This window comes from Loktanella sp. S4079, assembly GCF_000967725.1.
In the GTDB taxonomy this organism is placed as follows: Bacteria; Pseudomonadota; Alphaproteobacteria; order Rhodobacterales; family Rhodobacteraceae; genus Yoonia.
Genome location: NZ_JXYE01000003.1, coordinates 400872 through 457951, shown reverse-complemented (window position 1 = coordinate 457951; position 57080 = coordinate 400872). Strand labels below are relative to the sequence as shown.

Below are 57080 nucleotides of genomic sequence, written 5' to 3'. Positions count from 1 at the left end.
TTCCATCTTGGTTTTGATGGCTGCGGTTTGCTGTTTGGTGATGGTTAGCAGGGGGCTTTCGTTGGCCTCATTGTTCCAAATGGATTTATAGGCAGCACCCGATTTGAATGGCCGTATGCTGAGGATAATGCCCTGAAGGATGGGCTGCCATTTCCACGATGGATAATCGACCACACGTTTGTCAGATAGAAATTCGCTCAGATATCGACGCATCGGCCAGTAATCGGTGGAATCTGGTGTGCCGAGGTTCGTAAGTAAGATACCGACTTTTGCGGGTTTGATCTTGGGGTGATCAGACGGAGCGTGTGCGGGGCAGGTTGCTGGCTGCGATTTATCAGACATGAGCGTGGCCTCTTGGAACGGAAACTTGGGTCGGAGTTACTTGGATTACGTCCAAGGTCAATCTTTGGATTGATCAACGGGCGTTTCTGTCGCGCCTAACGCATCGGCAAGCCGGGTAATCGCGCTACCCGGACGCAGGGGCTGTTGCTGACCTTCGCCCGGAGACCACCCAGTAAGCGTGATCAATTCGAATGTTGCATCAACGCGTTTATCCGCATTCGAGAAATTCTCGGCGTAGACACATGCGGCTTCGGTTAACACATTGCGCTGGGTAAAATGCTTTGGTCGCGCAGCGAGCGCATTTGCTTCGCCCATCTTACGCAGGTCATGCATCAGGTGGAATGCGTTGGCATAGCTGGCCGTCAACGGCGTGGAATCCGCAACCGGCAGAGCAAACCCCGCCCGTTGGAGCAGCGCGCCCAAATCACGGATTTCACCCATCGGAGCAATCCGCGGCGATAGCCCGCCCGCGACGACCGCTTCGGCCTCGGCAAGCGCCGCACGTAGTTCATGTAGCGTCTGACCACCCAAAAACCCGCACAACATGAGCCCATCTGAACGCAGCGCGCGCCGACATTGCACCAACTGTCCGACGGGATCATTGGCCCAATGCAAAGCCATCACATGCAACACGAGATCATGGGCCTCGGGTTCCAATGCAATGGTCTCTTCGTCGGAGACAACGGTCGCATCGGCAAAGCGCTCGGACCAAAAATCAGGAAATCCAGTCACGATCGCGATCGACGTAAAGGTTCTGTTAACCTCGCTCAGCTTTTCTTGCAGTTCATCGGCAAGCGCTTCGTGCAAGAATAGCGCGTCACGCTCTGCGCGGGCGCGGTTACGCAAAAGGGCGGTACGGTCGACAAGTTCGGGCATATTTTCCATGCCCCCCAGATAGGGCGCAAACATGCGAATGCAAAGCGTGATCCGTGCAATCTACCCTGCGCAATGTGTTTCATGTGGGGTCCAGACGGAGTCTGACTTTGGACTTTGCGGAACATGTTGGCGCGAAACGCAATTCATTGGCGGATTGATCTGCGATAAATGCGGTGCGCCTCTGCCAGGGGAAGATAACGGTGAATTGGTACATTGCGATGAATGCATGACCATCGCACGTCCGTGGGATCATGGGCGCGCTGGGCTTATTTATACAGGGATCGGTCGCAAGCTTGTTCTGGGGCTTAAGCATGGTGATCGCACCGATTTGGCGCGGCCAGCCGCGCTCTGGCTTGCGCGGATCGCGCGTCCATTGGTGAATGAACGAACAGTGCTTGTTCCTGTACCGCTTCATTGGACGCGGCGTGTACGCCGCCGGTACAATCAGGCTGCATTGATCACACATGCCTTGGGTCGTGAAATTGGTGCCACCGTTTGCGCAGATGCATTGATCCGAACAAAGAAAACAAAACCGCTCGAAGGGCACAGCCGCGAACAACGTTTTGCAGCGCTGGCGGATGCCATTGCGCCAAACCCAAAACGCCAACAATACATTGTGGATCGCCCGGTCTTATTGATTGACGATGTGATGACGTCGGGGGCAACCCTCGCGGCGAGCACAGAGGCGTTGATCAGTGGCGGAGCCACGAATGTTTCGATCCTTACTCTGGCACGTGTGGTGAAAGACGCTTAGATGCAGGGAAACGGATCTAAGGATGTCATCATGAAAACTGTGGAAATTTACACCAAATCGACCTGTGGTTTTTGCCACATGGCAAAACGTCTCTTGACCGCCAAGGGTGTCAGCTTTGCAGAGGTCGATATTTTGGATCATCCGGAAAAACGGCCTGAAATGATCCAGCGCGCAGGCGGTCGGACGACCGTGCCACAGATTTTTATTGAAGGAAATCATATAGGTGGCTGCGATGATCTAATGGGACTTGATCGAACAGGTAAGTTGGATGCTATGCTGGCCGTATGAAGGCCGCACTTTTACAGCTCAACGTCAGCGATTCTCCGGAAGCGAACCTGCCCGGAACGGTTGATTTAGTCGCACGCGCCGCATCTTTGGGCGCGGGCTTTATTTTGACGCCCGAAGTGACCAACTGCGTTTCGCAAAGTCGCGCACACCAGCAAGAGGTTCTTCAGCACGAAGAAGACGACATCACCCTCGCGGGGTTGTGCGCCGCCGCCAAGGACAATGGTGTGTGGCTTTCAATTGGTTCGTTGGCCGTCAAAACCGATGATCCTGACGGCCGGTTTGCGAACCGGTCGTTTTTGATTAACCCGTCTGGTGAAATTGTCGCGCGCTATGACAAGATCCATATGTTTGACGTCGCGGTTTCCGAGACTGAGACATACAATGAATCTGCGGGCTATCGGCCCGGATCGCGGGCCGTTGTTGCCGAAACGCCGTTTGGCAAAGTTGGACTGACAGTGTGTTTTGATGTGCGTTTCCCGTATCTTTACAGGGCTTTGGCGCAAGGTGGCGCTGATATCATCTTGGTGCCATCTGCATTTTCGCCTGTAACGGGTGCGGTTCACTGGGAATCGCTGCTGCGCGCACGTGCAATTGAGACGGGGTCTTTCATTCTTGCGGCTGCGCAAACGGGTGAACACGCCTCATCCACGGGCAAACCACGCCGAACTTATGGTCATTCGCTTGCAATTTCGCCTTGGGGCGAGGTGTTGGCGGATTCTGGCTCGGCGCCGGGCATCGCGATGGTTGATATTGACCTCGCAGAAGTGGCAGAAAGCCGGAAACGTATTGCGGCACTTACACAGGACCGCGCTTTCGAAGGCCCTTAATGTCCGAAACTACAAACGATCTTGCCGTTTCACTCTTTAGTGAGATTCTCGTTGTCGACCAGTTGGCAAGGGCAAGCGTTGCACGTGTTCTGCCAAAGGGTATGGAGTTGTCGCATTTTTCGGTTTTGAACCAATTGGGACACGGCGGGTTAGAGCGAACGCCTGCGCAATTGGCCAAGACATTTCATCTGACTCGTGGCGCGATGACAAACACGATCAACAAACTAGAGCGTGCCGGGTGGGTGCATATTCGCCCGGATTGGGATGATGCGCGTCGCAAACTGGTATCCATCAGCCCAGCCGGACAGGCGGCGCGCGACGCGGCCCTTGCAGCCATTGCCCCCGTGATCGCCGAAGTCGTGGCCGAGGTGGGTGCGGAAAAGGTACGTATCGCCCTGCCGGTCTTGCGTGAATTGCGGCTCAAGCTGAGCGCGCTGGAGTAACCCTAGCTGACGGGTTTTGTTGCTGATGTGACGTAGTTTACCGATAGATCACGGTCAGAAATTGACCAAGTAAACCTCGCAAAGTTGAACACAAAACCCTTGCGATCCACAGGGGTCATGCCCGCATTTGCGATCAGAGCGAATAATTCGTCAGGTGTAATGAACTTGGCCCATTCATGCGTACCTTTTGGCAGCCACCGCATGACCCATTCTGCCCCTACAATCGCCATCGCAAAGGATTTTGGGTTCCGGTTGATGGTTGAACAAATATGAATCCCGCCGGGTTTTAGAAGTTGTTGGCATGCCGTCAGATATCCCAAGGGATCTGCCACATGTTCGACCACCTCCATGTTGAGAACCGCATCGAATTGTTCTCCGTCTGCGGCAAGCGCCTCAGCGGTGATGTGGCGATAGTCAATCTCTAGCCCGGATTGTTTGGCGTGCACTTGTGCGACTGGAATGTTTTTTTCGGCAGCATCGGCCCCAACCACCGTCGCCCCAAGCCGTGCCATCGGTTCACACAAAAGCCCGCCGCCGCATCCAATATCGAGAATGCGTAATCCCTCGAATGGTTTTGCATCTGATAGGTCACGACCAAATTCAGCAGCGATCTGTTGCGTGATGTAATCCAATCGCACAGGATTCATCATATGAAGTGGCTTGAATTTTCCGTTCAGGTCCCACCATTCTGCTGCCATGGCCTCGAATTTGGCAATTTCGGATGGGTCGACAGTATTGGTAGCGGACATGCGCTTGCTCCGGATGGTCAGTGCTTACTGAACGCGATATAGGATGATTATGGACAAAGTCGTAGGACAAAAGAGCGCATACGCATATCTTTACCCCGCAATTGACCCATTTGACCGGCGGATGCTTGATGTTGGTGATGGGCATCAAGTCTATTTTGAACAATGCGGCAACCCGGATGGAATCCCTGTTGTGGTGTTGCATGGCGGTCCCGGCGGCGGATGCAGCCCCGCGATGCGTCGTTATTTTGACCCCACAGTGTATCGGATCATTTTGTTTGACCAGCGCGGCTGTGGACGTTCGCGACCCCACGCGAGCGTGGTTGCCAACACGACGTGGCATTTGGTGGCGGATATTGAACTGATCCGTAACACGCTTGGTATTGAAAAATGGGCTGTGTTTGGTGGTAGCTGGGGGGCGACGCTTTCGTTGATTTACGCCCAAGCGCATCCTGAGCGCGTCTTGGGGTTGGCATTGCGCGGTGTGTTCCTGATGACGCAAGCAGAGCTCGACTGGTTTTATGGTGGTGGCGCAGGCAAATTCTGGCCTGATCTTTGGGATCGGTTTACCGCGATCATTCCACCAGAAGAACGCGACGATTTGATTGCGGCCTACAATCGGCGACTGTTCAGTTCTGACCGATCCGAAGAGGTCAAATATGCGCGCGCTTGGGCGTCTTGGGAAAACGCACTGGCGGCGATTGATAGCGACGGTGCCACCGGAGAAGCACCGGCCGAATATGCCCGCGCTTTTGCCAGATTGGAAAACCACTACTTTGTAAACGCGGGTTTCCTGGCCCCGCATCAACAAATTTTACACCCCGATCAGATGGCGAAAATTGCGCATATTCCCGGGGTCATTGTGCAGGGACGATACGACATGATCTGTCCGCCAACGTCTGCGTATAACCTGTCGAAATCGTGGGATAATTCCCGACTGACGATGGTCGGTCGCGCTGGGCATGCTTTGTCCGAACCGGGCATCAGTGCTGCATTGGTCCACAGCATGGATCTGTTCGGAGAGCAGGGGCACTTCTTCGGGGTTTAGGGTTTACAGCTTGATTATAGGCGTTACTGTTACGCCTAACTAACTGGGAACACGTAGTTTTGGACAATGTCCTAAAGATCATCATGCAGCGCCTTGCGCTGGGCCTACTTACTTTGCTTGTCGTATCAGTGGTGATCTTTGTTGCCGTCAATATGCTACCGGGCGATTTTGCGCAGGCAATATTGGGGCAGGGTGCCACCGCAGAATCCGTCGCTGCCATTCGTCGTGATTTAGGTTTGGATCAATCGCTATTCACCAGATATTTTGATTGGCTTGGCGGTGTGGTTCAGGGAGATTTCGGGACCAGTTTTGCCAGCGCTAATGCGGCGAATTTTAGTGGTACGAATTCTGGTGTGACCACAGTTGCCCAGCAGATTGCACCGCGTTTTGCGAATACAATGTTTTTAGCGGCAGTGACCGCTGTCATTGCTGTGCCAGTTTCGATTACCTTGGGCATTCTTGCCGCGCTTTACCGCAACTCGCTGTTTGATCGCGCGACAAACATTTTTACCTTGTCGTCGATCTCCAGCCCCGAGTTCTTTTTGGCTTATGTGCTGATCTTGTTCCTTGCGGTGGTGAATCCGATCTTTCCGTCTTTGTCGAATATCTATGAAGGCATGGCATTCAGCGAACGACTGAACAAATCAATGCTGCCTGCGCTGGTTCTGACATTGGTTGTCACGGCGCATATGATGCGGATGACACGGGCGGCGATTATCAATCTGCTGGCCAGCCCCTATATTGAGATGGCGCGCCTCAAGGGGATTTCGCCAATGCGTGTCATCGTAAAGCACGCGCTGCCCAATGCGCTTGCACCGATTATCAATGTGGTTGCGCTGAACCTTGCCTATCTGATCACAGGTGTCGTCGTCGTCGAGGTAGTTTTTGTCTATCCCGGCATCGGTCAGCTTTTCGTGGATAGCGTTAAATTGCGGGACATCCCTGTTGTGCAGGCCTGCTGCCTGATTTTTGCGGCGGCATATATTCTGCTGAACCTGACGGCTGATATTATGTCCATCCTGTCCAATCCGCGCCTGAGGCACCCGAAATGATGATTTGGATTTTAGCAGCGCTGGTTGGTATGGGCGCTTTGGCGTGGGGATTTCGATTTGCGGGGCAGCAAGTCACCGGGCAAAAGCCTGTCTTTCGTGACATGCCATTTGGGGTGGCCTATGGGTATGTCTTGGCCGGCTTTGCGGCGTGCTGCTTGGTTTGGGCCTACTATCAGGGACACAGTAGCGATCCATTGGTCGCGAATAAGTTCTTTTTTCTGCGTATCGGCATCGAAGGTTTCATCATTTTCGCGATAGCGGCGTGGCTGTTCCGCCTTGCTGGTCGTAATGTTGGTACAGCTTGGACCAAGAAACTATTTCGTGCCATGCCGCTGACTGCGGCATTTGGCATCCTCATTATCCTGATTTATGCCGTTCTGGCGATCTTTGCGGGCGCTCTTGCTCCTTATGGGCAAGAGCAGATTATCCCCGGCGTTGCGGCGAATATTACACCCGGTGGTGATCCTGCTTTGGGTGGGAACCCAGATTTCCCGCTTGGGACAGATCAAATCGGGCGCGATATCCTAAGCCGCTTGATCTATGGCGCGCAGAACACCGTTGGGATCGCTTTTGCGACAACGCTTTTGGCGTTTTTCCTCGGCGGGGCATTCGGGTTCTTGGCGGCGACCTTTGGCGGCTGGCTGGATCAAATCCTGTCGCGTATGGTCGATGTTTTGATGGCTATTCCATCGCTTATCTTTGCGCTGCTGTTGATGACAATCGCAAGCGTATGGGCACCGCGTTTGGGCGTGCCTCTGACTGTGTTCATGGTTGTGATCATTGCGGTGATCGATAGTACACGGGTGTTTCGCCTATCGCGAGCGGTCGGGCAGAACATTGTGGTCATGGACTATATTGAGGCTGCCAAACTCCGCGGCGAGGGTTTGGGCTATCTCATCTTTCGTGAAATTCTGCCCAATGCGACCGCACCGTTGCTGGCGGAATTTGGACTGCGGTTCTGTTTTGTCTTTTTGACAATTGCTGCGCTGTCGTTCCTTGGTGTGGGAATCCAGCCACCGCTGGCCGATTGGGGCACTATGGTGCGTGATCTGAGCAGTTTTGTGAACTACGCGCAATTTGCGCCAATGGCAGCGACAGCGCCATTGCTGGCGGCGGGTGCAATTGCCTTGCTGACGGTAGCGGTGAACTTTGTCGTTGATTGGATGCTACACAAATCATCGGGGCTAAAAGAATGACCGAAACGCTGTTGAAAATGCGCGGCGTTCAAATCGAAGGCCGCAGCGATGAAACATGGAACCCGATTATCAACGGCGTTGATCTGACGCTTGCGCGTGGCGAGGTGCTTGGGCTGATTGGTGAATCCGGCGCGGGCAAATCCACGCTGGGTTTGGCAGCGATGGGGTATACTCGTGACGGCGTGCGCGTCAGTGGCGGCTCGGTCGAATTTGATGGGATTGATCTGCTCGCGGCCTCTGCTGCGGTAAAACGTGATTTGTTGGGCAAACGGATCGCCTATGTGGCGCAATCTGCGGCGGCCAGCTTTAACCCTGCGCATCGGTTGATTGATCAACATGTCGAAGGGCCAACCCAGCACAACGTCATGAGCCGCGCCGAGAGCGAGGCAGACGGGATCGAGCTGTACCGCAAATTGCGGTTGCCAAATCCAGATGAGATTGGTTTCCGCTATCCGCATCAGGTTTCTGGTGGCCAATTGCAGCGCGCGATGACTGCGATGGCGATGTCGTGTCGGCCAGATTTGATCGTTTTTGATGAACCGACCACCGCGTTGGATGTGACGACCCAGATCGAAGTCCTATCCGCGATCCGTGATATTGTGGAACAATTCGGAACGGCAGCGATTTATATTACGCATGATCTGGCTGTTGTGGCGCAGATGGCGGATCGGATTAAGGTATTGTTGCGCGGTGACGAGGTCGAAACCGCCGATACGCGTACCATGCTAAATGCACCGCAGAAAGAATACACCAAGTCGTTGTGGGCAGTGCGGAGTTTTGAACGTCCGGCCAAGCCAGCCATCGCGACTGGCGCGGTGCCAGCGATCAGTATCCAGAATGTCGACGCCGCCTATGGTACGACACCCGTTTTGCATGACGTGAGCTTTGACATGCATGCAGGGCGCACCGTTGCAGTTGTGGGTGAATCCGGTTCCGGCAAATCGACAACAGCACGCTGCATTACGGGGCTGTTGCCGCCAAAGTCTGGGCAAATCTTGCTCGACGGAGAGCCGCTGCCTCTGAATTACAAGAAACGCAGCAAAGATCAGCTGCGTCAGGTGCAGATGATCTATCAGATGGCGGATACCGCGCTCAATCCGCGGATGTCCATTGGCAAGATTATCGGTCGCCCCGTGCAATTCTATCTGGGTCTGACAGGGGCAGAGAAACGCAAGCGCGTCGATCAACTGCTCGAACAGATCGAATTGGACCCGGCAGAGTATTACAACCGATTGCCGTCAGAGCTCTCTGGTGGACAAAAGCAGCGTGTCGGGATCGCGCGTGCGCTTGCTGCGGAACCGAAATTCATTATCTGCGATGAGGTCACCTCGGCACTGGATCAATTGGTTGCCGAAGGGATTTTGCGTCTGCTCGCAAAGCTTCAAGATGAACTGTCGTTGTCTTATATGTTTATCACCCATGATCTTGCGACAGTGCGGGCGATCGCGGACGAGGTTGTGGTGATGAAGGATGGGCGCGTCGTCGAACAAGGTGCGAAGCACGATATGTTTAAACCGCCACACCACCCTTACACGGATTTGCTGCTAAGCTCGGTGCCTGAGATGGACCCTGACTGGCTGAGCAATCTGCTCGAGCAACGCGGAGTTGATAACATCGGCGATGCAGCCGTTGATAAGATGTAACACGAATCGACCAAGAAATTTAGAACTGAACGGGCATGTCATGCTCGCCAAAGATAACTGGGAGAACGATCAATGAATGGAATTAGTAGACGTGGTCTATTGAAAACAGGTGCCGCCGCTGGTGTGCTTGGGCTGACGGGTATGCCGCTGCGCGCGCAAACACGTGGCGGAAAGCTGACCGTTGGTTTGAACGGTGCAAACACCTCTGACAACTGGGATGGTCGGACACACGCTGACATGTTCATGATCGGTGCTGCCATGGGTGCCGTATTTGACTGTTTGACAGAAAACGGTGCTGACGGATCTCTCAAGGGAGAGCTGGCCGAAAGCTGGGAAGCGTCCCCCGATGCCAAGGTTTGGACATTTAACCTGCGCCAAGGCGTGACATTCCATAACGGCAAATCCTTTGGCGCTGACGACGTGATTGAATCGCTTCAACTGCACGTGGCTGAGGGTTCGAAATCTGGCGCGCAGCCAATCGTATCTGCCATCACTGAGATGAAGAAAATCACAGAACATCAGGTGCAGTTCACACTGGCGTCTGGGAATGCTGATTTCCCATATTTGATGTCTGATTATCACCTACTGATCTATCCTGCTGGCCAGATTGACGAAGCAATCGCAAACGGCATCGGTACGGGCCTTTACGCGGTTGCAGCGTTTGATCCGGGTGTGCGTTTCGTTGGTAAGCGCGTCGAAAACCACTACAAGGGCGACAGCGCAGGTTTCTTTGATGAAATCGAATACATCGCGATCAACGACAACACGGCACGGATGAATGCGCTGCTGACAGGTCAAGTGGATGCGATTAACCGGATCGACTTTAAGTCCGAGGCTCTGCTGAAAGCCAACCCAGCGGTCCGCATTCAAGAAGTTACCGGCAACCAGCACTACACCTTCCCGATGCATACGGACACTGCGCCGTTCAACGATGTAAACGTCCGTCAGGCGCTGAAATATGGTCTGAACCGTCAGGAAATGGTTGATAAGATCCTGTTGGGCCATGGTCAGGTCGGTAACGACAGCCCAATTGGTCCAGCAAACCAATACTACAACGCAGATATGGAACAGCTTGCCTATGATCCAGACAAGGCCAAGTTCCACCTGCAGCAAGCAGGTCTGGATAGCCTGACCGTTGATTTGTCGGCATCTAATGCAGCATTTGAAGGTGCAGTTGACGCCGCGCAATTGTTCCAAGCATCGGCTGCCGCGTCAGGGATCAACATCAATGTCGTGCAGGAACCTGCAGACGGATATTGGTCAAACGTTTGGCTGAAGAAGCCATTCTGTGCTTGCTATTGGTCTGGCCGTGCGACCGAAGATTGGATGTTCTCATCCGCTTATGAAGCGGGCGTGCCATGGAACGACACCAAATGGGACAACGCGCGCTTCCAAGAGCTGCTGCTAACAGCACGCGCGGAATTGGATAGCGACAAGCGCCGCGAACAGTATGGCGAAATGCAGCAAATCCTTAGCACCGAAGGTGGGGCGCTGGTCCCAATGTTCGCGAACTACGTCCAAGCTGTGAACAACCGCATCGCGTCGCCAGATACCATCGGTAACCTGTGGCAGATGGACAACTGCCGCATGGCCGAACGCTGGTCAGTCGCATAAACCCCAACTAAAAGATATATAAACACCCCGCCAATTGGTGGGGTGTTTTGCGTTTTTGACTTAGCATGCACCTCACATGAGCATGTTTTTAAGTGCTCGATCAAAGTCGGCTTGCAGACTCAGCTTTATCGGCGTATATGATCCGCAATAGCGGCGCCTTGGCTTCCAACCCCAACGGCTCCACCGGGAAATACCAACGGGCCGCGCGCCCGTTTTTTTGTGCTTGAGAGAGATATGAACGACCTGATCGCTAAAGCGGCCATCGACCGCCGTATCGCAGAAATTGTCATCCCTGTCGTCGAAGACATGGGGTTCGAAGTTGTGCGCGTGCGATTGATGTCAGGTAAGGAAACTATTCTTCAGATTATGGTGCAAAAACCTGATGGCACCATGGAAGTAGACGATTGCGGTGAAGTGTCCACAGCGCTAAGCGCGGTGCTGGACGTCGAAGATCCGATTGTCGATATCTATAATCTAGAAGTTTCCAGCCCTGGAATTGATCGCCCACTGACCCGTCTCAAAGATTTCGATCTATGGGAAGGATTTGAAGCCAAAATTGAGACCGAAGAGCTGATCGACGGCCGCCGCCGCTTTAAGGGGGTTTTGGCTGGGACCGAAGGCGACGAAATCCTGATCACAATCGCCGAAGGCACGATTGGATTGAAATTCGAATGGCTGTCAGATGCCAAGCTGGTTTTGACAGATGAACTGATCCGCGACGTTTTGCGCGGGCGCAAGGATGCGGGTCAGATTGACGAGGCCCAATTTGATGAAATTGAAACTATAATCGACGGTGAGGAGAACACCTGATGGCATATACTTCCGCGAACCAGCTGGAACTGTTGCAAACGGCTGAAGCTGTCGCACGCGAGAAAAATATTGAACCCGGCTTGGTTGTCGAAGCGATGGAAGAGTCGCTCGCTCGGGCGGCAAAATCGCGTTATGGCGCCGAAATGGACATTCGTGTTTCCATCGACCGCAAGACTGGCAAGGCAACATTTACGCGCGTTCGGACTGTCGTCGAAGATGAAGAGCTGGAAAACTACCAAGCTGAGTTCACTGTTGAACAAGCAAAGCAGTACATGGACAACCCTGAAGTGGGCCAACAGTTCATAGAAGAAGTTCCGCCTGTAGAACTCGGCCGTATCGCTGCGCAATCTGCCAAGCAGGTTATTTTGCAAAAAGTCCGCGAAGCAGAGCGTGACAAGCAGTACGAAGAATTCAAAGACAAGGCCGGTACAATCATCAACGCGCTGGTGAAGCGCGAAGAATACGGCAATGTCATCGTTGACGTAGGTGCCGGTGAGGCCGTTCTGCGCCGCAATGAAAAAATCGGCCGCGAGGCATACCGCCCGAACGATCGTATTCGTTGCTACATCAAAGAAGTCCGCCGCGAACAGCGTGGTCCGCAGATCTTCCTTTCGCGTACAGCGCCAGAATTCATGGCTGAACTGTTCAAGATGGAAGTTCCTGAAATCTATGAAGGCGTGATTGAAATCAAAGCAGTGGCCCGTGATCCCGGTTCACGTGCAAAGATTGCTGTGATCTCTTATGACGGTTCCATTGATCCAGTGGGTGCCTGTGTTGGTATGCGCGGTAGCCGTGTTCAGGCTGTTGTGAACGAATTGCAGGGCGAAAAGATCGACATCATTCCTTGGAATGAAGATATGCCGACTTTCCTTGTGAACGCGCTTCAACCTGCTGAAGTGTCCAAAGTTGTTCTGGACGAAGAAGCTGGCAAAATCGAAGTTGTCGTTCCTGATGAGCAATTGTCGCTGGCCATCGGTCGCCGTGGTCAGAACGTGCGCCTTGCTTCGCAACTGACTGGTCTGGATATCGACATCCTAACCGAAGAAGAAGAATCCAAGCGTCGTCAGGCAGAATTCGAACTGCGCACGAAATTGTTCATGGATACCCTTGATCTGGACGAGTTCTTTGCCCAACTACTAGTTTCTGAAGGGTTCACGAACCTCGAAGAAGTTGCATACGTTGAAGTTGACGAACTGCTGGTCATCGAAGGTGTCGATGAAGATACCGCAAGCGAACTGCAAGCACGTGCGCGCGATTACCTAGAAGCCAAAGCCAAAGAGGCGATGGATGCGGCCGTTGCGCTGGGCGTCGAAGACAGCCTTGTTAACTTTGAAGGTCTGACACCACAGATGCTGGAAGCACTTGGTAAAGACGGCGTTAAGACGCTCGAAGACTTTGCGACATGCGCCGATTGGGAGCTTGCAGGTGGTTGGACCATCGTCAACGGCGAGCGGACCAAAGACGAAGGCGTACTTGAGCCATTCGATGTGTCTTTGGAAGAAGCGCAAAACATGGTCATGACCGCACGTGTGATGTTGGGCTGGGTTGATCCGGCTGAACTCGAAGCGGACACAGACGATGAAGAAGAGCTGACAGAGGAAGAAGAGGCCTAAGTTTAGGCCTTTTGAGGGGATTACCTATGGCGCGTGGTGGCCACAACAAAGTAAGAGACGACGAAGCATCTCGAAAATGCATCGTCACAGGAGAGGCTCAGCCGAAATCTGGGTTGATCCGCTTTGTTGTGGGGCCCGATAATCAGGTTTTCCCTGACGTTCTGGGCAAATTGCCGGGCCGTGGCATGTATGTCTCAGCGACCCGCAAGGCCTTGGATGCGGCGACCAAGGGGCAGTTTTCGCGCTCTGCAAAGCAGGCGGTGAAGGTGCCCGAGGGGCTTGTCGAAGAGGTCGAGCGTCAGCTTGCGCGTCATGCGCTGGATTTGATCGCAATGGCACGCAAAGCGGGTCGTGCGGTCTGTGGATTTGAAAAGGTAAAGGGTTGGCTTGCCGGTGGTGAGCAGGTCCGTGTCTTGGTTCAGGCCTCTGATGGGTCCGAACGCGGCAAGACGAAATTATGGACGCCCGAAGGTGCCCGCTATTTCGGTTGTTTTACAGCCGAAGAATTGGGTTTGGCTTTTGGGCGGCAAAGTGTGATACATGGCGCGCTTGCGACTGGCGGACTCAGCAATCGTGTTGTAGACGAAGCCACAAAGTTACGTGGATTGCGCGAAGTGGACGGTGGCGATGCGGCCTCCGGGAAGGATATAGAAGCTAAATGAGCGATAACGACGGTAAAAAAACACTCGGTCTCGGTGGTTCGCGTCCAAGCAACGTGAAGCAAAGTTTTAGCCATGGGCGGACCAAGAACGTTGTGGTGGAAACCAAACGTAAACGCGTTATGGTTCCAAAGCCGGGCGCGGCAAAGCCAACTGGCGGTTCCGGCCCAATTGGTGGTGACCCTTCAAAGCGTCCTGCTGGCATCTCGGATGTTGAACTCGAACGCCGGATGAAGGCGTTGGCGCTGGCGAAAGCACGCGAAGCCGAAGAGCAAGCGAAGCGCGAAGCCGAGGAAAAGGCACGCGCCGCCGAGCGTGAAGCACGCCGCGCAGAGATTGAAGCAAAAGAAGCCGAAGATCGCGCCCGCGAAGAGCGCGCGAAAGCGAAAGCCGAAGAAGAAGAGCGTAAACGCGCAGAAGCTGCCAAGGCAAAACAAAAAGCCGCCGCTGCGGCAGCCGCAGCACCAGCAGCGGCAGAAGAACCGCGCGCAGCAGCGACAGCTGCGCGTCCATCTTCTGCGTCGCGCAAGGCAGAGCGTGAACCACGTGAAAAGGCCAATAAATCCAAGCCGGGCCGTGGTGATGACGGTCGTCGTTCCGGTAAACTGACGCTGAACGACGCGATGGCAGGCCGTGAAGGTGGCCGTCAGCGTTCAATGGCTGCGATGAAACGCAAGCAGGACCGTGCCCGTGCCAAGGCAATGGGTGGTTCGGTTGAGCGTGAGAAGGTCTTCCGCGAAGTTGCTTTGCCAGAAGCGATCACCGTTTCTGAGCTTGCAAACCGGATGACAGAGCGTGTCGCAGATGTGGTCAAAGCCCTGATGACAAACGGCATCATGGCGACGCAAAACCAAACAATCGACGCTGATACTGCGGAACTGATCATCGAAGAATTCGGTCACACTGTTGTCCGCGTTTCTGACGCTGACGTTGAAGATGTGATTACAAAGGTCGAAGATGATCCAAAAGATCTGAAATCACGTCCGCCGATCATCACGATCATGGGCCACGTTGACCATGGTAAGACTTCTTTGCTGGATGCGATCCGCAACGCCAAAGTTGTTGCTGGCGAAGCAGGCGGGATCACGCAGCACATCGGTGCCTATCAGGTGAAAACCGATAGCGGATCTGTGCTGTCCTTCTTGGATACACCTGGCCACGCGGCGTTCACGTCGATGCGTTCACGCGGTGCGCAAGTTACTGATATTGTTGTGCTTGTGGTTGCTGCGGATGACGCGGTGATGCCACAAACCGTTGAGGCGATTAACCACGCCAAAGCGGCAAAGGTACCGATGATTGTTGCGATCAACAAGATCGACAAACCAGAAGCCAACGCTGACAAAGTGCGCACTGATCTTTTGCAGCACGAAGTGATCGTTGAAAAGCTGTCCGGTGACGTTCAAGACGTCGAAGTTTCTGCGACAACAGGCCAGGGTCTGGATGATTTGCTCGAGGCGATTGCGCTGCAAGCTGAGATTCTAGAACTGAAAGCGAACCCTGATCGCGCTGCTGAAGGTGCGGTGATCGAGGCCCAGCTTGACGTTGGCCGTGGTCCAGTTGCAACCGTTCTGGTTCAACATGGTACGCTGCGTCAGGGTGATATCTTTGTTGTGGGTGAGCAGCACGGTAAGGTCCGCGCGCTGATCAACGACAAAGGCGAGCGCGTCAAAGAAGCTGGCCCATCCGTGCCGGTTGAGGTGCTTGGTCTGAACGGTACGCCAGAAGCAGGCGATGTGCTGAACGTTGTTGAAACAGACGCTCAGGCCCGTGAAATCGCGGAATACCGTGAAAAACTGGCCAAAGAGAAACGTGCCGCTGCCGGTGCTGCTACAACGCTTGAACAATTGATGGCGAATGCAAAAGCAGACGAAAACGTTAGCGAATTGCCAATTGTTGTTAAGGCTGACGTTCAAGGTTCTGCCGAGGCGATCGTCCAAGCGATGGAAAAAATCGGCAACGAAGAAGTCCGCGTTCGCGTGCTTCACTCTGGTGTTGGTGCGATCACAGAAACCGATATTGGTCTGGCTGAGGCGTCAGGCGCGCCGGTTCTTGGCTTTAACGTGCGTGCAAACGCCTCTGCCCGGAACACAGCGAACCAAAAAGGTATCGAAATTCGCTATTACTCGGTCATCTATGACTTGGTTGATGATGTTAAGAAGGCGGCGTCTGGCCTGCTCTCTGCTGAAATTCGCGAGAACTTCATCGGTTACGCATCGATCAAAGAGGTCTTTAAGGTCTCGAATGTTGGTAAGGTTGCCGGTTGTATCGTCACCGAAGGTGTTGCGCGTCGTTCCGCAGGTGTACGCCTGCTGCGTGACAACGTCGTGATCCACGAAGGTACGCTGAAAACGCTGAAACGTTTCAAAGACGAAGTTGCCGAAGTTCAGTCTGGTCAAGAATGCGGTATGGCGTTTGAGAACTACGACGATATTCGCCCAGATGACGTGATCGAGATTTTCGAACGCGAAGAAGTCGAACGCGAGCTATAAGAAAAAAGGGCGGTCCAATGGGCCCCAGCCCTTTGCAGTAAATGGTGCAGAAAATTCGGAAAAAACTATGGTTGGCCAGATTTTGGCCAACCTTTCCCTCGATAGCCACCACATGTGGTATTTTCCGAGGGAGGATTCGTGCTCGCACCCGCGATTATTTCTCCGCCAGCGTCCCAACGCAGGCTGCCGTTCCCGAAGCACGGGATCGACGTAAACTTCTGCCGGAATCCGCAACGCGATCTGTTCGCGGAACCTCCCGACCCCTTCAAGAGACAAGGCCGTCCGAAGGGAAATGTCAAACCGAACTTCCCGCGAGGAAAGGTCATCGGCTCTGGCGATGAAAAGACCTTCACCTGCGGCGCATGCGGACAGTCTTCCATCATCAAGAATAACAGCGTCGTTGTCGATGAGTATCGTCGGCTTCGCAGGCGGTTTCAGGAAGAGCGTCCGCGCGATTGCTGCCCTGGGAAAACCTGCGAGAACCGAGACAAACCCCTATCGCAGCATCCAGACCTATATCGAAAGTCTGGCCGCACGGCCAAGGGCGCGCAACGATGGAAATGCAAGGCCTGCCTGACATCCTTTTCGCTCGGATCTCGGATCAGGCGGCAGCATCGCAGCAATGCGAACCGGGACGTGCTCTGGATGATCATGAATGGGATGCCGATCTCGAAGATCAGTGACTTCACCGGTCTCTGCCCGCGCGACGTGTATCGCAAGATCGACTTCATCTATGATCGCGTCGTGGATCACACGGCGCGCCGCGAGGGGTCCTTCCAGAGTGTGAACTGGGAAAAGGTGGGGCGGCGCTTCGCGACGGACTCCCAGACGTTGCACCTCAACTGGCCGAACAAAAAGACCCGGGCCCAGATCGCCGTTCAGCATCTCTGCACGGCACACGCCAACACCGGATACATAATGGCAGCGCATCTCGGGCTCGATCCCGCTATCGACCTGCCGGATATCGAGGCTGCAATGACGGCCGCAGGCCACTTTGGGCTGCCACGAGCGTTCCGGAGACAGGCGCGGGTCTGGTCGGAAACCGAGTTCAAGACCTATCTCGACAAGATCACTCAAGGCGCCCAGATCCACCCGTCCGAGGCGCCTGACGTAGACGTGGATCTCCAACTCCCTCACCGCGGCTCGCTTCTGCGGCAAGACGTGATGCAGCTGGCTCACGCCTTCCTCCTCGGCCATTTCCTTGGCAAAGGCGATGAGCGGTTCGTCTTCGTCCTGGACGCCGACTCCGGGCTGGCACTGTCCTTTGTCGCCGCCTTTGCGAAGCGCATCAAGGAAGCTTCCGCGGATGTCATCGTCGTCCAGTTCGATAAACATCAGTCCAATGACCAGAGAAACATGCTCGTTGGCGACGGAAAGGCTTCCTTGGAACTTGCGAATGGAAACGCCCGATCGCAATGGCCCTCACTGAAGTTGCGCGACCAACTCGAACTGACGGATATCGCTATCGAGGGGATGTTGCAGGATCATCTTCTCGGCGCGCCATTCGCTTGGCCTTTCCACACCAAAAGCGAACCCCACAGGCGCATCCGGATTCTCACCGACCGAGTTGATATGGAGCCAGATCGGCGTGCAAGATTGATGCGTCTCGCAACGCTGCGCAGCGTCGATGCCTACTTCCACAAAGTGCGGTCCAACATCCGTTTTGCTGCCCGACCGGCGCATACACCCAGCGGCAACGGACGGGCCTGGGACAGGCACTACCTCTACAACCCTGAAACGATGGTGAAGGTGGTCGAGATCTACCGCTTCGCCCACAACTGGATGGGTTCATCCAAGTCCAAGGAGACACCTGCAATGAAGCTCGGGCTCGCCCGCGGGAAGATGCGGGCGAGTGAGTTTTTCGGGTAGATCTGGATCAGATCAGGTCGGCCGTGTGCGGCCAGATCACTGGGAACACACATTTTGTAAGGCGGCTGCGCCCCGATGCGTAAAGGAACGCATCGCAGTGCTTCTCGGGGACCAGCTGCTCAATGGTCTCGAGCGTCTTCGATATCATCTGCTCGCGCAGAATGCCGGCAGCCTCCGGAAAGGTCTCCTGGAATTCCGGTTGAATGGTGTCGTGATCGACCTCGTTGTGGCCCGGATTTTCTTGGGCCAAGCGGGCAATGACCTTCTTGGCCACAGTTTCGAAGGGGTCTGACATCTTCTCTCCTTGTCGTTGTCGTCGTCGGAGAGGACATCGGTCCAGCAACGCGAAACCGGAAACAAAAAAGTGCCGCCAGTGAGGACTGGCGGCACTTGCATCATTTACTGCAAAGGGCTGGCAATGGGCCGCCCTTTTTGCATGTACTTAGGATTTTTTATAGCCAATCACGCAAGATCGGGATCAGGGGAACATCCGCGGCTGGCATTGGGTAGTCGCGCAATTCATTTGGACGTACCCATTTCAAGGTTTGCCCTTCGCGCGCTTGCGGTGTGCCTTCCCACTTGCGGCAGGCAAATAGTGGCATGAGCAGGTGGAAATTCTCGTAGGAATGGCTCGCGAATGTGAGCGGCGCCAGACACGATGCCCAGGTATCAATCCCCAGTTCCTCGTGTAGCTCACGGATCAAAGCCGCCTCTGGCGTTTCACCTTGCTCGATTTTTCCGCCCGGAAATTCCCAAAGCCCGGCCATAGATTTGCCCTCGGGGCGCTGTGCAAGCAACACACGCCCGTCAGGATCAATCAGCGCAACTGCGGATACCAGAACCGTCTTCACGATCTGTAATCCGCGTTGATGTCGATGTAACCGTGGGTCAGATCACAGGTCCAAACAGTCGATTGACCGTCGCCAAGCCCAAGATCAACGGCAATCGTCAGCTCTTGGTTTTTCATGTAGGTGCTGCCTGCCTCTTCGGTGTAATCTGGAGAAACCCAACCGTTTTCAGCCACCGTGATATCGCCAAACTTGATTGTTAGACGATCTCTGTCAGCTTTTGCGCCTGATTTACCAACAGCCATGACAACGCGACCCCAGTTCGCGTCTTCGCCAGCTACGGCCGTTTTGACCAAAGGTGAATTCGCGATAGCCATCGCAACCTTGCGCGCGTCGACCGCATCTGCGGCCCCGGTTACATCAACGGTTACAAATTTTGTCGCGCCTTCGCCGTCACGCACGACCTGATGCGCAAGATCGAGCATCAGATCATGCATTGCGTCCGCAAATTCAGCGTTATTGGTCACATCGACGCCAGATGCACCCGTCGCCGCCGCAATTAGACTATCCGAGGTGGAAGTATCGCTATCAACGGTGATGCAGTTGAACGTTTTGTCGTTCTGCTTGCTGATGATGGCCTGCAGATCAGCTTGGCTAATCTGGGCATCCGTAAAGATATAGACCAGCATCGTGGCCATATCCGGGGCAATCATCCCCGAACCTTTCGCAATGCCTGCGATTTTAACTGGCTTTCCGTCAATCGTGACCGTCGCGCTGCATCCTTTGGGAAAGGTGTCAGTTGTCATAATCGCTTTTGCAGCTTCTTCGATCTCGCCGGGGCTTTGATTTGCAATCAGATCATTAATCTTGGCGACAATCCGATCGTGTGGAAGCCGTTCACCGATAACCCCAGTTGACGATGTAAAGACGCGGTTTGCGTCGATATTCATCGCCTTGGCCACAGCGGTGCAAATTGCCGACACGCTATTGTCGCCATGACTGCCAGTGAAGGCATTGGAATTACCAGAGTTGACGATAATCGCGGCGGCGCCATCAGGCTTGCTGCCCAACTTTGCCTGACAATCAAGCACGTTTGCCGAGCGCGTTGCGGATCGCGTAAAGACCCCGGCAATCGCGGTTCCGGGTGTAAGACACGCCAGCATTACGTCAGTGCGGCCTGCATAGCGCACGCCCGCAGCGGCAGAAGCAAATGTGACACCTGCGATTTCCGGAAGTTCCGGAAACCGTTCAGGCGCAAGTGGTGAAACAGCCATGTGTTTAGTCCAGCAAATCGAAGCGGCTGATGATCGTGGGATCAAATGCATCCGCCTCTGGTTTTACAACGTCCTGGCCCTCTGCCAGTTCTTCCAGATAGGCGGTAATTGCTGCCTCTTGCAATTCCCCAGTGATCTGTGGGGTCATTTCTTCGAGCGTCGGAAGCGCCTGAACGCGTTGCTCAAGCAATGTTGCGACATGCCAACCGAACTGTGTTTCAAATGGTTCGGTAACGCCACCGATTTCAAGCGCAGCAACGGCTTCTTCGAATTCGGGCACCATTGCGCCGGGACCAAACCAACCCAAGTCACCGCCATTTGGGCCTGTTGGGCCTGTCGAAACATCACGCGCAACGTCAGCAAACGCTTCGCCTTCGTCGATCCGCGCTTTGGCTGCTGTTGCTTCTTCTTGTGTTTCCGTCAGCAAATGCGCTGCGTGAAATTCAGGGACATCCTCGGCATCGGCAAAGCGTTCGTTATACGCCGCCTCGATCATTTCTGGCGTCACAGAGGTTTCCGCAATACCGGTGATAACTTCGCCTGCCAAAAGCGTGCGTTCCTGGTTCTTTAGGGCGTAAGTCACCCGCGCTGGGGCTTCTTCGGCTGCATCAGCAAGAAGCTGTTGCTGGATCAACTGGTCGATCAAACCTTCGAAAAGCATCTCGTCCGGCAGCGTTGCGTATTGCTGTGGCAGTTCTGTACGGGCGATCAATAGCTCTCCCAATGTGATCTGCGTATCTCCGACGCTGGCGATCACAGTATCAATCGTTACGTCCTCTTGGGCAAAGCCCGCGCTGGCCAAAGTAAATGTCAGTGCAGATGCACCCAAAAATGTAACATGTTTCAGCATAAAATGATCCCTTAATGACCCACGCTGGTGCGCGGCGTTGACACTGCATATCCGGCCCCTTACATCCCTAAGATGCCTCGACGGGGCTGGTCTCGGCCCTTTGTATGTGGCCTATCACGGGCCGACAAGCGACCTCGTCTCAAATTGATGTCAGACAGGCGCAGTTGCGCCGCCGGAGAGAACATGCTGGGTATCGGAACGATTGCCAAAAAGGTGTTTGGCACACCGAACGACCGCAAAGTCAAAGCTATCCGCCCCCTGATCGCTAAGATCAATGCGCTAGAGCCTGAATTTGAAAAACTGTCCGATGAGGACATCAAAGCAAAGACCGAAAGCCTTGCAAAGCGGGCCATGGGAGGTGAAAGCCTAGATGCGCTATTGCCCGAGGCATTCGCCAACTGTCGCGAGGCTGCCAAGCGCGCATTAGGGTTGCGGGCGTTCGATACGCAGCTGATGGGCGGGATTTTCCTGCATCAAGGTAACATTTCCGAGATGAAGACCGGCGAAGGTAAGACGCTGGTTGCGACGTTCCCGGCCTATCTGAATGCTCTGACGGGCAAAGGTGTGCACATTGTTACGGTCAATGATTACCTGGCCAGCCGCGACGCCGAATGGATGAGCCGCGTCTACGGTGCCCTTGGGTTGACCACAGGTGTCGTTGTGCCCAACCAATCCGAGGCCGACAAGAAAGCAGCCTATGCCTGCGACGTGACCTATTCGACAAACAACGAATTGGGTTTTGATTATCTGCGCGACAACATGAAATCCGAGCTGGATCAGATGTCGCAGCGCGAACACAACTTTGCGATTGTGGATGAGGTCGACAGCATCTTGATCGACGAAGCGCGGACGCCGCTGATTATTTCAGGCCCGGCTGAGGATCGTAGCGATCTGTACGAAACCATCAACAAACTGATCCCAGAAATTCAAGACGAGCATTTTGTCTTGGATGAAAAGACAAAGCAGGCCACCTTTACGGACGAAGGCAATGACTTTCTTGAAACGCGTCTCGCTGAACTTGGTCTGATCCCCGAGGGTCAGACGCTGTATGATCCAGAAAGCTCGACGTTGGTGCACCACGTTAACCAAGCTTTGAAAGCGCACAAACTGTTCGTCAAAGATGACAACTACATCGTGCGTAACGATCAAGTGGTTCTGATCGACGAATTTACCGGACGTATGATGGATGGTCGTCGATTGTCCGATGGGCTTCACCAAGCTATCGAAGCCAAAGAAGGCGTCGCGATCAAACCCGAGAATGTGACGCTTGCGTCTGTGACGTTCCAGAACTACTTCCGTCTTTATAACAAGCTGGGCGGTATGACCGGTACAGCGACAACCGAAGCCGAAGAATTCATGGAAATCTACGGGCTGGGTGTTGTCGAGGTCCCAACCAATCGGCCGATCGCGCGTGTTGATGAACACGACCAAGTTTACCGCACCGCCAAAGAGAAATTTGAAGGTGTCGTCAAAGAAATCAAAGAGGCGCACCAAACGGGTCAGCCAATCTTGGTTGGGACGACGTCTATCGAAAAATCTGAATATCTCGCGCAGTTGCTCCAGAACGAAGGCATCACGTTCAACGTGCTAAACGCCCGTCAGCACGAAAAAGAAGCCGAGATCGTTGCAGATGCAGGCAAACTGAACGCTGTGACAATTGCGACGAACATGGCTGGTCGCGGTACAGACATTAAACTGGGCGGCAACGTCGAATTTAAGATTATGGAAGCAATCGCTGCTAATCCCGATGGCGACCAATCCGAAATTCGCGCAAAGATCGAGGCCGAGCATGACGCCGCAGAGCAAGCTGTGAAAGACGCTGGCGGTCTCTTTGTGCTTGCTACGGAACGCCACGAAAGCCGTCGGATCGACAACCAGCTGCGCGGCCGCTCTGGTCGTCAAGGTGATCCGGGACGTTCTGTGTTCTTTCTTTCGCTCGAAGATGATTTGATGCGGATTTTCGGCTCTGAACGGTTGGACAAGGTATTGTCTGGTTTGGGTATGAAAGAAGGCGAAGCCATCGTTCACCCATGGGTCAACAAGTCACTGGAACGTGCGCAGGCAAAGGTCGAAGCACGCAACTTTGACACGCGTAAACAGTTGCTGAAATACGACGACGTAATGAATGAGCAGCGTAAAGTGATTTTCTCACAGCGCCGCGACATCATGGAAGCGAACGATCTTTCTGAAATCGTCAAAGATATGCGTGATCAAGTGATCGACGACTTGGTGACTGACTATATCCCACCCAAAAGCTATGCAGATCAATGGGATACCGAAGGTCTGACCGCTGCGGTTAAGGATCAATTGGGGCTCGAGCTGCCGGTTGCTGAATGGGCCGCCGAAGAAGGTGTCGATGACGGTGACATCATCGAACGGCTCGAGGAAGCCTCGGATAAATTCATGACCGAAAAGGCGGACGCCTTTGGTCCTGAAACGATGCGCCGTGTCGAAAAACAGCTGCTCTTGCAAACGATCGACGGCAAGTGGCGCGAGCATCTTCTGACGTTGAACCACCTGCGGTCGGTTGTTGGTTTCCGTGGCTACGCACAGCGTGACCCACTGAACGAATACAAAACAGAAGGGTTCCAATTGTTCGAAAGCCTGCTTGATGGGTTACGTGCGGATGTGACCAAACAATTGGCGCGTATTCGTCCGCTCACCAAAGAAGAGCAAGAAGCGATGGTGGCGCAGGCGCTGCAACAGCAGCAGGCGGCGGCGCAACGTGCGGCTGGTGGCCCCAAGATCACCGGATTTAACGAATCCGATCCATCGACTTGGGGAAACCCATCGCGCAATGATGATTGCCCCTGTGGGTCTGGCAAAAAGTTCAAACACTGCCACGGCCGACTTGCTTGAATTATCGCTTAATCACTTTGCCTTGTACTGCTATCGTCAAGGCAAAGTGAGTTAACGCGGATTCCTACATGTTGCGAATGAGCACGATAAAGACCGTCCTGGCGACATTTGCTGTCGCTTTGGGATTGGGATTTCTTGTGCAATTCGATTCTGCCTCAAATCAAGACACAGATGCCCGAACAACAACAGTGCCGCGCGCCGTGACGGTCGTTACGGGCACCCGTGCACAGTCAATTTTTGGTGTTTCAACAAACCCTCATGAACTGGCAGAGCATGAAACGGGTGTCTATGTCTTGGCGCATATCGCAGATCAATACACCGAAGAAATCGCACCACAAATGGCGACCATCATCTCGACACCGGTCATTGATGATCCCTGCCGGGTTGCCATGCAGGTTGCCCCTGCACCCGCTGCAATTGTCACCGCCGAGATATCCGCCCCCTGCCATCGCCGTACCGAGTTTGTTATCGCTCAAGATGAAGTGCGCTTTAGCGGGCGGACCGATCGCGATGGTTATGCGCGCGTGAGCATTCCCGTTCTAACGGCTGATGCCGATATTGCGGTTCTATTCGACAATATGGAACAAGCGCGCGCGACTGCGAATTTGGGCGATGCAGCGCAATACGACCGCACGATCTTGCAATGGCGCGGGGATGTGAACCTACAGTTGCATGCGCTCGAAGATGACGCGGAGTTTGGCGAGACAGGTCACATCTGGTCGGGATCTGTGCATACCGCGAATTTTGCGGTCCTTGGACAGCATGGTTTCATGGCGCGCTATGGCCTCGCGAACGCTGAAACGCCTTTTCAGGCCGAAGTTTATACCTATCCCTCTCGGATCGTGCGCGCTGACATGCAGGTTAAAATGCCGGTTGGTGTGATGGTCACAGAGAAGAATTGCGGTCGTGAACTAGCTGTCGAATTAATTCATGTGATCGCGGGGCAGATGTCCCAACCCGAAGTGATGTCAATCACTGCACCAGATTGCGCCCGCGCGGGGCAATATATTGTGATGGATGACGCGCTTGCCGGATATGTGAGTGAGGTTCGTTAATCGTCGGTAAGCAGGCCTTCGGCGCGAAAACTAACCTCGCAGGATTTTCCTATAATCAGATGGTCGTGCACAGTAATTCCCAGCGCAGAGGCGGCGCGATTGATTTTGTTGGTCATCTCAATGTCTGCGTTTGACGGGGTCGGATCGCCCGAGGGGTGATTGTGGACAAGGATCAGCGCAGCGGCGTTAAGTTCCAATGCGCGTTTTACCACCTCGCGCGGGTAGACGGGTACGTGATCAACCGTGCCTTTGGCCTGTTCTTCATCCGCGATCACTGTGTTTTTGGTGTCGAGGAACAGAATACGAAACTGTTCCGTATCACGATGTGCCATTGTCGTGTGGCAGTAATTTAAGAGGGCGTCCCAGCTCGATACCACATGACGTTTGATCACCTTGGCACGTGCAAGACGATGTGCGGCTGCTTCTACGATCTTGATTTCCAGCGCAACGGCATCACCAACACCTTTGACCTTTTGTAGCTGACTGATGGGCGCAGAAAGCACCCGATTAAAGTCGCCAAATACTTTGATAAGTTCATGCGCGAGCGGTTTGACGTCTTGCCTAGGGATTGCGCGAAATAGGATAAGCTCTAGCAGCTCATAGTCGGGAACCGCCGTCGCCCCGCCAGTCAGAAACCGGTCGCGCAATCGTTTGCGGTGATCGCGCATATAAGACGGCGTGCGACCCGTTGGCAGTGGGCGTACATCGACGACTTCATCAACATCAGTGAAAAGAGAGCGAGATTCGGCAAAATGGGACATACCTCAATCTTTGCCAAAACCCGTTAATGATGTGTGAATTTGGCCCCAGCAACCTGTCCGGGGCCAAAAGCTTAGCCTTTCATCGAATCCCAAAAGCTTTTGACTGACTTAAAGAAGCTCGACCCTTGCGGGTTGTTGTCTTCGCTCAATTCGTCAAATTCTTTCAAGAGTTCGCGCTGGCGGGCGGTCAGTTTGACAGGTGTTTCCACTGCGAGTTCGATGAACATATCGCCTGATCCACCGCCGCGCAGTGCAGGCATACCCTTGCCACGCAAACGCATTTGGCGACCCGATTGGGACCCTTCGGGTACTTTTACCCGGCTGCGGCCACCGTCGATGGTTGGAACCTCGATCTCACCACCAAGAGCAGCAGTCGCCATGGATACAGGAACCCGACAGAACAGGTTGCTGGCCTCGCGTTCGAACAATGCGTGGTCGTTGACCTCGATAAAGATATAGAGATCACCTGTCGGTCCACCGCGCATGCCCGCTTCGCCTTCGCCAGCTAGGCGAATACGTGTGCCAGTTTCGACGCCAGCTGGGATGTTGACCGAAAGCGATTTTTCTTTCTCGGTGCGACCTTGGCCATGGCATGATTTGCATGGGTTCTTGATCGTCTGACCCATGCCTGAACATGTCGGGCATGTGCGTTCAACCGTAAAGAAACCCTGCTGCGCGCGGACCTTGCCCATGCCAGCACATGTTGGACATGTCTGAGGTTCAGACCCACCTTCGGCACCAGTACCGTTGCAGGCATCACAGCCAACAGCAGTTGGAACCGTGATCGTCTTTTTCAGTCCAGCATAGGCGTCTTCGAGGTTAATCCGCAGGTTATAGCGCAGGTCATTACCGCGTTGCGCGCCGCCACGTCGGGCACCGCCACCGCGTCCACCACCCATGAAATCGCCGAACAGATCGTCGAATACATCCGAGAATGCACTGCCAAAGTCGCCATGCCCACCGGGACGCTGGCCACCGCCACCCATGCCGTTTTCGAACGCAGCATGCCCATAACGGTCATAGGCGGCTTTCTTGTTGTCGTCCTTCAGAACTTCGTAGGCTTCGTTCGCTTCTTTGAACTTAGCTTCGGCTGTTGGATCGTCAGCATTGCGGTCTGGGTGTAGTTCTTTGGCCTTTTGGCGATAGGCCTTTTTGATGGCAGCAGCGTCAGCACCTTTGTTGATGCCAAGCACTTCATAATAGTCACGTTTTGCCATGATAAATCTTCCCCCTTGGGAACGGAAAGGACCGACCCGGTGCGGGCCGGTCCAATTTCCTGAACGGGCGCTAAATTATTCGCCGCGCTTGTTGTCATCCAGATCTTCGAAGTCGGCATCTACGATGTCGTCATCGGCTGCTGGTGCTTCAGGCTCTGCTTCACCGGCCTCTTCTTGAGAGGCTTTGTAGATGGCTTCACCCAGTTTCATGGCAGATTCAGTGACGTTCTGAATACCTGATGTGATCTTTTCAGCGCTGTCGCCTTCGAGATCGTCTTTCAGCGCAGCGATGGCCAGTTCGATTGCTTCGATCGTTGTTGGGTCAACCTTGTCTGCGTGCTCTTCCATCGACTTTTCAGTCGAGTGGATCAGGCTTTCAGCTTGGTTTTTCGCTTCGATAAGCTCTTTGCGGGCCTTATCGGCATCAGCGTTTTCTTCGGCGTCACGAACCATTGCTTCGATGTCCTCATCGGACAAGCCGCCGGACGCTTGGATCGTGATCTTTTGCTCTTTGCCAGTGCCTTTGTCTTTGGCGCCTACTTCAACGATACCGTTGGCGTCGATGTCAAAGGTCACTTCGATCTGAGGCAAGCCGCGTGGCGCTGGTGGGATCTCTTCGAGGTTGAATTGGCCCAACATTTTGTTGTCGGCAGCCATCTCGCGCTCACCTTGGAACACGCGCAGTGTCACAGCGTTTTGGTTATCTTCGGCAGTCGAGAACACCTGAGATTTTTTCGTTGGGATCGTTGTGTTGCGGTCGATCAAACGTGTGAACACGCCGCCCAGTGTTTCGATGCCCAGCGACAGTGGTGTTACGTCCAGCAGAACAACGTCTTTGACGTCGCCTTGCAGAACACCGGCCTGAATAGCAGCACCCATGGCAACAACTTCATCTGGGTTCACGCCCTGATGTGGTTCTTTGCCAAAAAATTTACCGACTTCTTCTTTCACGCGTGGCATACGGGTCATACCACCAACAAGAACAACCTCGTCGATGTCGCTAACGGACAGACCAGCATCTTTGATCGCGTCTTTACATGGTTTGATCGAGTTCTTGATCAGATCAGAAACCAGTGACTCCAGCTTTGCGCGGGTCAGTTTCATAACCATGTGAAGCGGCTGGCCGTTCGAACCCATAGAGATAAACGGCTGGTTGATTTCTGTGCTGGAAGAAGAAGACAGCTCGATCTTAGCTTTTTCAGCAGCTTCTTTCAGACGTTGCAGCGCCATCTTGTCTTGGGTCAGATCGACAGAGTGCTCTTTTTTGAACTCATCGGCGAGGTAAGTCACGATGCGCATGTCAAAGTCTTCACCGCCAAGGAATGTATCACCGTTGGTGGATTTTACTTCGAACAGACCGTCGTCGATTTCCAGGATGGTAACGTCGAATGTACCACCGCCAAGGTCATAAACAGCGATTGTCTTGGATTCTTTTTTATCAAGGCCATAGGCCAGCGCAGCGGCTGTTGGCTCGTTGATGATACGCAGAACTTCGAGGCCAGCGATTTTACCGGCGTCTTTTGTCGCCTGACGCTGCGCGTCGTTAAAGTATGCAGGCACCGTGATAACCGCTTGCGATACTTCTTCGCCAAGATAGCTCTCGGCGGTTTCTTTCATTTTGCCAAGGATGAACGCAGAGATTTGGCTTGGCGAATATTTTTCGCCTTTTGCTTCAACCCACGCGTCGCCGTTACCGCCGTTTACAACAGCGAAAGGCATGTTCTTTTTGTCTTTGGCCAGATCTGCGTCGTCGAACCGTCGACCGATGAGACGCTTTACAGCAAAGATCGTGTTTTCAGGGTTTGTCACAGCCTGACGTTTAGCAGGCTGGCCAACAAGGCGCTCTTCGTCGGTGAAAGCAACGATAGATGGTGTCGTGCGCGCACCTTCGGCGTTTTCGATTACGCGCGGTTTAGAGCCATCCATGATGGCGATACAAGAGTTGGTCGTTCCAAGGTCGATACCAATAACTTTGGCCATTTTTCAAATCCCTCTACTTTAGGCGGTTTGAGTAGCGCGAACCCGTTTCGGCACCCGCGCCAGTTACGTTCTGGTGTCTAGGGAAAACCCCTAAACAAATGATCTAGGCGTATATAGGGATGCGTAAACAGGGCTGCAAGCGCTCTGCGGCGACTCCTTAGGCAAAAAACCCGCATTTTTCCTATCTGAAAAGTTAATATGCACCTTTAGGCGTTAACGCCCAGCGCTCCAGCTTGCTGATACATGTTGCCGCGTAAAGAACATGCCCATCATGCCAAGCACTAAAAGCACGATCGAAACTTTCAGAGGATAGCTGATTGTGGTGAAATGTGGGTTATAGTGCAAAAAGACGAAACCCTTGTTTTGGTCGATGATATGAAACAATGGGTTCCAGTCAAATGTCGCGATCATGCTTGCCGGCAATGAGTTCACCAAGAACATCTTACCCGAAGCGATCATGTTAAGACGCCGGTAAAGTTGAGAAACGATTTTCATTGTCCGCGGAAACCAAGGTGTGATCGCCAGAAAAATGATGCCCACGCCCAGCCCGGAAAACCAAGCGAGAATGAGCATTCCCATAGCACCAATTGGATCGTGAATTGTGATCGGGTTTACTGCGCAATGATAGAAAGTTAGGATGATCGTGATAGCAAAGACCTGTTTGTAAAGCGCTGCGAGTGCCGCAGAACACATTGTGACAATTGGGTTCATGGGGGCGTATAGCATCATCGGAGCAAGTGCGCCGCCCGCCTTTTCCACGGATTTTACAGCCTGGACATGGGTGCGGAACAAGAAAACGCCCGCCATAATATAGAGCAGAAAGTCACCCCGAATTGGTGAACTTTTGATCCCGATGACCAGATACATCGCGAGAAAGACCACCACGAGCACCAAACTTTGTAGAATGGTAATGATCATTTCGATGACTGCGCTGCGGTGTCCGCCGCGAACACTGCGCACTGTGACATGATAAATCAATTCAAGGTTGCTAAAAAAGCTACCTGTCGTTGTGGCGTTTTGACGTGTCTGAAACATGTTACGCTTTCATTGCACCCGAACATTCAGCGCCATAGGCTTTACTGAGATCGGCTTGCTCACAATTGAATGACAATCCATAACTAGCATAACTTAACTTTTCAATAAACAGGACCAGCCTGATGGATTTTGAGAAACTTACCCAAGTAATGCGAGAGCTGGCCCTGTTGGCTGGCGACAAGATCATGGAGATCTACGCAGCAGACGACTTTGAGGTGCGCTCCAAAAGCGATGAGAGCCCTGTAACGGAGGCTGACGAAGCTGCTGATGCGATCATCAGCGCCGGTTTACGCGCTGCGTTCCCCGATGTTCCGTTGGTGACCGAGGAACAATCTGCTTCGCACACACAGTCGGTCAGTACGTTTCTGATCGTGGACCCGCTTGATGGCACGAAGGAGTTCATCAAACGCCGCGGTGAGTTCACAGTAAATATTGCATATGTTCAGGACGGTACTCCTGTGCGCGGTGTCGTTTACGCGCCGGCAAAGGGACGCCTGTTCTATACAGACGCGACCGGTGCGTCGGTCGAAGAGACAGGTGACTTTGCAAAAGATACTGTCGGAGAGACGACACCAATCAGTGTTTCAAATCCAGATAACAACGCATTGCTGGTTGTGGCGTCAAAATCTCATCGTGATGAGGCGACTGACGATTACATCAATAAATACAGTGTGCGCGATATGAAGAGCGCAGGATCCTCGCTTAAGTTTTGCCTTGTCGCTACGGGTGAAGCGGATATTTACCCTCGCCTTGGCCGGACAATGGAATGGGATACAGCCGCAGGTCATGCCGTTGTGAATGGCGCGGGTGGGCGCGTGCTGCGGTTTGATGATCACACGCCGCTGAAATACGGTAAGGCAGATTTCGCCAACCCATTCTTTATCGTGGCATCGCCTGAAGTGGTGCTGGAGAAGGGCTAATGTCAGTAATTATTGTTATTCCCGCGCGTTATGCCTCGACACGCTATCCGGGCAAGCCTTTGGTTGAATTGCGTGGTGCTGATGGACAGGCAAAGAGTTTGATCCGCAGATCATGGGATGCGGCGATGCAGGTGGAAGGCGTCGATCGCGTCGTTGTGGCAACTGATGACGATCGTATTGCTGACGCCGCGCGCGGATTTGGTGCTGAGGTTGTGATGACATCGGTTGATTGTCAGAACGGAACAGAACGTTGTGCCGAAGCCCTGCAAAACATTGACGGTGACTACGATATCGTTGTGAACCTACAGGGTGATGCACCTCTGACGCCTGCATGGTTCGTCGAGGATTTGATCGCGGGTCTGCGCGCCAACCCCCAAGCTGATGTGGCAACGCCTGTTCTGCAAACGGATGGCCGCGCACTGAACGGTTTTCTGGCGGATCGCCGTGCTGGGCGCGTCGGCGGAACGACTGCGGTCTTCGGGACCGACAATAATGCGCTGTATTTCTCAAAAGAGGTCATTCCTTACACAGGCAAGACATATGCGGACGAGGATGAAACACCTGTGTTTCACCATGTTGGAGTCTACGCATATCGCCCTACTGCGTTGGCGGCCTATCCGACTTGGAATTCGGGGCCGCTTGAACAGTTGGAAGGGCTGGAACAGCTGCGCTTTCTGGAACGCGGTACACCGATGCTCTGCGTTGAGGTGGACGGAAAGGGGCGCCAGTTCTGGGAATTGAACAATCCAGAAGATGTGCCGCTTATTGAGGCGATGTTAGCAGAGATGTCGCAATCATAAGTGCATGAGGAAGGGGGTAATGGATTAAATGACATTTCCCCCTTTAGACTGAACTTATTCGACAATACGCTTATTGATACAAAGTAAAAAAGGCGCGGCCATGAAAAGAAGAGTAACGAAAGCAATTTTTCCAGTAGCAGGGCTAGGGACGCGGTTTCTTCCGGCGACAAAGTCTGTTCCAAAAGAGATCATGACGCTCGTTGATCGTCCGCTCATTCAATATGCAATCGACGAAGCACGTGCCGCAGGTATCGAAGACTTCATCTTTGTGACCTCGCGCGGAAAGTCGGCTCTCGAAGATTACTTCGATCATTCGCCTGAATTGGACAACGCACTCAAGAAGGCAGGCAAGACCGAACTGCATAAGGTGCTGCGTTCAACGAATATGGATAGCGGTGCGATTGCCTATATTCGTCAGCACAAGGCCTTGGGGCTGGGGCATGCGGTGTCATGTGCGCGCAAGCTGGTCGGTGACGAACCATTTGCGGTGATTTTGCCGGACGATGTGATTGCTGCTGAAAAGCCATGTCTGCAACAGATGATCGAAGCCTACCAAGAGACAGGCGGTGCAATGGTCGCCGCGATGGAGGTAGCACCAGAAAAGACGTCTGCCTACGGCGTGCTTGATGTGCTGAAGAAAGATGGCCGTGTTTTGTCGGTCAAAGGGATGGTCGAAAAGCCGGCGCCAGGAACTTCCCCTTCAAACTATGCGGTGATTGGTCGTTACATTTTGACTCCACGCGTGATGCAGAACCTTGAAAACATCGAACACGGCGCAGGCGGTGAGTTGCAATTGACGGATGCGATCGCCTACGAGCTGACTACTGGCCGCGATATCTTTGGCTATGAGTTCGAGGGTAAACGTTTTGACTGCGGGTCAAAGGATGGGTTCCTACAGGCGACAGTTTCCTTTGCTTTGGATCGCCCCGAACTGCGTGGCGAACTGGCGAGCTTCCTCAAGGGGCTGGATCTTAGCGACACAAGCGCTGGTTAAAGATAGACTTGGGTGCGGTGATCGGTGAAGCTTGGCTAGACTACCGGATGCGCTGGAAACGGCGCCGGTATTTGTTTCGTATTTGGCGCAAGCGTCACGAAATCCAGTCCGCCGTTGACCGCACCAATTTGATCACCACGGGTGATATTCTAACGTTTTCGACAGTGCGCAACGAAATGCTGCGTTTGCCTTACTTTCTGGAATATTATCGGAAGATGGGCGTGCGGCATTTCTTGTTTGTCGATAACGATAGCGATGATGGCACGACCGAATATCTCAAGCAGCAACCAGATGTGTCGCTCTGGACAACGGGACACAGTTATAAGCTCTCGCGATTTGGGATGGATTGGCTGGGCTGGCTGCAATGGCAATACGGTCATGGCCACTGGTGTCTGACCGTCGACGCGGACGAGCTGCTGATCTATCCGCATCATGATACGCGCAATTTGTCGGAATTGACGGCTTATCTCGATTCCATCGGCCGGACCGCTTTGGGTGCGTTGATGTTAGATATGTACCCAAAGGGGGCGGTATCTGAGCTGGATTATCAACCGGGGCAGGATCCGACTAAACTGCTGACTTGGTTTGATCCCGATGGTTATCGCCACAAGATACATCCAATCTTTAGCAATCAATGGATTCAAGGTGGGGTCCGTGACCGCGTATTCTTTGGCGCTGAACCGCACCGTGCCCCGACATTGAATAAGACGCCACTGGTCAAGTGGAACTGGCGCAACGTTTATGTCACATCGACCCACCATATGTTACCGCGCCGAATGAACCGGGTCTTTGACTGGCCAGAACGCAATTTGCTGACGGGCGTCTTATTGCATACTAAGTTTCTCCAAGATATTTCGGATAGATCACAAGAAGAGCTAAACCGCGGTCAGCATTTTGAAAATAGTACGCTTTATGAAAGCTATTATCGAAGATTGATTGACGGTCTGGACTTGTGGGACGCGACCGCGGTTGAGTACACCGGATGGCAACAGCTCGAGAGGCTTGGTCTAATGTCTCAGGGTGATTGGAACGAGTAACCGCACTTGCGGGAGGAGCAAACGATTGGGAGCATGGACGTCATATCGCCTGCGGATGCGTCGGAAGCGATGGAAATATCGCGCGCGCCGCAAAGGTCGAGAATTGACAGTCGTTCGCAACCGTACTGCGCAAATTAATCCGAGCGATGTTTTGCTTTTTTGTACCTTCCGTAACGAAGATATGCGGCTGCCCTATTTCCTAAAATACTATCGTCAGTTGGGTATTAAGCACTTTATTCTGGTTGATAATGACAGCAGTGACGGTGGCGCGGACTACGCGGCAGAGCAACCCGATGTTTCACTGTGGACAACCAAAGGCGCATACGGTCAGTCACGGTTTGGGATCGATTGGCTTACCCATTTGCAGGATAAATACGCGCACGGACATTGGGCGCTGACGGTCGATGTGGACGAATTCTTTGTCTATCCGTTTTGCGATACGCGACCGATCAGGGCTTTGGCCGACTGGCTCGAGGCTTCAGATGTGCGGTCCTTTGGGACGATGATGCTCGACATGTATCCCAAAGGTCCGCTTTCCGAGGCGATTTATCGGCGCGGCGATGATCCATTTGAGCACGCCAACTGGTTTGATCCAGGGAATTACACGCTTGAGCGTAACGATCTCTATCGCAACCTGTGGATTCAGGGCGGGCCGCGAGCGCGAACATATTTTGCCGACAATCCGAAACAAGCGCCGGCACTGAACAAGATCCCCCTGGTCAAATGGGATCGCAGCTATGCCTATGTCAGTTCGACCCATATGCTTTTGCCACGCGGGCTAAACCTTGTTTACGGTCAAAACGGCGGTGAAAAATCTTCGGGCGTTCTGCTGCATGCAAAGTTTCTGAACCTCTTTGACGGCAGAGCGATAGAAGAAGCCGCCCGTGCTGAACACTATGCGCAGGGCCGCGAGTACAAGTCTTACGTCGAAGAAGAAAACCAAGATCGGGAAATCTGGTGCCAATGGAGCGAGCAGTACCTCAACTGGCGTCAGCTTGAGGCATTGGGACTGATGTCTAAGGGGAACTGGGCATGACCTTTGGTGTTGTCATGCTGGTTCACACGGCATTTCACCGCGCCCAAGAGGTCATTCGACACTGGGTTGCAGGTGGCTGCCCGGTTGTTGTGCATGTCGATAGCGAAGTCGAACAGGACGTCTATGATGCCTTTGTTCGGTCGATGTCTGACCTTGGAACTGTGCGGTTTTGTAGACGATACCGTTGCGAATGGGGCATGTGGGGACTCGTTGAGGCAACGCAAGAAGCATCAACACTTATGCTCAGAGAATTTCCCGATGTTAGCCATGTTTTCTTGGCGTCTGGCGCTTGCCTTCCGCTGCGTCCCATTTCAGAGCTGAATGCATTTTTACAGGCCCGCAAAGACACCGATTTTATCGAGAGCGCAACAACGGCGGATGTTCCGTGGACCGTTGGCGGGCTTGATCGCGAACGTTTTACACTGAGGTTCCCGTTCTCATGGAAAAAGCGGCGTAAACTGTTTGATCGATATGTTCGGATTCAACAACGGCTGGGTGTGCGGCGCCGGATACCTGCGGGGCTTGTCCCGCATATGGGGTCACAGTGGTGGTGCCTGACCCGTCAAACGCTGGCGGCGATCCTGAATGACCCGAACCGCGCCAAATATGACCGTTATTTTCGCCGCGTTTGGATCCCGGACGAGAGCTATTTTCAGACGCTCGCCCGGCTACATACGAAGACGATTCAAAGTCAGTCTCTCACGCTGTCAAAGTTTGATTTCCAAGGTAAGCCGCACATTTTCTATAATGATCATGCTGAAATTTTGCGTCGCTCGGAATGCTTTGTCGCGCGTAAAATTTGGCCGGATGCGGGGCTGTTGTATCGGGTGTTTCCGCGTGCGCCGGTGCTAGATACCTCAGAGGCGATCCCGCGTACGGGTACTGTCGATCGTATTTTTGCGCGCGCCTTGGAAAGACGTATGCGTGGCCGTCAGGGGCTTCAGATGCATAGTCGCTTTCCCAATTTGGAAAATGCAAACGGGATCGCGGCGGCGCCATTTTCGGTTTTGCAGGGATTTGACGAACTGTTCCCTGATTTTGAAAACTGGCTAGCGCTGCAAACCGGGGCCCAAGTGCACGGGCACCTTTACGCGCGGGATCGTGCCCACTTTGCAGGTGGGGTGCGATTGTTTCGGGGGGCGTTGTCGGATCATCCAAAACTAAGAGACTATAACGCGCAAAGCTTCTTGATGAACCTTGTGTGGAACGCGCGAGATACGCATCAATGTTTGATGTTTGGGCCGTCTGATACGCAAAAAATCCGCTGGTTGTTGGCACATGATACAAACGCACGTGTTTGGGTGATCTCGGGGGCGTGGTCGATTCCGCTGTTTCTGTCTGGCAAATCTGCTGGCGAAGTTAGGGCCGAGGCCGCGCGCCTGCAAAGGCGTGAGAACCGGCTTCTCAAAGCGCTCCGCGCACCGGACGCACACGCACGGATTCATATCGATACCTTGGCGAATTTTCTCGAAAATCCACGTGACGTGATGCAAATGGTGGTGGATGAAATTGCGGGGCATAGAGCCCAAGAGCTGGGTGAATTGCCCTCGATGGTGGATTTGTCAGGCTTGCCTGCCTTTCTCCAAGAATTGAAAAATCAGGGGATGCACCCATTCCTGACAGGTGAACTATCGGATGACATGCAGCGCCGTGCACATGTTTCAAACGCGCCCAGATCATATGTGGTCGATCCAAAATGAGTAAATTTGACTACTTTGTTATCTTGGCAGAAATGCGCACCGGGTCCAATTTCCTAGAGGCGAACTTGAACGCTGTTGACGGGCTGACCTGTCACGGAGAGGCGTTTAATCCTGCGTTTATTGGATATCCTAAGAACGACACGCTTCTTGGGATGACTTATGCACAACGGGAAACCGACCCAGAGGCGCTCATCGAGAAAATACGCGCGTCCGACGGATTGAATGGTTTTCGTCTGTTTCATGATCACGACCACAGGGCGTTAGATATTGTGCTGGCCGACCCGCGTTGTGCTAAGGTGATTTTGAACCGCAACCCGCTTGATAGCTACGTAAGTTGGAAGGCGGCGCGGGCGACTGGACAGTGGAAACTGACCAACGCAACACATTCGAAATTTACCGAAGTGCAATTTGACCAAGCAGAGTTCGAGACACAGCTGGAAATTTTGCAAAAATTTCAGCGTGACGTGCAGCACCGGCTACAGACCACCGGGCAGACTGGTTTTTATATCGGTTACGACGATCTACGCGATGTTGATGTGATGAATGGTTTGCTGCGGTTTATTGGGGCTGATGCCCGAATTGATAGTCTGGATAAAAAGCTGAAAAAGCAAAACCCGGAACCGCTTGAAAAACGGGTGCAGAATTTTTCAGAAATGCGAGAGGCCTTGCGCGATCTGGATCGGTTCGACCTATCACGCACGCCCAATTTTGAACCGCGCCGCGGACCGGCGATCCCGACCTATATTGCAGCGGATGGCGCTGGCCTGTTGTATATGCCCCTGCGTTCTGGTCCCGATTGGTCGGTAAAGCGTTTTCTTGGTGATCTAGAAGGGGTGCGGCCGCGCGCCCTGCAACGAAAATTTACTCAAAAAACGCTACGCCAGTGGCAAGCGTCTCGTGTTGGGCATCGGTCCTTTACGGTATTGCGGCATCCCGTGGCGCGTGCCCATGCCGCGTTCTGCGACTGTATCCTCAGCGACGGCGCTGGCAGTTTTCCCGGCATTCGGGCGAACCTGATAAAGGTGCATAAGCTGCGTATTCCTGATGGTATTGCGGATATTTCAGACCGTACCGGCTATGACGATACGCAGCACTACAAAGCGTTTTTGAGCTTTCTTCAGTTTCTCAAGAATAACCTGTCGGGCCAAACCTCTATTCGGGTTGATCCGGCTTGGGCGAGCCAGCTGACATTGTTGCAGGGCATGGCCGAATTTGGGTTCCCTGATGTCATTATGCGCGAGGAGCGTTTGGAAGTGGAACTGCATGCACTGGCAAGGCAGCGCGGTGTTCTGGATCCTCCGGCGATTCAACCGACCGCGCACGCGCATCATGACCGTCTCATCGCGATTTATGACGCCGAGATCGAAAAAGCCGCGCACGAAGCATACGCGCGCGACTACGAAGCCTTTGGTTTTGGCGCTTGGGCCTAGGCGGCTTGTGATGCCTGCGCTTCTGTCAGAATAGTATGAAGCGTGGCAGCATCGCTATTGGCGCGCAGCTTTTGGCATGTCCCAGTGTCACGCATCGTGCGCGACACCAAGGCAAGCGCCTTTAGATGGTCCACGCCAGCGGTCTCAGGTGCGATCAGGCAAAAGACCAGATCAACAGGCTGGCGGTCAACGGATTCAAAGTTGAGAGGCTTCTCCAAGCGCACAAAGATACCTTTGACGTCGTTTGCTGTTGCAAGACGCGCATGCGGTAGCGCAATGCCTAGGCCAACCCCAGTCGGCCCGAGGTTTTCGCGCTCGACCAATGCTTCGATCACCTCAGAAGCCTTGAGGCCATAGCTCGCCTCTGCCAGTTCCCCAAGGTCGTGGAACAGCCGTTTCTTACTGGTGCAAGATGCGATCGTTTTGACCGCATCTGGCTTTAGTATGTCTGCAACTTGCATCGGTCGCTTCTCTCACCAAATTTGCCGGGCTTAACCCTGCGTTTTTGGGTCAATCCAGCCAATATTTCCGTCGTCGCGCTGATAGACGACATTTATTCCGTTGTGCTTTTCATTACGGAACACCAGCACCGGAGCACTCGCGAGTTCCATCTGCATAACCGCTTCGCCGACTGACAGTGACGGAATTTTCGTTTCCATCTCTGCCACGATCATGGCGTTTACGGTTTCTGGCTCTGCCTCGTCTGACTCATCATTTGGTGCGAGGATATATGACCCAGCATCGGAAAGTTCAACAGGCTGCGATCTATCAGCGTGGTGATCTTTCAACCGTCGCTTGTAACGCCGAAGCTGCTTGTCCATCTTTTCAGCGCTACTATCAAAGGCTGCGTATATTTCTGTCGCTTTGCCAGTCGCTTGCGCGGTTAGCCCCGTGGACAGGTGAACAACGGCTTCGCAAACATATTCGTGAGCAGATTTAGAGAACACAACGTAAGCTTCGGTTGGGCGACCGGCATATTTTCCTAAAATATCGGACAGCTCGGTTTTCACATGCGTTTGCAACGCTTCACCAATGTCGATCTGCTTACCGCTGATTTGATACCGCATCGTTTCTCCTATCTTATGGTTGCTAACACGCAGAACACCGCCAAGCGGGATGCTCCTGAACGCGTGTCTAGTTTACGGAAAACGATAACACCCCAATAGTTTCTATCTTATTCCCAAGGGCCAGCGAAAAAGCCGGCAACTGAGCGGGAAAAGGAGTTGGGTCAGTCATCAACCCTAGTTGGCGACGAAAAAACTGCGTTGTCAATATTGCAGTGCAGATTGGTGAGAAAGAATCAGTTTACGCGAAAGCTGTCACCCAAGTACACGCGACGGACGTTTTCGTCTGCGATGACTTCGGCGGTGGTTCCGTTCATCAAAACAGTGCCATCGTGCAAAATATATGCGCGATCGACGATCTGTAGCGTTTCCTGCACGTTGTGATCGGTGATCAACACACCGATCCCGCGGTTTTTTAGGTCTGCGACGAGGTGACGGATTTCACCAACAGCAATAGGATCGACCCCGGCAAAGGGTTCGTCCAAGAGAACATATTTTGGCCCAGCAGCCAGGCATCGCGCGATTTCAACGCGCCGCCGTTCACCACCTGAAAGTGCCATCGCGGACGCGCGTCGCAGATGTTCAATCGAAAACTCTGACAACAGTTCTTCGAGGCGTTCCAATCGCCGATGTCGGCTTTTCACAGCGATTTCGAGAATCGACATAATGTTGTCTTCGACGTTCATACCGCGAAAAATCGACATCTCTTGCGGGAGGTATCCAATACCGAGTTGCGCGCGACGGTACATTGGCAGCGTGGTAACTTCGCGTCCATCAATGATGACTTTGCCGCCTTCGGGTGTGACCAGACCGGCAATCGAATAAAAACAAGTTGTCTTGCCGGACCCATTGGGGCCAAGCAGCGCGACGACCTCTCCTCGGCCAAGGTCAATGGATACGTCGCGAATGACGGGACGCTTGCGATAGCTCTTGCGCAAATTGACGATGTGCAGGCCAATATCGGAATGAAGCGTCGATCCATCCATTAGTTTTGGCCCTGCTGCAGAACGGTGCGCACCCGGCCCTCCATTGTGGCAGAGCCAGTTGTCACGTTGATCGACATGGATTGGGCGGAAATCGCGCTCGCACCTTGGGTGAGCAGGACATCCCCCGCAAGCGTCAAGAGGCCAGAGCTGATGTCATATGTCGCGCTTTGCGCTTCGGCGGCTTCGTTAGCGGTGACAAATGTCACGCCACCAGACGCCAAAAGTCGCGTGATGTTGTTGTCTTGGGCGGCGTAGATCACCTCAACCTCGCCAGCGGTGAGACGCAGGTCGCCTTGGCCGATGATGACATTCCCAACAAAGGTCGCTTTTCCGCTGTCCTGATCCACCGATAGGCTATCTGAAACGACCTCAATCGCGGCAGAGGTATCGACCGTCATGCCGCCAAGGTTGATGTTGGTTTGCGCTGTGGCAAACCCCGCAATGCAAATCGCAATAACGGTCAAAATAGCTGGGCGTCTAATCACTTTGCGAAATCCTTTGCTGATGCACGCATCATTCTTGCGGTTTGTATATCAGTTTCACACCATTCGTGAATAGCATCTGCTGTCCGCTACGGTCAGCAGAAACAAGAAACGTAACTTGCCCCGCGGTCAATTCACCAAAGGGTGCGTGGATTTCAAGCAACCCATCAGAGGTTACTGTTCCGCTGTCCAGTTCCGCGATCAACCCGTTGGTTTCCATCTGATACCCGGTCGAAGTCTCTACGCGGACAAGACCCGTAAATGCAGCGGTCTTATCGGCGCCATTCAGTGCGCCTTTGGTCGCGGCGATATTGATTTGGCTGCCATTTGGATTGTCCATTTGCATACGGATATCGTCGATATCGACCGTATGCGGATCAATTGTATTTGGATGTGCACCAGCGGCCGAAATCGCGAGGGTCGCGCCAGCGTCGGTGACGCCGGAAAATCTTGGCTTGGAAAGTCTTTGTTCGCGCGCGATTTCGGCAACTTTGGTCAGGTCAATGGACGTCGATTGCCCTGGATTGCGCGCGAAAAGAAATAATGTCGACAAAAGCGCAAGGGCACAGAGCGGCAGAAGAACCTTCGCCAGACCTACGATCTGTGAATAAAGGTTATCCTTGCCGCCCATATTCAAACGACCCCGGCGCGCAAACAGTCGTGGATGTGCAGAATGCCAAGCACCTTGTTGTTTTGGGCTTCATCGGTTGCAAAGACGCAGGTAATTTTACGGTTGTTCATGAGCGCCAATGCCTCGGCAGCGAGCATGTTAGGAGAGACGATTGTGGGTGTTCTCGTCATGACTTCGCCCGCGGTGCGGTCAAGCAGGCCGGACATATGCCGCCGCAAATCACCGTCCGTCACAATCCCAATGAGCGATCGTTCCTCATCGGTTACTGCGACGACGCCAAAACCTTTTTGGCTGATCGTTAACAGGGTATCTGTCATCGGAGTGGATGCAGAAACTGTCGGAACCTCGTTCTCGCTATGCATCAGATCTGCCACGCGCGCCAATTGCGCGCCCAGTTTGCCGCCGGGGTGGAATTCGCGAAAGTTTTCAGGGGTAAACTTGCGGAACTCCATCAGCGCGACAGCCAGCGCATCGCCCAAAGCTAACGTCATCGTCGTAGAAGAGGTGGGAACCACGCCGTATCCGCATGCTTCGCCCGTTTGCGGCAGAACGATTTTGACGTCCGCCTGTTGCAACAGCGAACTATCAGGTCGGCTGGCGACGCCGATCATCGGAATACCAAATCGGCGCGTGTAGTTGACCAGATCGACCAACTCGGGCGTTTCACCGGAATTGGACAGGACCAAAACAACATCGCCAGAAGTCATCATACCCAGATCGCCGTGGCTGGCCTCGGCGGGGTGAACAAAATGCGCAGGCGTGCCTGTGCTGGCAAAGGTGGCCGCGATTTTACGCGCGATATGTCCGGATTTGCCCATTCCGGACAGGATTACACGTCCCTTGACTTGCAAGAGCAGGTCAACCGCGGCGGAAAAACCGTCGCCCAAACTGTCAGCCAGTTGGGTTAATGCGGCTGCCTCTTCGGTGATGACCCGCCGCCCAGTTTGTAGAATTTTATCCGCGTCAGACATCAGTGAGAGAAAATGTCGGTTTCGGGCCAGCCAGCCAGATCAAGTTTTGCGCGGGTCGGAAGAAAATCAAAACATGATTGTGCGATTTCAGTCCGCCCTTCACGCTCCAAAATGACGTCAAACGCTGATTTGAGCTGATGAAGATAAAGAACATCAGAGGCGGCGTAGTTTAGCTGCGCTTCGGTTAGGGTTTCTGCGCCCCAGTCGCTTTGCTGCTGATGCTTTGAAATGTCGACGCCAACCATGTCTTGCAAAAGCGTTTTGAGCCCGTGACGATCCGTAAAGGTCCGGACGAGTTTGGACGCAATCTTGGTGCAATAAACTGGTGCAGTCAGCGCCCCAAAGGTGTTGTAAAGCGCGGCGATGTCGAAACGGCCAAAGTGAAACAGCTTGAGCACATCCGGGTTCTCGAGCATCGCGCATAGGTTTGGTGCCTCGGTCTGCCCTTTGGACACTTGGACGAGGTGGCAGTTCCCGTCTCCGCCCGACATTTGGATCAGGCATAGCCGATCCCGATGCGGATTTAGCCCCATTGTTTCGCAGTCGATCGCGACAATCGGACCAAGATCCAGCCCATCCGGCAGGTCGTTCTGATAGAGGTGGTTAGCCATGCGCCGTTCCTTTGAAATTCGTTGTCTATCAAATACGGTGTGGCTGCTGTTTCCTCAAGTCTACTGTACGAATTGCGTCGCAGGGGCGGCAATTTGCAAAGGGCTTTTTGCGTGAATTTCTAGCCAGGCGCGGAATTCGGATGGTGGCATCGGTTTTGCGTATCCATATCCTTGGCCAATTGCACATCCGCGGTCGTTCAGATGTTTGGCTTGGGCGTCTTCTTCGATACCTTCGGCGACGACTGTTAACCCTAGCTCGCTTGCGAGTGCTAGGATCGCGCGAACCACACTGTCTGCTGCGGAATCGGGCAAAGGTGCAACCAAGGAACGGTCCAATTTGATGCCATCTAGCGGCAATTGCGTCAGTTTCGAAAGCGAAGCATAGCCTGTGCCAAAGTCATCAAGCTCAAGCCCAATGCCGCACTCAGCGAGGCTGTCGATGTTGATCGCGGCCATATCATCGGCACCATTGATTAGGGTGGTTTCCAGGACTTCGATGTTCACCTGATCGACACCCAGACCCGATCGCTGAAGTTCTAGCAAGAAGCGCTCGATCAGGTAGGGGTCAGAAATGGTGTCGGGCGCCGCGTTTAGCGAAATGCATGGATGCCAAAGGCTTTCTTTTTGCCACAGGTCGGCATGCGCCATCGCGCTGCGCCAGATCGTGTGGTCCATTTCGATAATCAACCCAGCCCGTTCAGCGGCAGGAATAAAGCGATCTGGGGTAAGTAACCCGCGGGTGGGGTGACGCCAGCGGGCTAACACCTCTACCCCATGCAAACACCCGTCTGAAAGGCGAATTTGGGGCTGGAACCACGGCTCGATCTCGCCCTTCTTGATTGCGTCGCTAAGCTCCAGTTGCAACATGCGCAGGTTTTCAACATCGTCCCGCAATGATTGCGTAAACTGCTGGGTACTGTTTTCCCCGCCGTTTTTCGCGATTTGCAATGCGATGGCAGCGTTCGCGATCACTGCCATCGGATCAGAGGTGTTGGTTTCGAATTCGAGGAACCCGATGCTGATGTTGATCGGCACACGGCGTCCTTTGATATCGAAAGGTTCGCTAATCGACGCGCGGACACGTGAAATGAGCTCTTCGGATGGTTCATCCGAAACAATAACGTATTCATCACCGCCAACACGCGCAGCGATATGATCTTCGTCGATGCAGCTATCTAAGGTGTTGGCGACAGCAACAAGCAACGCATCGCCAAAGTCATGCCCGGCAGAATCGTTAATAGATTTGAAGTTATCAATACCGATGAACAATACCGAAAGAGTGCGGATTTTTTTGCGCCCGCATAGGTTCTCTAAATATGCTGTAAGGCTCGCGCGGTTGGGTAGGCCGGTTAACGGGTCTCGACGCGCTTGCTGTGCTAATTCGCGGTTCATCACACGGAGTTGCGTGCGCGACTCGCGTAATTTCTGGGCTTGCTGTTGCAGTTGTCGGATCGTTGTTTGAACGGCCATATGGGTTGGGAAAAAGACGAAGACCGCCTCTGCCAATAGAGTTGCTGCGGAAACGATCAGCATCGTTCGCTCCCACCATGAAAGGCGCTGCGCTTCTGCGTGGGCTTGTTTCTCTAACAAAGTCGCGGCTTGGGTCAGGCCATCGCGCAACCCTTGATTATCGTAGATATCATTCAACTGCTCGACCAAAGAGGCGTGCAGGTTTTTTGGGGCGTCTTCGAGCGCAATCGCGGTATCTATGAAGTCGCGTACGAGCGTATCTATCGAATTGGCGGTATTAAAGTAGTGCAGCCACTGTTCGGGTGATCGCAATTCGCTAGAGGTGGACAGCGTGTAGTCTTTTTCAAATTGTCCAATCGCTTTGTTCATTGGGGCAAAATCAACTTGGTCGCTGACAATATACTGTTCAGCGAGCAATATCACCTCATGCGCATGCATAATCTGCGATTGTGATATCCGAATGCCAGCGGCAGTGATTGCCTGCCGCTCTACAATGGTGCGGTTGATATATTGCGTTGCCGCAAGCAGGCAAAGAATGGTGAGCAACGCAAAGCATGAATGCATCCACAACCGTTCTGGTCGATTGAGACGAAACATGTTTTTAGCACGCGATGCGAATAGCCGTATGAGCTTCATTGACGAATCCTAGACTGTAACCTGACACAAATTGGACTCGATTGTTTAAGGTAACGTTAGGTGCGATCGGATTTCTTATTAAGTCTTCGTTAACCAATTCTGCGCCATCTTCGGCTCCGTGGTTTGGGTAGAAATGAGATAATCCGCTTGTCTAGGTTTGGCGCGTGCGCGCGAAGTATCATGATGTCTGCAATGCTGGTCTTGCAGGGGTGCGGCGTCGTCTATGTTTCATCGGACGTTGACCTAAACGACCCTGACGTTACTGTGCGGCGGTTGACTCACGACACGGTTCGCGTTGCCAATGCACATAGCTATGTGCCCCAAGCGCTGCCGATAAATGCTTCACCCAATACATCTGCTGTGTTGCCACATGTCGATATATCACTTCCATTGAATGAAGAAGTTGGCGCGCGCCCATTGGGTTCGAAGCTGCCGACAAACCGTGATCCGGGGCCCTATGTGATCGGCATCGGTGATGTGATTTCGTTGGAAACGCGGATGCCTGCGGGCCGCAGTGACCGGATCACTGGGGGGCAGAACCAAAAACAAACCTATACGGTGCAAGATAATGGGGCGATTGCGATTCCGGTGGTTGGGCATGTGTCGTTGGCAGGGATGACGCTTGCGCAGGCCGAGGCGCAGTTGTTCCAAAGCTTTGTCAGTGCGCAAGTCGACCCGACCTTTAGTCTGGATATTGCAGAGTTCAATTCAGCCCGTGTCGTCGTAGGTGGTGCTGTCGCGACGCCTGCTGTCGTTCCTGTCACCTTGATGCCGTTGCACTTGGACGAGGTCATTGCGCGCGCAGGCGGCATTACGGCTGAGGTTCCTGATCAAACCATCATACGGATCTATCGGGATCAGAGCTTGTATCATTTCTCGTGGGCCGAGGTACTGAATGATCCAGCACTGCAAAAATTGCGGTTGCTGCCGCGTGATAGCATCTTTGTCGATGCGGGGATGACGTTGGATCAGGCGCAGCGTTTCTTTGAAAACCAAGTGGCAGCGATGCATTTGCGGCAGCAGTCAAAGGTGCAGGCCCTTACCGCATTGAACGCTGAGTTCGAATTACAGCGTGCCGCGTTTCAGGGACGTTTGCAGGCTGATGCGGTTCCGCGTGATTATGTGTATCGCGCGGGCGAGGTGACTAATCCGGGTCGCTTTGCGCTTCCGTTCGAGCGGCGGGCGACGCTTGCAGATGTGTTGTTTGCAGATGGCGGTTACACACAGCACACGGCTAATCCATCGCATATCTATATTTTGCGCGCCGCCGCAGATGGTGATGTCACCGCTTGGCAGCTGGATGCCCGCAACGCAGCCACGCTGGTTTTGGCAACGCGGATGCTGATGATCCCGAATGATATCGTCTTTATCGCTGAGCAACCTGTCACACGCTGGCACCGGGTGGTGCAGCAGATGGTGCCGTCACTGATCACGAGCGGCGCGGGTCTGGCCTCAAATTAGAGATCATATCGCTTGCGAATGCGGTCCACCTTGGTCCCGTCGCTGAGTGGGATGTCAATTAGGCGGTCGTAGTCGCGAAATCCGAGGCCCGTGTAGTACCGTAGGCCTGCAACATTATCCGCGCGGATGGTCGCATCAATAGCAACTGCGCCTGCAGCGCGCGCCGCTTCTTGGGTGGCGGAAAATAGCTGCTGCCCGATGCCTTTCCCCGCCGCGTTGGGGGCGACAAAACTAGCGATGATGCCCCAATCCGAGGGCACTGGCGCGTCTTCATCCGTCGCCCAACCTAACCATTGAAATCCACGGACTTGATCAGATTCTTCGGCGACTTGGCAGCTAATCAGGTTGGGGCACGCGATGTAGTGCGCCAGCATTTTCGCTTGATCAAATGGGGTTTCATGCGCAGTCGATCCGCCAATGCCAATGATTTCATTGAGCAGCGCGGTCATGTCGGGGGCGTCTGTATTTCTCGCAGGGCGAATAATCATACGGCGTCCATCAATTGCTTGCAAAGGCGTGTGTAATCGTCGCGGACTTCCATCGGGGGGCGCAAGCGAATGTTTAGCTTTTCAGTGAGCGCTGTGTCCTGTTTGCCAAAGAACTTATTCGCCTCATCCTCAGAAAAGCCAGCAATTTGCACCGCCTCAAGCCAAGCTGATAGTTTATCTGCTTTCTTGATTTGACGTTTGATTTTCACTGGTATCTGGGCGGGCAGACCAAATCGGATATGGATGGCGGCCGTCAACCTAGCATCGAGCGCCTCGTAATCGGGGCCAACTGCGGCCTTTACAGGGCTAATCATGTCGCCAATCACATATTCCGGCGCGTCATGAAGCAAAGCGGCAAGTTGCCATTTCACTGCGGCGTTAGGTTGTTGCAGTTTGAAAATCTCGGTCACCAACAGCGAGTGTTCAGCGACGGAATAAGCAAAATCCCCGCGCGTCTGACCATTCCAACGCGCAACAAAAGCGAGACCATGTGCGATATCTTCGATCTCGATGTCCACTGGGGTTGGGTCTAGCAGGTCAAGTCTGCGCCCCGACAGCATGCGTTGCCACGCGCGTGGTTGTTTCATGATTCAGCCAACATATCGTTTGGAAAACGCATCATGTAGCGGCGCAGGGCCGCAGATCTGATCACGTTTTTAAAGGTGAGCTTGCGAATGTAACTTGCCGAAATATCGCGGCTCGAAGGGATGCTTATCTCGGCGTGTTCTGGCAGGTGACGGGCGAGGAACGCCCTGAGCGCAATCGCAAACCGTGGCGGCAAGAGGTGTTGCGGATCACGCCAAGGTTTATGCGGGCCAATAAAATGCGTGATCATGATGGGTTGCATAACTTCGTAGTAGGTAGACCGAATGGGCTGCTGCCAATTCCATACAGGGCTGAGTTCAGCCCAATCACCGTGCAATATACAGTTGATCAATTCCTGATCGTGTTGGCGCAACTTGTCATTATGTTCCCGGCCATAGGCGATGCAGCGTTCCAAGACTTCTTGTTCAACATACGCCGCTGTATCCATGAGGATGACGCCACTATTAAAGTATTTGGTTTGTGAAAGGCCAACGTTTGCAAAGTCTGGCATTTGTTTGTTGGGCTTCGTCCATTGGTAATTGTCGCGCACGGCGGCAATACTGTGCCCGCTCAGATCAAGGTCGAAGAGCGCCGAGAAGTCCCCGCAGTGCACATGGATGTCAGCGTCCAAATAGAGGACGCGCTTGTATTCGGTCCCGAATATATTCGGCAGCGCAAGCCGATGATAGACCGCCTCGGTTCGGCGCGCGTCCAGATATAAACCCTCGAAAAGTCCGTCCGTGTGCAGCGTGCAAAGCCGAATTTCTAGGTGTTCAAGCGAAGAGGGGATTTCGGTGCCCTGTGGGGCGCAAATCACAATGTCAAAATTGCGCGACACAACGGTGTTCGCGATCTGCTGCGCCGCAAAAAGCGCGTAGGGCAGATAATTGTCGTCGACGCAGAAGACAACTGCGGATGAATTTTTAGCAGTTGTGTCTGACGCAAAAAGTGACTTCATGGTTCGGCGACCTAAATCTGTTTGGTTAGGTATGCTGTAAATACGAGCATGTTTGTTGTCGCAAGGCTTTTGCGGTGCTATGGGTCCCCCAACCTTCCTAGGAGAATGAATGATGTCGCAAGACTACGTTGTAAAAGATATCGACCTTGCCGCGTTTGGTCGTAAGGAACTGGATATCGCGGAAACTGAAATGCCGGGCCTGATGGCGCTGCGCGCAGAATACGGCGACAGCAAGCCGCTTGCTGGTTCGCGGATTGTCGGCTCGTTGCATATGACGATCCAGACCGCAGTTCTGATCGAGACTTTGGTTGCGCTGGGCGCTGATGTGCGCTGGGCTTCGTGCAACATCTTTTCGACCCAAGACCACGCGGCCGCGGCCATTGCTGCAGGTGGTACGCCGGTCTTTGCGATCAAGGGTCAATCGCTGGAAGAGCATTGGGATTATCTTGACCGTTCCTTCCAGTTCCCAGAAGGCGCGAACATGATCCTTGATGATGGCGGCGACGCGACGCTTTACGTTCTGCTGGGTGCACGTGCCGAAGCTGGCGAAGATGTGCTGGGCGTACCTACCTCGGAAGAGGAAGAGGTCATCTTTAACCAGATCAAAAAACGGATGGTTGCGTCTCCTGGTTGGTTCACGAAAACACGTGACGCAATCAAAGGTGTCTCTGAAGAAACAACAACAGGTGTTCACCGCCTTTATGATCTGCACAAGAAGGGCCAGCTGCCTTTCCCTGCCATCAACGTGAACGACTCGGTCACCAAATCGAAGTTCGACAACAAATACGGCTGTAAGGAATCGCTGGTCGACGGTATCCGTCGCGCAACTGACACCATGTTGGCTGGTAAAGTTGCTGTCGTTTGTGGTTATGGGGATGTTGGTAAAGGCTCTGCCGCGTCATTGGCCGGTGCCGGTGCACGCGTCAAAGTTACCGAAGTCGATCCGATCTGTGCGCTTCAGGCGGCAATGGACGGTTTCGAAGTTGTTGTGCTTGAGGATGTTGTCGACAGCGCTGACGTCTTTATCACAACCACCGGCAACAAAGACGTCATCCGCATTGAGCATATGCGTGAAATGAAAGACATGGCGATCGTTGGGAACATCGGTCACTTTGACAATGAAATTCAGGTTGCCGCGCTCAAGAACCACAAGTGGACCAACATCAAAGATCAAGTTGATATGATCGAGATGCCTTCTGGCAGCCGTCTTATCCTGCTGTCCGAAGGTCGTTTGCTGAACCTTGGTAACGCGACGGGCCACCCATCCTTTGTGATGTCAGCGTCGTTCACGAACCAAGTTCTCGCGCAGATCGAAATCTGGACAAAAGGCGAAGAATATGCGCCGGGCGTCTTTATCCTGCCGAAACATCTGGACGAAAAAGTTGCTCGTCTGCACCTGGACCGGATCGGTGTGAAACTGACCGAGCTCAAGAAAGAGCAGGCTGACTATATCGGTGTGACTGTTGAGGGCCCGTTCAAACCAGAACACTACCGCTACTAAATTTGATGCGGCACAATATTCGACAGGCGAAAGCTCGAAGTGCCGCAAAAGATCAAAAGAAACGCAGCCGCCCGTGGTTTCGCATGGCGGCTGCGTTTTTGTTTCTGGCGCTTGTTGGGGGTGGTGGGTTTCAATTACTTACGCATCCGCAGACGCCGCTGCCGTCTGCGTGGAACCCAACGATTCCGCTTCGTATTGCAGACCCAGTGACACCGCTGACAGGATGGAAGCTATCGCGCGCAGCGCAGGACCCTGTTGCGTGTCTGGTGGCCTTGGATGGTTTTGCGGATGTGACGCCGCAACAAAATCGCGAGGTCAGCGAAAACTGCCACATTCGTAACCGCGTGGAACTATCCGGGGTGGGTCAGGCCCGGTTACGCGCGATTGAAACACGCTGCCCGATTGCACTGCGGCTCGCCATGTGGGAACAGCACAGCTTGCAGCCCGCCGCGCAAGATCTGCTAGGGACTTCGGTTGCGGAAATCTTGCATATTGGCAGTTACAATTGCCGGGCAATGCGGACGGGTTCCGCAGATGATCCACCGAGGATGAGCACCCACGCCACGGCTGATGCCATTGATATCAGTGGTTTCACATTTGCGGATGGGCGCCGGGTGAGCCTGCTAAATCATTGGGACGATAATATGCCAGAGGCTGCGTTTTTGCGACAGGCCCGCGATGGTGCCTGTCGGTTCTTTAAATTGACCCTTTCGCCGGACTACAACACGCTGCATGCAGATCACTTTCACCTGCAATCGGTGGGCTGGGGGCTGTGTCGGTAAGCAGCGAAACATTGCCGCTTGCGGGCTTTTTTCTTTACGAGTTGTGATCTGCCCCTTTAACGTGCAGGCAACGCCGCAAAGTAATGTGGTGTGAATACGTAAATAAACCAACACCGGGGACAATCTCATGGGTAAAAGAGACGATCTGATCGCAAAATACGCGGATGACCTGAAAAGCAAATGCGGCATCACGCCTGACATGGATCTGCTAACCAAAGTGACAATCGGTTGCGGACCCGCAATTTATAACGCGGATGCCTCTACTGTTGCATCCAGCCAACCAGACGAGATTGCGACCGTAAAAAACAACTTTCTGATCAAGAAACTTGGCCTCAAAGACAGCGCCGAATTGGATAGCGCAATTGACTCTGTCATGGAGACATACGGCAAATCAGAGCGCAACAAATACCGCGCGGTTGTGTATTACATGCTGACCAAGCATTTCGGCAAAGAGTCGATTTACGGCTAATTTCTGAAAAGCTGATTTGGAAACGCCCGCATATCAAGCGGGCGTTTTGCATTTTAGATAAATGCGCATTTGAATTCATTTGGTATTTTCGACGTAATCGGTCACTGTCCTAAACAGGATCAGTAGGTCCGGACCTAAAGAATTCATATGCGTGCGGTGGCTTAGGTGCACGCGGGGTGAAAAGAGGGTTCGGATTCTATCCGGGCCCTCTTTTTAGAATAACCCGAGAACGAGCCCGATTATGCCGCAGCCGAAAGTCGCGTAGCCACCGTCAATCAAGGTCAGATTGAATGGGCGACCACTATAGGCGTTATTGATCATGATCCATGGGCTGATAAAGAAAAGGCCGATCCCAATCCCAGAAATCAATCCCTTGCCAGTGGTTTCAATCCCCGACAGCGCAAAGGTATGGCGCATCATGCCGGCCACCAAAATCATTGCTATGCCGGATAGGATAAAGGGCAGAGGTGACCCATCCCCTTCGGGTTTTCCTTCTGGGGTCATTTTGATCCCAGCGGCCTTCATCCATGGTTTGGCCAGCGTCATGTACCAAAGCGCGCCAAAGGCAAAACCAGCCACGGCGGCGACAATTACAGCGATGAAATCCATGTGAACCTCCCTCTTTTACGGGAAGTATGAGCCTGATTAACTGATCAAGCTAGGGTTTTGTTTCACCCAATGCGCAGACTATTTCCCATTCGTCATCGGTGACCGGCTGGACCGACAACCGCGAGCTTTTGACCAATGCCATTTCAGTCAGGCGCGCATCTGCTTTGATTTGTTCAAGCGTCACAGGTTTGACAAAGGGGCGGACCGCTTTGATATCGACGCAGTCCCAACGTTCATCATCGGTCGAGCTATCTTGGTGTGCTTCTGCGCAAACTTCGACGATACCGACAATTTCCAGTCCAGAGCGCGAATGATAAAAGAACCCCCGGTCCCCGAGTTTCATCGCCCGCATGTTATTGCGTGCCTGATAATTGCGCACGCCATCCCATTCTTCGCCAGCTTCACCTTTGGCGACCTGTTTATCCCATCCCCAAACGTCCGGTTCTGACTTAAAAAGCCAATATGCCATTATCCAACAACCTTTTTCCAAGCTTGAATACGCACGTCGCTGAATAGTCCTGCCTTGGCGTAGGGATCATTCGCCGCCCAATCTTGCGCGGCCGCAAGATCAGCGACCTCAAGAATAATCAGTGATCCGCACATTTCGGCGTTTTCGTCTAGAAATGGCCCGGCCATTTCCACAACTCCGGTCTCGGCGATATAGGCCAAATGGGCGTCTCGGTTTGCTTTGCGGATGTCCAAAGCGCCGGGTTTGTCGGTGGTGATTAGGGCAAAGCGCATTTATTCTTCCTTTAATGGGCGCGACAAGAGCGCGTTGAGTGCGCGCATGACGTCGGTTTTGTCTTCGGTTAAGTCTGCCACGACTGTGCAGATTGGCATATCAATGTCCAGTTCCCCGGATAGCTGCCGGACCGCGCGGGCGGTGGCAGCGCCTTCGACGGTTGTTGAACTGTCAAACGTCTCACCCCGCCCCAGCGCGAGGCCATAGCGAAAATTGCGCGATTGTTCCGAGGTGCAGGTCAGCACCAGATCTCCAAATCCAGAAAGCCCAGATAGGGTATCCGGCTGTCCGCCCAATTTGACCGCGAGGCGCTGCATTTCGGGGAAGCCGCGCGTGATCAGGGCGGCGCGCGCGCTCTCGCCCAATCCAGCGCCGATGGCGACACCAGAGGCAATCGCCATCACATTCTTGAGCGCTCCGCCCAATTCGGCGCCGATGGTATCCGTTGTCCGGTAAATCCGGAGCGAAGTGGTCGACAGCGCAGCCTGAAGTTCGGCACCCCGCGCATCGTCAGCGCAGGCGAGCGTCAATGCGGTTGGTAGCCCACGCGCAATATCGGCGGCAAAGCTGGGACCAGTGAGCATCGCTGCGGTCGCATTTGGCACAAGATCTTTGATCGTGCTGGCGGGACCGGTCATGCGCTTCAGATCAATACCCTTACAGCACGCGATCAGGTTCTTGCCCGTGAGCTGATCCACATGCGCATTCAAGAACGCAGGCACAGTTTGCGCAGGGATCGCGATTAGAATGGTGTCGCAGGCAAAAATAGAGTCTAACTCGGCTGAAAACGACATATTCCGTGGTAATTCAACACCCGGTAGCTTGGGGTTCTTACGGTCGTTTTGCATGGTTTCGATAGCTTCAGGATTCCGCGCCCAGAGCGTGACATCCTTTCCATCCAAGGCAAGAGCCACCCCTAGTGCTGTGCCAAACGCGCCACCGCCCGCGATGCCGATCTTCATGCCTTTGCTCCCTTTTTGCCAGACCCGAGCATAGGTGCCGCACGTTGGTCAAGCGGCCATCTGGGCCGAGCGGATAATGTCAGATCGTCGCGATGACCTGCTTGCATCATTTCGATACCCGCATAGGCAATCATGGCTGCGTTATCAGTACAAAGCTGTAAGGGCGGAGCGACAAAATCAGTGTCTAACTCAGCACAAAGCCGTAATAACCCGTCACGGATTGCACCGTTGGCGGCGACCCCACCGGCGATGGCAAAACTGCGTTTTGCGGGGTTCATTTCTAGGTAAATTTGCATCGCGCGGCGTGTCTTTTCGATCAAAACATCAGTTACGGCAGCTTGGAAACCTGCGCATAGGTCAGCCTGATCTTGCAGTTCCAACCCGCCTTTTTCAGCAACTACGCTGTCACGGGCGCGCAAAATTGCGGTCTTGAGCCCGGAAAACGACATATCACAACCCGGTTGGTTCAAGAGAGGGCGCGGAAGGCTGAACCGTTTGGGGTCACCGTTACGTGCGGCATTTTCCACATGCGGGCCGCCGGGTTGCTGTAATCCCAGAATACGCGCTGTTTTATCAAAGGCTTCGCCCGGCGCGTCGTCAATAGTTCCGCCAATCCGTTGGTATGTGTCGTGACCTTCGACAATTAGGAACTGACAATGACCACCGGACACCAGTAGCATCAAATAGGGGTAGGGCAGTTGATCGGTCAGCCGGGGCGTCAACGAATGCCCTGCCAAATGATTGACCCCAACCAGCGGCAGCCCAGTTGCTGCTGATATCCCTTTGGCGCACATAACGCCGGACAACACGCCGCCAATCAAGCCAGGCCCTGACGTCACGGCAATTCCGTCCAGATTTGCCAGTGTTAGACCCGCTTTTTGCAAGGCTTCCTCGATGGCGTGATCTAGTTTTTCGGCATGGGCGCGGGCGGCAATTTCGGGGACAACGCCGCCAAAATCGGCATGCAGATCGGTTTGCCCATAGACAACAGAAGACAAGATTTCAGTGCCGCGCACCACAGCGGCGGCAGTATCATCGCAACTGCTTTCGATTCCTAGGATGGTCAGTGTCATGGCGTAACCCGGTTGCGTGCATCTGATAGGCAGGTAACATTGGACAACCTCGCAAACAATGGTGCGCAAATGAAGCCGACCCTGATCGTGACACGACCTGTGCAACAGGCGCAGGAAATGGCGCAGGCGGCGGTTGCGCAATTTGGCGATCAGATCCGCGTGATCGTTTCGCCACTGCTCGATATTCAGCAAAACGCGTTGGCTCCGCTGTCAGACGATGTAGGCGGTGTTATCTTTACATCGACGCATGCGGTTGGCTGTACGCCGATGCGGTCTGGCATGACGGCCTATTGCGTTGGACCGCGCACCGCTGCAATGGCCCAAGAGGCAGGATTTCTCACAATTGTGGGTCCGGGTGACGCTGATGGGCTGATTGACCTGATCCTCGCTGATCCGCCCCGCGGCCGATTGGCGCATGTTCGTGGCCGTCATACGCGCGGGGATATCGTCGCACGCCTTGGTGCGGGCGGGGTCCAATGCGAGGAAATCATCGCCTATGAGCAACACGCGATATCGCTGACATCAGAGGCATTGACCGCCCTTAAGGGGGAATTTCCCGTCGTCTTACCCCTGTTTTCACCTCGAACGGCTAGGTTATTAAGCCGGCAGAGGTTTTTCGTTGCACCTCTGCATTTAGTGGTAATGAGTAACGCGGTAAAACAGGCGGCCGGCACGGTTGATGCACAAACAATCACCGTTGCCGCGCAGCCAAATGGCGTAGCAATGTACAAGGCAACGTTTGCGCGTCTTGAAGCCCTTGTGAATAATGCGTCATAATTAAGGCGAAGGTTGAGCACCGGCCTCGACCGCGCTAGTTTTGGTTGGATGACCCGCCACGTTGGCGCGGATATCTATTGAAAGGGTGAAAACGTGGCAAAACAGCCAGCTAAGGGCCGAAAGGCACCTGCAAAAGCAACTAAGCCTGTCGAATCGACCGTCGCTGCGTCCCCGTTCATTGATTCAATTCCCGATGAAGTTTACCCCGAAGCGCCTAAACCTGCGCCCGAACTGAAAGTGGAACCCGTACAAGTGGTTGAAAAAGAGGCAAAGCCGGAGCCTGTTGAAAATAAAATCGCCCCGCCACCAAGTGCTGCCCCCGCGCGTCAAAGCAGTGGCTTTTTCCCATTATTGATTGGCGGTCTGATCGCCGGTGCGATTGGTTATGGCGTTGCCACGATCACGAACCCCTCTGCCGATCCAGAGCTAACAACCAAGGTCGCGGAACAGTCTGCGGCCATTGACGGGTTGCGCAATCAAATCGCAGATATCCAAAACAGTCAGCTTGCCCAAGTCCAAGAGGCGCAGACCAATTTGGCGGGCCGCTTTGATGAGTATGAGGCCCAAATCGCGAGTGTTGCGGTGCGGGTTGATACGCTTGAGGCGATGCCAGCAACGGCTGGTGGGACCCTGCCCAGTGGTGCCTATCAATCTGAACTAGACGCGTTGCGCGCGCAGATTGAGGATATGGCAGGTATCGCCGAAACGCGCCTTGAAACTGCCCGTGCAGAGGCGGCCGCCATCGAAGAAAACGCTGCTGCTGCTGCGCGCAATGCAGCTGGTCGTGCCGCGCTGGCCCGTATTCAGAGCGCATTGGAAACAGGTGCGCCAATTGGGGCCGCGCTTGGCGATCTCGAAGAGGCATTGGGAACCGCTGCACCTGATGCGCTGCTTGCTGCCCAAGACGGTGTGCCAACGATGCAAACTCTTCGTGATGGGTTCCCAGAGGTGGCGCGCGCGGCTCTTGCAACCGCCCGCAGCGAAGGTGTCTCGGGCGAAGAAATGTCTGGCTTTGGCGCATTCTTGCGTGATCAGTTTGACGTGCGTTCAACAGCGCCCCGCGAGGGTAACGACGCCGATGCCGTACTATCGCGCGCTGAATCGGCTGTTAGCGCGGGTCGTTTGTCTGACGCTTTGGCCGAAATCGGTGGTCTGCCAGAGGTAGTTCGCGCCGATATGTCGGAATGGCTTGCCCTAGCCGAGGCGCGCGCAAGCGCACAGGCGGCGATTGATATGCTCTCTTCTTCACTTAGTGATAACTAAAGGCGATAATTATGCTCTGGTCTCTGATAAAAATTGTTGCGTTTGTTATTGCAGTGACTGCGCTGACCTTTGGCGCAACCATGCTGATGGATGTCGAGGGCGGCGCGACAATCGGCGTTGCAGGCAAAGAAATCACGCTTAGCACGTTGGAAATGGTCTTTGCCTTTGGCGCTTTGGTCGTCGCTGTTTGGTTGGGGCTCAAGTTGCTCGCCTTTCTCGTGGCGACTTTCAAATTTCTTAACGGTGATGAAACTGCGATTTCACGCTACTTTGATCGGAATCGCGAACGCAAAGGTTACGAGGCCCTGTCCGAAGGGATGATGGCGCTGGCGTCTGGTGAGGGGCATCTTGCCATGACCAAAGCAGCCCGCGCCGATAAGCTGCTAAAGCAACCACAGTTGACAAACTTGCTGACCGCGCAAGCGGCTGAAATGACTGGCGATCGTCGCAAGGCCGAAGAAACCTATAAAAAACTGCTGCAAGATGACCGCACCCGCTTTGTCGGCGTGCGCGGCATCATGAAGCAAAAGCTGTCAGAAGGTGACACCGAGACC

57 protein-coding genes (2 of these 57 cut by a window edge) are annotated in these 57080 nt (G+C 53.7%); 30 read left to right on the top strand and 27 right to left on the bottom strand.

Annotated features, from left to right (window positions below):
• Together hemH and TW80_RS11510 are read right to left on the bottom strand one after the other, a co-directional pair.
• Positions 1-342 carry the 5' end (the start) of a ferrochelatase gene (hemH, locus tag TW80_RS11515; protein ID WP_045997525.1) on the bottom strand. Its footprint begins 723 nt before the window's first position, so 342 of the gene's 1065 nt are visible here — the first part of the coding sequence; its start codon is at positions 340-342; the stop codon falls past the left edge of the window.
• Between the two features lie 57 nt (positions 343-399).
• On the bottom strand, positions 400-1227 hold the full coding sequence (locus TW80_RS11510) for a methyltransferase domain-containing protein (protein ID WP_045997666.1): 828 nt from the start codon (positions 1225-1227) through the stop codon (positions 400-402).
• 22 nt (positions 1228-1249) lie between these two features.
• Here TW80_RS11510 and TW80_RS11505 point away from each other — a divergent pair, with 22 nt between their 5' ends.
• The 4 genes from TW80_RS11505 to TW80_RS11490 are packed head-to-tail and all read left to right on the top strand — an operon-like array spanning position 1250 to position 3530.
• Positions 1250-1972 (top strand): ComF family protein, encoded by a 723-nt coding sequence (locus TW80_RS11505; RefSeq protein ID WP_045997524.1) that lies wholly within the window; start codon positions 1250-1252, stop codon positions 1970-1972.
• Positions 1973-2002: 30 nt separating this feature from the next.
• Entirely contained in the window at positions 2003-2260 is a 258-nt protein-coding gene (grxC, locus tag TW80_RS11500) for a glutaredoxin 3 (RefSeq protein ID WP_045997665.1), read from the top strand.
• The gene (locus tag TW80_RS11495; RefSeq protein ID WP_045997523.1) at positions 2257-3087 is read left to right on the top strand and encodes a carbon-nitrogen hydrolase family protein; all 831 of its coding nucleotides are present in this window, start codon (positions 2257-2259) and stop codon (positions 3085-3087) included. The genes grxC and TW80_RS11495 overlap by 4 nt, the downstream gene beginning before the upstream one ends.
• Positions 3087-3530 (top strand): MarR family winged helix-turn-helix transcriptional regulator, encoded by a 444-nt coding sequence (locus TW80_RS11490; protein ID WP_045997522.1) that lies wholly within the window; start codon positions 3087-3089, stop codon positions 3528-3530. The genes TW80_RS11495 and TW80_RS11490 overlap by 1 nt, the downstream gene beginning before the upstream one ends.
• A gap of 2 nt (positions 3531-3532) precedes the next feature.
• On the opposite strand, the gene ubiG is transcribed toward TW80_RS11490, so the two are convergent.
• Complete coding sequence (gene ubiG, locus TW80_RS11485; RefSeq protein ID WP_045997521.1) at positions 3533-4279, bottom strand: bifunctional 2-polyprenyl-6-hydroxyphenol methylase/3-demethylubiquinol 3-O-methyltransferase UbiG; 747 nt, start codon at positions 4277-4279, stop codon at positions 3533-3535.
• 49 nt (positions 4280-4328) lie between these two features.
• Here ubiG and pip point away from each other — a divergent pair, with 49 nt between their 5' ends.
• The 10 genes from pip to TW80_RS11435 all read left to right on the top strand — a co-directional run bounded on the left by pip (position 4329) and on the right by TW80_RS11435 (position 18269).
• A complete protein-coding gene (gene pip, locus TW80_RS11480; protein ID WP_045997664.1) occupies positions 4329-5324 on the top strand; it encodes a prolyl aminopeptidase in 996 nt (331 codons plus the stop codon).
• A 59-nt stretch (positions 5325-5383) separates the two neighbouring features.
• Positions 5384-6376, top strand: coding sequence for an ABC transporter permease (locus TW80_RS11475; protein ID WP_045997520.1), 993 nt, complete (start codon positions 5384-5386; stop codon positions 6374-6376).
• Entirely contained in the window at positions 6376-7572 is a 1197-nt protein-coding gene (locus TW80_RS11470) for an ABC transporter permease (protein WP_045997663.1), read from the top strand. Before TW80_RS11475 ends, TW80_RS11470 begins: the two co-directional genes overlap by 1 nt.
• Positions 7569-9215: an ABC transporter ATP-binding protein gene (locus tag TW80_RS11465; RefSeq protein WP_045997519.1), complete on the top strand. Its 1647-nt coding sequence runs from the start codon at positions 7569-7571 to the stop codon at positions 9213-9215. Before TW80_RS11470 ends, TW80_RS11465 begins: the two co-directional genes overlap by 4 nt.
• Positions 9216-9287: 72 nt before the next feature.
• Positions 9288-10829, top strand: coding sequence for an ABC transporter substrate-binding protein (locus TW80_RS11460; protein ID WP_045997518.1), 1542 nt, complete (start codon positions 9288-9290; stop codon positions 10827-10829).
• Between the two features lie 234 nt (positions 10830-11063).
• Positions 11064-11639, top strand: a complete 576-nt coding sequence (gene rimP, locus TW80_RS11455; protein WP_045997517.1) for a ribosome maturation factor RimP — start codon at positions 11064-11066, stop codon at positions 11637-11639.
• Positions 11639-13252, top strand: a complete 1614-nt coding sequence (nusA, locus tag TW80_RS11450) for a transcription termination factor NusA (protein WP_045997516.1) — start codon at positions 11639-11641, stop codon at positions 13250-13252. The genes rimP and nusA overlap by 1 nt, the downstream gene beginning before the upstream one ends.
• Before the next feature lie 26 nt (positions 13253-13278).
• Positions 13279-13914, top strand: a complete 636-nt coding sequence (locus TW80_RS11445; RefSeq protein WP_045997515.1) for an RNA-binding protein — start codon at positions 13279-13281, stop codon at positions 13912-13914.
• Positions 13911-16400, top strand: coding sequence for a translation initiation factor IF-2 (infB, locus tag TW80_RS11440; protein ID WP_045997514.1), 2490 nt, complete (start codon positions 13911-13913; stop codon positions 16398-16400). Before TW80_RS11445 ends, infB begins: the two co-directional genes overlap by 4 nt.
• 138 nt (positions 16401-16538) lie before the next feature.
• Positions 16539-18269: a hypothetical protein gene (locus TW80_RS11435; protein WP_157033252.1), complete on the top strand. Its 1731-nt coding sequence runs from the start codon at positions 16539-16541 to the stop codon at positions 18267-18269.
• A 7-nt stretch (positions 18270-18276) separates the two neighbouring features.
• On the opposite strand, the gene TW80_RS11430 is transcribed toward TW80_RS11435, so the two are convergent.
• From TW80_RS11430 to TW80_RS11415, 4 genes are all read right to left on the bottom strand, one after another.
• Complete coding sequence (locus tag TW80_RS11430; RefSeq protein WP_045997512.1) at positions 18277-18564, bottom strand: hypothetical protein; 288 nt, start codon at positions 18562-18564, stop codon at positions 18277-18279.
• Positions 18565-18721: 157 nt separating this feature from the next.
• Positions 18722-19120 (bottom strand): 8-oxo-dGTP diphosphatase MutT, encoded by a 399-nt coding sequence (gene mutT / locus TW80_RS11425; RefSeq protein WP_045997511.1) that lies wholly within the window; start codon positions 19118-19120, stop codon positions 18722-18724.
• Positions 19117-20331 (bottom strand): bifunctional glutamate N-acetyltransferase/amino-acid acetyltransferase ArgJ, encoded by a 1215-nt coding sequence (gene argJ, locus TW80_RS11420; RefSeq protein ID WP_045997510.1) that lies wholly within the window; start codon positions 20329-20331, stop codon positions 19117-19119. The genes mutT and argJ overlap by 4 nt, the downstream gene beginning before the upstream one ends.
• Positions 20332-20335: 4 nt before the next feature.
• Positions 20336-21181, bottom strand: coding sequence for a peptidylprolyl isomerase (locus TW80_RS11415; protein WP_045997509.1), 846 nt, complete (start codon positions 21179-21181; stop codon positions 20336-20338).
• Between the two features lie 183 nt (positions 21182-21364).
• On the opposite strand from TW80_RS11415, the gene secA reads away from it, so the two are divergent.
• Together secA and TW80_RS17680 are read left to right on the top strand one after the other, a co-directional pair.
• Positions 21365-24040 (top strand): preprotein translocase subunit SecA, encoded by a 2676-nt coding sequence (secA, locus tag TW80_RS11410; protein WP_045997508.1) that lies wholly within the window; start codon positions 21365-21367, stop codon positions 24038-24040.
• A 68-nt stretch (positions 24041-24108) separates the two neighbouring features.
• Positions 24109-25095, top strand: a complete 987-nt coding sequence (locus tag TW80_RS17680; protein ID WP_204218494.1) for a hypothetical protein — start codon at positions 24109-24111, stop codon at positions 25093-25095.
• Here TW80_RS17680 and radC read toward each other — a convergent pair.
• The 4 genes from radC to TW80_RS11385 all read right to left on the bottom strand — a co-directional run bounded on the left by radC (position 25092) and on the right by TW80_RS11385 (position 30088).
• Positions 25092-25856 (bottom strand): RadC family protein, encoded by a 765-nt coding sequence (radC, locus tag TW80_RS11400; RefSeq protein ID WP_045997507.1) that lies wholly within the window; start codon positions 25854-25856, stop codon positions 25092-25094. The genes TW80_RS17680 and radC overlap by 4 nt on opposite strands.
• A gap of 71 nt (positions 25857-25927) precedes the next feature.
• Positions 25928-27073, bottom strand: coding sequence for a molecular chaperone DnaJ (gene dnaJ / locus TW80_RS11395; protein WP_045997506.1), 1146 nt, complete (start codon positions 27071-27073; stop codon positions 25928-25930).
• Between the two features lie 75 nt (positions 27074-27148).
• Positions 27149-29053 carry a molecular chaperone DnaK gene (dnaK, locus tag TW80_RS11390; protein WP_045997505.1) on the bottom strand — a complete coding sequence of 635 codons (1905 nt, stop codon included), beginning with the start codon at positions 29051-29053 and terminating at the stop codon, positions 27149-27151.
• 213 nt (positions 29054-29266) lie between these two features.
• Positions 29267-30088 carry an ABC transporter permease gene (locus TW80_RS11385; protein ID WP_045997504.1) on the bottom strand — a complete coding sequence of 274 codons (822 nt, stop codon included), beginning with the start codon at positions 30086-30088 and terminating at the stop codon, positions 29267-29269.
• Positions 30089-30210: 122 nt separating this feature from the next.
• Here TW80_RS11385 and cysQ point away from each other — a divergent pair, with 122 nt between their 5' ends.
• The 7 genes from cysQ (at position 30211) to TW80_RS11350 (ending at position 38005) form a co-directional block, all read left to right on the top strand.
• Positions 30211-31008 carry a 3'(2'),5'-bisphosphate nucleotidase CysQ gene (gene cysQ, locus TW80_RS11380; RefSeq protein WP_045997503.1) on the top strand — a complete coding sequence of 266 codons (798 nt, stop codon included), beginning with the start codon at positions 30211-30213 and terminating at the stop codon, positions 31006-31008.
• Entirely contained in the window at positions 31008-31808 is an 801-nt protein-coding gene (gene kdsB, locus TW80_RS11375) for a 3-deoxy-manno-octulosonate cytidylyltransferase (RefSeq protein ID WP_045997502.1), read from the top strand. Before cysQ ends, kdsB begins: the two co-directional genes overlap by 1 nt.
• 100 nt (positions 31809-31908) lie before the next feature.
• Complete coding sequence (gene galU, locus TW80_RS11370; protein WP_045997501.1) at positions 31909-32802, top strand: UTP--glucose-1-phosphate uridylyltransferase GalU; 894 nt, start codon at positions 31909-31911, stop codon at positions 32800-32802.
• A 47-nt stretch (positions 32803-32849) separates the two neighbouring features.
• Positions 32850-33839 carry a glycosyltransferase family 2 protein gene (locus TW80_RS11365; protein WP_045997661.1) on the top strand — a complete coding sequence of 330 codons (990 nt, stop codon included), beginning with the start codon at positions 32850-32852 and terminating at the stop codon, positions 33837-33839.
• A 25-nt stretch (positions 33840-33864) separates the two neighbouring features.
• Positions 33865-34875: a glycosyltransferase family 2 protein gene (locus TW80_RS11360; protein WP_239450534.1), complete on the top strand. Its 1011-nt coding sequence runs from the start codon at positions 33865-33867 to the stop codon at positions 34873-34875.
• A complete protein-coding gene (locus TW80_RS11355) occupies positions 34872-36575 on the top strand; it encodes a DUF5927 domain-containing protein (protein WP_045997500.1) in 1704 nt (567 codons plus the stop codon). The genes TW80_RS11360 and TW80_RS11355 overlap by 4 nt, the downstream gene beginning before the upstream one ends.
• Entirely contained in the window at positions 36572-38005 is a 1434-nt protein-coding gene (locus tag TW80_RS11350; protein WP_045997499.1) for a sulfotransferase family 2 domain-containing protein, read from the top strand. Before TW80_RS11355 ends, TW80_RS11350 begins: the two co-directional genes overlap by 4 nt.
• On the opposite strand, the gene TW80_RS11345 is transcribed toward TW80_RS11350, so the two are convergent.
• From TW80_RS11345 to TW80_RS11310, 8 genes are all read right to left on the bottom strand, one after another.
• Positions 38002-38466, bottom strand: a complete 465-nt coding sequence (locus TW80_RS11345; protein ID WP_045997498.1) for a PTS sugar transporter subunit IIA — start codon at positions 38464-38466, stop codon at positions 38002-38004. The two genes, TW80_RS11350 and TW80_RS11345, sit on opposite strands and share 4 nt — an antisense overlap.
• Positions 38467-38496: 30 nt before the next feature.
• Positions 38497-39072 carry a ribosome hibernation-promoting factor, HPF/YfiA family gene (gene hpf, locus TW80_RS11340; protein ID WP_045997497.1) on the bottom strand — a complete coding sequence of 192 codons (576 nt, stop codon included), beginning with the start codon at positions 39070-39072 and terminating at the stop codon, positions 38497-38499.
• 233 nt (positions 39073-39305) lie between these two features.
• Positions 39306-40055, bottom strand: coding sequence for an LPS export ABC transporter ATP-binding protein (gene lptB / locus TW80_RS11335; protein WP_045997496.1), 750 nt, complete (start codon positions 40053-40055; stop codon positions 39306-39308).
• Positions 40055-40540: an LptA/OstA family protein gene (locus tag TW80_RS11330; RefSeq protein ID WP_045997495.1), complete on the bottom strand. Its 486-nt coding sequence runs from the start codon at positions 40538-40540 to the stop codon at positions 40055-40057. Before TW80_RS11330 ends, lptB begins: the two co-directional genes overlap by 1 nt.
• A gap of 28 nt (positions 40541-40568) precedes the next feature.
• Positions 40569-41168: an LPS export ABC transporter periplasmic protein LptC gene (lptC, locus tag TW80_RS11325; RefSeq protein WP_045997494.1), complete on the bottom strand. Its 600-nt coding sequence runs from the start codon at positions 41166-41168 to the stop codon at positions 40569-40571.
• Positions 41169-41170: 2 nt separating this feature from the next.
• Positions 41171-42139 (bottom strand): KpsF/GutQ family sugar-phosphate isomerase, encoded by a 969-nt coding sequence (locus TW80_RS11320; protein ID WP_045997493.1) that lies wholly within the window; start codon positions 42137-42139, stop codon positions 41171-41173.
• Entirely contained in the window at positions 42139-42750 is a 612-nt protein-coding gene (locus tag TW80_RS11315) for a ribonuclease D (protein ID WP_045997492.1), read from the bottom strand. Before TW80_RS11315 ends, TW80_RS11320 begins: the two co-directional genes overlap by 1 nt.
• Before the next feature lie 60 nt (positions 42751-42810).
• On the bottom strand, positions 42811-44856 hold the full coding sequence (locus TW80_RS11310; protein ID WP_045997491.1) for a putative bifunctional diguanylate cyclase/phosphodiesterase: 2046 nt from the start codon (positions 44854-44856) through the stop codon (positions 42811-42813).
• Between the two features lie 180 nt (positions 44857-45036).
• On the opposite strand from TW80_RS11310, the gene TW80_RS11305 reads away from it, so the two are divergent.
• On the top strand, positions 45037-46317 hold the full coding sequence (locus TW80_RS11305; RefSeq protein ID WP_084625766.1) for a polysaccharide biosynthesis/export family protein: 1281 nt from the start codon (positions 45037-45039) through the stop codon (positions 46315-46317).
• Here the strand turns inward: TW80_RS11305 and TW80_RS11300 are convergent.
• The 3 genes from TW80_RS11300 to TW80_RS11290 are packed head-to-tail and all read right to left on the bottom strand — an operon-like array spanning position 46314 to position 48348.
• The gene (locus TW80_RS11300; RefSeq protein WP_045997490.1) at positions 46314-46805 is read right to left on the bottom strand and encodes a GNAT family N-acetyltransferase; all 492 of its coding nucleotides are present in this window, start codon (positions 46803-46805) and stop codon (positions 46314-46316) included. The genes TW80_RS11305 and TW80_RS11300 overlap by 4 nt on opposite strands.
• Positions 46802-47392 (bottom strand): YfbR-like 5'-deoxynucleotidase, encoded by a 591-nt coding sequence (locus tag TW80_RS11295; RefSeq protein WP_045997489.1) that lies wholly within the window; start codon positions 47390-47392, stop codon positions 46802-46804. Before TW80_RS11295 ends, TW80_RS11300 begins: the two co-directional genes overlap by 4 nt.
• Positions 47389-48348 (bottom strand): glycosyltransferase family 8 protein, encoded by a 960-nt coding sequence (locus tag TW80_RS11290; protein WP_045997488.1) that lies wholly within the window; start codon positions 48346-48348, stop codon positions 47389-47391. The genes TW80_RS11295 and TW80_RS11290 overlap by 4 nt, the downstream gene beginning before the upstream one ends.
• 112 nt (positions 48349-48460) lie before the next feature.
• On the opposite strand from TW80_RS11290, the gene ahcY reads away from it, so the two are divergent.
• The 3 genes from ahcY to TW80_RS11275 all read left to right on the top strand — a co-directional run bounded on the left by ahcY (position 48461) and on the right by TW80_RS11275 (position 51100).
• Positions 48461-49849 carry an adenosylhomocysteinase gene (gene ahcY / locus TW80_RS11285; RefSeq protein WP_045997658.1) on the top strand — a complete coding sequence of 463 codons (1389 nt, stop codon included), beginning with the start codon at positions 48461-48463 and terminating at the stop codon, positions 49847-49849.
• 83 nt (positions 49850-49932) lie between these two features.
• Entirely contained in the window at positions 49933-50631 is a 699-nt protein-coding gene (locus TW80_RS11280; RefSeq protein WP_239450533.1) for an extensin-like domain-containing protein, read from the top strand.
• Between the two features lie 127 nt (positions 50632-50758).
• Positions 50759-51100, top strand: a complete 342-nt coding sequence (locus TW80_RS11275; protein WP_045997487.1) for a DUF2853 family protein — start codon at positions 50759-50761, stop codon at positions 51098-51100.
• Between the two features lie 213 nt (positions 51101-51313).
• Here TW80_RS11275 and TW80_RS11270 read toward each other — a convergent pair whose 3' ends face one another.
• The 5 genes from TW80_RS11270 to tsaD are packed head-to-tail and all read right to left on the bottom strand — an operon-like array spanning position 51314 to position 54486.
• Complete coding sequence (locus TW80_RS11270) at positions 51314-51709, bottom strand: DUF1761 domain-containing protein (RefSeq protein ID WP_045997486.1); 396 nt, start codon at positions 51707-51709, stop codon at positions 51314-51316.
• A 49-nt stretch (positions 51710-51758) separates the two neighbouring features.
• Positions 51759-52178, bottom strand: a complete 420-nt coding sequence (locus tag TW80_RS11265; protein WP_045997485.1) for an EVE domain-containing protein — start codon at positions 52176-52178, stop codon at positions 51759-51761.
• The gene (locus TW80_RS11260) at positions 52178-52450 is read right to left on the bottom strand and encodes a YciI family protein (RefSeq protein WP_045997484.1); all 273 of its coding nucleotides are present in this window, start codon (positions 52448-52450) and stop codon (positions 52178-52180) included. Before TW80_RS11260 ends, TW80_RS11265 begins: the two co-directional genes overlap by 1 nt.
• Positions 52451-53413, bottom strand: coding sequence for an NAD(P)H-dependent glycerol-3-phosphate dehydrogenase (locus TW80_RS11255; protein ID WP_045997483.1), 963 nt, complete (start codon positions 53411-53413; stop codon positions 52451-52453).
• Entirely contained in the window at positions 53410-54486 is a 1077-nt protein-coding gene (gene tsaD / locus TW80_RS11250) for a tRNA (adenosine(37)-N6)-threonylcarbamoyltransferase complex transferase subunit TsaD (RefSeq protein WP_045997482.1), read from the bottom strand. The genes TW80_RS11255 and tsaD overlap by 4 nt, the downstream gene beginning before the upstream one ends.
• 39 nt (positions 54487-54525) lie before the next feature.
• Between tsaD and TW80_RS11245 the strand changes: the two genes are divergently transcribed.
• The 3 genes from TW80_RS11245 to TW80_RS11235 form a co-directional block, all read left to right on the top strand.
• Positions 54526-55263, top strand: coding sequence for a uroporphyrinogen-III synthase (locus TW80_RS11245; RefSeq protein WP_162197166.1), 738 nt, complete (start codon positions 54526-54528; stop codon positions 55261-55263).
• A 93-nt stretch (positions 55264-55356) separates the two neighbouring features.
• Complete coding sequence (locus TW80_RS11240; RefSeq protein ID WP_045997480.1) at positions 55357-56526, top strand: COG4223 family protein; 1170 nt, start codon at positions 55357-55359, stop codon at positions 56524-56526.
• Between the two features lie 11 nt (positions 56527-56537).
• Positions 56538-57080, top strand: the 5' end (the start) of a protein-coding gene (locus TW80_RS11235) for a heme biosynthesis protein HemY (protein ID WP_045997479.1). It continues 906 nt past the right edge of the window; the window shows 543 of its 1449 coding nt (coding positions 1-543); it begins with the start codon at positions 56538-56540; the stop codon falls past the right edge of the window.

Coding starts and splice junctions, on each gene's coding strand:
- TW80_RS11350 (WP_045997499.1), top strand. CDS start 36,572: ATGAGTAAATTTGACTACTTTGTTATCTTGGCAGAAATGCGCACCGGG.
- TW80_RS11355 (WP_045997500.1), top strand. CDS start 34,872: ATGACCTTTGGTGTTGTCATGCTGGTTCACACGGCATTTCACCGCGCC.
- TW80_RS11260 (WP_045997484.1), bottom strand. CDS start 52,450: ATGCGCTTTGCCCTAATCACCACCGACAAACCCGGCGCTTTGGACATC.
- TW80_RS11270 (WP_045997486.1), bottom strand. CDS start 51,709: ATGGATTTCATCGCTGTAATTGTCGCCGCCGTGGCTGGTTTTGCCTTT.
- secA (WP_045997508.1), top strand. CDS start 21,365: ATGCTGGGTATCGGAACGATTGCCAAAAAGGTGTTTGGCACACCGAAC.
- lptC (WP_045997494.1), bottom strand. CDS start 41,168: ATGGGCGGCAAGGATAACCTTTATTCACAGATCGTAGGTCTGGCGAAG.
- TW80_RS11265 (WP_045997485.1), bottom strand. CDS start 52,178: ATGGCATATTGGCTTTTTAAGTCAGAACCGGACGTTTGGGGATGGGAT.
- TW80_RS11430 (WP_045997512.1), bottom strand. CDS start 18,564: ATGTCAGACCCCTTCGAAACTGTGGCCAAGAAGGTCATTGCCCGCTTG.
- ubiG (WP_045997521.1), bottom strand. CDS start 4,279: ATGTCCGCTACCAATACTGTCGACCCATCCGAAATTGCCAAATTCGAG.
- grxC (WP_045997665.1), top strand. CDS start 2,003: ATGAAAACTGTGGAAATTTACACCAAATCGACCTGTGGTTTTTGCCAC.
- TW80_RS11290 (WP_045997488.1), bottom strand. CDS start 48,348: ATGAAGTCACTTTTTGCGTCAGACACAACTGCTAAAAATTCATCCGCA.
- dnaK (WP_045997505.1), bottom strand. CDS start 29,053: ATGGCCAAAGTTATTGGTATCGACCTTGGAACGACCAACTCTTGTATC.
- pip (WP_045997664.1), top strand. CDS start 4,329: ATGGACAAAGTCGTAGGACAAAAGAGCGCATACGCATATCTTTACCCC.
- lptB (WP_045997496.1), bottom strand. CDS start 40,055: ATGGATGGATCGACGCTTCATTCCGATATTGGCCTGCACATCGTCAAT.
- nusA (WP_045997516.1), top strand. CDS start 11,639: ATGGCATATACTTCCGCGAACCAGCTGGAACTGTTGCAAACGGCTGAA.
- TW80_RS11445 (WP_045997515.1), top strand. CDS start 13,279: ATGGCGCGTGGTGGCCACAACAAAGTAAGAGACGACGAAGCATCTCGA.
- TW80_RS11365 (WP_045997661.1), top strand. CDS start 32,850: ATGCGCTGGAAACGGCGCCGGTATTTGTTTCGTATTTGGCGCAAGCGT.
- TW80_RS11460 (WP_045997518.1), top strand. CDS start 9,288: ATGAATGGAATTAGTAGACGTGGTCTATTGAAAACAGGTGCCGCCGCT.
- TW80_RS11385 (WP_045997504.1), bottom strand. CDS start 30,088: ATGTTTCAGACACGTCAAAACGCCACAACGACAGGTAGCTTTTTTAGC.
- TW80_RS17680 (WP_204218494.1), top strand. CDS start 24,109: ATGTTGCGAATGAGCACGATAAAGACCGTCCTGGCGACATTTGCTGTC.
- argJ (WP_045997510.1), bottom strand. CDS start 20,331: ATGGCTGTTTCACCACTTGCGCCTGAACGGTTTCCGGAACTTCCGGAA.
- TW80_RS11300 (WP_045997490.1), bottom strand. CDS start 46,805: ATGATTATTCGCCCTGCGAGAAATACAGACGCCCCCGACATGACCGCG.
- kdsB (WP_045997502.1), top strand. CDS start 31,008: ATGTCAGTAATTATTGTTATTCCCGCGCGTTATGCCTCGACACGCTAT.
- ahcY (WP_045997658.1), top strand. CDS start 48,461: ATGTCGCAAGACTACGTTGTAAAAGATATCGACCTTGCCGCGTTTGGT.
- TW80_RS11465 (WP_045997519.1), top strand. CDS start 7,569: ATGACCGAAACGCTGTTGAAAATGCGCGGCGTTCAAATCGAAGGCCGC.
- TW80_RS11495 (WP_045997523.1), top strand. CDS start 2,257: ATGAAGGCCGCACTTTTACAGCTCAACGTCAGCGATTCTCCGGAAGCG.
- tsaD (WP_045997482.1), bottom strand. CDS start 54,486: ATGACACTGACCATCCTAGGAATCGAAAGCAGTTGCGATGATACTGCC.
- TW80_RS11345 (WP_045997498.1), bottom strand. CDS start 38,466: ATGCAAGTTGCAGACATACTAAAGCCAGATGCGGTCAAAACGATCGCA.
- TW80_RS11275 (WP_045997487.1), top strand. CDS start 50,759: ATGGGTAAAAGAGACGATCTGATCGCAAAATACGCGGATGACCTGAAA.
- TW80_RS11505 (WP_045997524.1), top strand. CDS start 1,250: ATGCGAATGCAAAGCGTGATCCGTGCAATCTACCCTGCGCAATGTGTT.
- TW80_RS11295 (WP_045997489.1), bottom strand. CDS start 47,392: ATGAAACAACCACGCGCGTGGCAACGCATGCTGTCGGGGCGCAGACTT.
- galU (WP_045997501.1), top strand. CDS start 31,909: ATGAAAAGAAGAGTAACGAAAGCAATTTTTCCAGTAGCAGGGCTAGGG.
- radC (WP_045997507.1), bottom strand. CDS start 25,856: ATGTCCCATTTTGCCGAATCTCGCTCTCTTTTCACTGATGTTGATGAA.
- infB (WP_045997514.1), top strand. CDS start 13,911: ATGAGCGATAACGACGGTAAAAAAACACTCGGTCTCGGTGGTTCGCGT.
- cysQ (WP_045997503.1), top strand. CDS start 30,211: ATGGATTTTGAGAAACTTACCCAAGTAATGCGAGAGCTGGCCCTGTTG.
- hpf (WP_045997497.1), bottom strand. CDS start 39,072: ATGCGGTATCAAATCAGCGGTAAGCAGATCGACATTGGTGAAGCGTTG.
- TW80_RS11315 (WP_045997492.1), bottom strand. CDS start 42,750: ATGGCTAACCACCTCTATCAGAACGACCTGCCGGATGGGCTGGATCTT.
- TW80_RS11305 (WP_084625766.1), top strand. CDS start 45,037: ATGATGTCTGCAATGCTGGTCTTGCAGGGGTGCGGCGTCGTCTATGTT.
- TW80_RS11310 (WP_045997491.1), bottom strand. CDS start 44,856: ATGAAGCTCATACGGCTATTCGCATCGCGTGCTAAAAACATGTTTCGT.
- TW80_RS11510 (WP_045997666.1), bottom strand. CDS start 1,227: ATGGAAAATATGCCCGAACTTGTCGACCGTACCGCCCTTTTGCGTAAC.
- rimP (WP_045997517.1), top strand. CDS start 11,064: ATGAACGACCTGATCGCTAAAGCGGCCATCGACCGCCGTATCGCAGAA.
- TW80_RS11280 (WP_239450533.1), top strand. CDS start 49,933: ATGGCGGCTGCGTTTTTGTTTCTGGCGCTTGTTGGGGGTGGTGGGTTT.
- TW80_RS11470 (WP_045997663.1), top strand. CDS start 6,376: ATGATTTGGATTTTAGCAGCGCTGGTTGGTATGGGCGCTTTGGCGTGG.
- TW80_RS11415 (WP_045997509.1), bottom strand. CDS start 21,181: ATGCTGAAACATGTTACATTTTTGGGTGCATCTGCACTGACATTTACT.
- TW80_RS11255 (WP_045997483.1), bottom strand. CDS start 53,413: ATGAAGATCGGCATCGCGGGCGGTGGCGCGTTTGGCACAGCACTAGGG.
- TW80_RS11490 (WP_045997522.1), top strand. CDS start 3,087: ATGTCCGAAACTACAAACGATCTTGCCGTTTCACTCTTTAGTGAGATT.
- TW80_RS11320 (WP_045997493.1), bottom strand. CDS start 42,139: ATGTCTGACGCGGATAAAATTCTACAAACTGGGCGGCGGGTCATCACC.
- dnaJ (WP_045997506.1), bottom strand. CDS start 27,073: ATGGCAAAACGTGACTATTATGAAGTGCTTGGCATCAACAAAGGTGCT.